This is a genomic window from Pseudoalteromonas rubra, assembly GCF_005887115.1.
GTDB lineage: Bacteria > Pseudomonadota > Gammaproteobacteria > Enterobacterales > Alteromonadaceae > Pseudoalteromonas > Pseudoalteromonas rubra_F.
Map to the genome: position 1 here is coordinate 57,672 of NZ_PNCJ01000055.1, position 57,671 is coordinate 115,342.

General features: G+C 48.2%; 47 protein-coding genes and 1 riboswitch (1 of these 48 only partly in view). Of the genes, 25 read left to right on the forward strand and 22 right to left on the reverse strand.

Annotated elements, in window-relative coordinates; all coding sequences use genetic code 11:
• Nucleotides 1–97 precede the first annotated feature (97 nt).
• Entirely contained in the window at nucleotides 98–1,675 is a 1,578-nt protein-coding gene (locus CWB98_RS22105; RefSeq protein WP_138546771.1) for a BCCT family transporter, read from the forward strand.
• A 101-nt stretch (nucleotides 1,676–1,776) separates the two neighbouring features.
• Here CWB98_RS22105 and CWB98_RS22110 read toward each other — a convergent pair whose 3' ends face one another.
• A complete protein-coding gene (locus CWB98_RS22110) occupies nucleotides 1,777–2,484 on the reverse strand; it encodes a 3'-5' exonuclease (protein WP_138546772.1) in 708 nt (235 codons plus the stop codon).
• A complete protein-coding gene (locus tag CWB98_RS22115) occupies nucleotides 2,484–4,379 on the reverse strand; it encodes a DUF294 nucleotidyltransferase-like domain-containing protein (RefSeq protein WP_138546838.1) in 1,896 nt (631 codons plus the stop codon). Before CWB98_RS22115 ends, CWB98_RS22110 begins: the two co-directional genes overlap by 1 nt.
• A gap of 333 nt (nucleotides 4,380–4,712) precedes the next feature.
• Between CWB98_RS22115 and htpX the strand changes: the two genes are divergently transcribed.
• Nucleotides 4,713–5,573, forward strand: coding sequence for a protease HtpX (gene htpX, locus CWB98_RS22120; protein ID WP_138546773.1), 861 nt, complete (start codon nucleotides 4,713–4,715; stop codon nucleotides 5,571–5,573).
• Between the two features lie 78 nt (nucleotides 5,574–5,651).
• Here the strand turns inward: htpX and CWB98_RS22125 are convergent, their stop codons facing one another.
• Entirely contained in the window at nucleotides 5,652–6,308 is a 657-nt protein-coding gene (locus tag CWB98_RS22125; protein WP_138546774.1) for a DUF2987 domain-containing protein, read from the reverse strand.
• The gene (locus CWB98_RS22130; protein ID WP_432765898.1) at nucleotides 6,298–7,119 is read right to left on the reverse strand and encodes a glucosaminidase domain-containing protein; all 822 of its coding nucleotides are present in this window, start codon (nucleotides 7,117–7,119) and stop codon (nucleotides 6,298–6,300) included. Before CWB98_RS22130 ends, CWB98_RS22125 begins: the two co-directional genes overlap by 11 nt.
• Before the next feature lie 304 nt (nucleotides 7,120–7,423).
• On the opposite strand from CWB98_RS22130, the gene CWB98_RS22135 reads away from it, so the two are divergent.
• Nucleotides 7,424–8,752 (forward strand): anti-phage deoxyguanosine triphosphatase, encoded by a 1,329-nt coding sequence (locus CWB98_RS22135; protein WP_138546775.1) that lies wholly within the window; start codon nucleotides 7,424–7,426, stop codon nucleotides 8,750–8,752.
• Between the two features lie 104 nt (nucleotides 8,753–8,856).
• Nucleotides 8,857–9,102, forward strand: coding sequence for a hypothetical protein (locus CWB98_RS22140; RefSeq protein ID WP_138546776.1), 246 nt, complete (start codon nucleotides 8,857–8,859; stop codon nucleotides 9,100–9,102).
• Between the two features lie 41 nt (nucleotides 9,103–9,143).
• Here the strand turns inward: CWB98_RS22140 and CWB98_RS22145 are convergent, their stop codons facing one another.
• Genes CWB98_RS22145 through CWB98_RS22155 form a run of 3 tightly spaced genes read right to left on the reverse strand, consistent with a single transcriptional unit; the run spans nucleotide 9,144 to nucleotide 12,503 of the window.
• Nucleotides 9,144–10,280, reverse strand: coding sequence for an ABC transporter permease (locus CWB98_RS22145; protein WP_138546777.1), 1,137 nt, complete (start codon nucleotides 10,278–10,280; stop codon nucleotides 9,144–9,146).
• Nucleotides 10,277–11,011 (reverse strand): ABC transporter ATP-binding protein, encoded by a 735-nt coding sequence (locus CWB98_RS22150; RefSeq protein ID WP_138546778.1) that lies wholly within the window; start codon nucleotides 11,009–11,011, stop codon nucleotides 10,277–10,279. Before CWB98_RS22150 ends, CWB98_RS22145 begins: the two co-directional genes overlap by 4 nt.
• A 1-nt stretch (nucleotide 11,012) precedes the next feature.
• Nucleotides 11,013–12,503, reverse strand: coding sequence for an alpha/beta hydrolase (locus tag CWB98_RS22155; RefSeq protein WP_138546779.1), 1,491 nt, complete (start codon nucleotides 12,501–12,503; stop codon nucleotides 11,013–11,015).
• A gap of 218 nt (nucleotides 12,504–12,721) precedes the next feature.
• Between CWB98_RS22155 and CWB98_RS22160 the strand changes: the two genes are divergently transcribed.
• Entirely contained in the window at nucleotides 12,722–12,970 is a 249-nt protein-coding gene (locus CWB98_RS22160) for a hypothetical protein (protein WP_138546780.1), read from the forward strand.
• 70 nt (nucleotides 12,971–13,040) lie between these two features.
• Here the strand turns inward: CWB98_RS22160 and topA are convergent, their stop codons facing one another.
• Nucleotides 13,041–15,686, reverse strand: coding sequence for a type I DNA topoisomerase (gene topA / locus CWB98_RS22165; protein WP_138546781.1), 2,646 nt, complete (start codon nucleotides 15,684–15,686; stop codon nucleotides 13,041–13,043).
• A 254-nt stretch (nucleotides 15,687–15,940) separates the two neighbouring features.
• A complete protein-coding gene (locus tag CWB98_RS22170; RefSeq protein WP_138546782.1) occupies nucleotides 15,941–20,221 on the reverse strand; it encodes a hypothetical protein in 4,281 nt (1,426 codons plus the stop codon).
• A 178-nt stretch (nucleotides 20,222–20,399) separates the two neighbouring features.
• Between CWB98_RS22170 and CWB98_RS22175 the strand changes: the two genes are divergently transcribed.
• On the forward strand, nucleotides 20,400–21,746 hold the full coding sequence (locus CWB98_RS22175; protein ID WP_138546783.1) for a dicarboxylate/amino acid:cation symporter: 1,347 nt from the start codon (nucleotides 20,400–20,402) through the stop codon (nucleotides 21,744–21,746).
• A gap of 67 nt (nucleotides 21,747–21,813) precedes the next feature.
• Here CWB98_RS22175 and CWB98_RS22180 read toward each other — a convergent pair whose 3' ends face one another.
• Entirely contained in the window at nucleotides 21,814–22,698 is an 885-nt protein-coding gene (locus CWB98_RS22180) for an NAD(P)-dependent oxidoreductase (RefSeq protein WP_138546784.1), read from the reverse strand.
• A gap of 132 nt (nucleotides 22,699–22,830) precedes the next feature.
• On the opposite strand from CWB98_RS22180, the gene CWB98_RS22185 reads away from it, so the two are divergent.
• Entirely contained in the window at nucleotides 22,831–23,346 is a 516-nt protein-coding gene (locus CWB98_RS22185) for a glutathione peroxidase (RefSeq protein WP_138546785.1), read from the forward strand.
• On the forward strand, nucleotides 23,312–24,289 hold the full coding sequence (locus CWB98_RS22190) for a 2-hydroxyacid dehydrogenase (protein ID WP_138546786.1): 978 nt from the start codon (nucleotides 23,312–23,314) through the stop codon (nucleotides 24,287–24,289). The genes CWB98_RS22185 and CWB98_RS22190 overlap by 35 nt, the downstream gene beginning before the upstream one ends.
• Nucleotides 24,290–24,347: 58 nt before the next feature.
• Here CWB98_RS22190 and CWB98_RS22195 read toward each other — a convergent pair whose 3' ends face one another.
• The 4 genes from CWB98_RS22195 to nhaD form a co-directional block, all read right to left on the reverse strand.
• Complete coding sequence (locus CWB98_RS22195) at nucleotides 24,348–25,673, reverse strand: sodium-dependent transporter (protein WP_138546787.1); 1,326 nt, start codon at nucleotides 25,671–25,673, stop codon at nucleotides 24,348–24,350.
• A gap of 183 nt (nucleotides 25,674–25,856) precedes the next feature.
• Entirely contained in the window at nucleotides 25,857–26,387 is a 531-nt protein-coding gene (locus CWB98_RS22200; protein WP_138546788.1) for a DUF924 family protein, read from the reverse strand.
• Between the two features lie 90 nt (nucleotides 26,388–26,477).
• Nucleotides 26,478–27,824: a lysine-sensitive aspartokinase 3 gene (gene lysC, locus CWB98_RS22205; RefSeq protein WP_138546789.1), complete on the reverse strand. Its 1,347-nt coding sequence runs from the start codon at nucleotides 27,822–27,824 to the stop codon at nucleotides 26,478–26,480.
• A gap of 84 nt (nucleotides 27,825–27,908) precedes the next feature.
• Nucleotides 27,909–28,082: riboswitch (Lysine riboswitch) on the reverse strand.
• 117 nt (nucleotides 28,083–28,199) lie between these two features.
• Nucleotides 28,200–29,447 (reverse strand): sodium:proton antiporter NhaD, encoded by a 1,248-nt coding sequence (gene nhaD / locus CWB98_RS22210; protein ID WP_138546790.1) that lies wholly within the window; start codon nucleotides 29,445–29,447, stop codon nucleotides 28,200–28,202.
• A 157-nt stretch (nucleotides 29,448–29,604) separates the two neighbouring features.
• On the opposite strand from nhaD, the gene CWB98_RS22215 reads away from it, so the two are divergent.
• The 4 genes from CWB98_RS22215 (at nucleotide 29,605) to CWB98_RS22230 (ending at nucleotide 34,881) form a co-directional block, all read left to right on the forward strand.
• A complete protein-coding gene (locus tag CWB98_RS22215) occupies nucleotides 29,605–30,861 on the forward strand; it encodes a hypothetical protein (RefSeq protein WP_138546791.1) in 1,257 nt (418 codons plus the stop codon).
• A gap of 8 nt (nucleotides 30,862–30,869) precedes the next feature.
• The gene (locus CWB98_RS22220) at nucleotides 30,870–31,421 is read left to right on the forward strand and encodes a condensin complex protein MksE (protein ID WP_054016843.1); all 552 of its coding nucleotides are present in this window, start codon (nucleotides 30,870–30,872) and stop codon (nucleotides 31,419–31,421) included.
• Complete coding sequence (locus CWB98_RS22225; protein WP_138546792.1) at nucleotides 31,418–34,195, forward strand: ATPase; 2,778 nt, start codon at nucleotides 31,418–31,420, stop codon at nucleotides 34,193–34,195. The genes CWB98_RS22220 and CWB98_RS22225 overlap by 4 nt, the downstream gene beginning before the upstream one ends.
• A gap of 104 nt (nucleotides 34,196–34,299) precedes the next feature.
• Nucleotides 34,300–34,881 (forward strand): DUF4136 domain-containing protein, encoded by a 582-nt coding sequence (locus tag CWB98_RS22230; protein ID WP_138546793.1) that lies wholly within the window; start codon nucleotides 34,300–34,302, stop codon nucleotides 34,879–34,881.
• 65 nt (nucleotides 34,882–34,946) lie between these two features.
• Here the strand turns inward: CWB98_RS22230 and CWB98_RS22235 are convergent, their stop codons facing one another.
• Together CWB98_RS22235 and CWB98_RS22240 are read right to left on the reverse strand one after the other, a co-directional pair.
• Complete coding sequence (locus tag CWB98_RS22235) at nucleotides 34,947–37,613, reverse strand: TonB-dependent receptor plug domain-containing protein (protein ID WP_138546794.1); 2,667 nt, start codon at nucleotides 37,611–37,613, stop codon at nucleotides 34,947–34,949.
• Between the two features lie 234 nt (nucleotides 37,614–37,847).
• On the reverse strand, nucleotides 37,848–38,288 hold the full coding sequence (locus tag CWB98_RS22240; protein ID WP_138546795.1) for an exonuclease III: 441 nt from the start codon (nucleotides 38,286–38,288) through the stop codon (nucleotides 37,848–37,850).
• Between the two features lie 319 nt (nucleotides 38,289–38,607).
• On the opposite strand from CWB98_RS22240, the gene xthA reads away from it, so the two are divergent.
• The 3 genes from xthA to rlmA are packed head-to-tail and all read left to right on the forward strand — an operon-like array spanning nucleotide 38,608 to nucleotide 40,849.
• Nucleotides 38,608–39,417 (forward strand): exodeoxyribonuclease III, encoded by an 810-nt coding sequence (gene xthA, locus CWB98_RS22245; protein ID WP_138546796.1) that lies wholly within the window; start codon nucleotides 38,608–38,610, stop codon nucleotides 39,415–39,417.
• A gap of 5 nt (nucleotides 39,418–39,422) precedes the next feature.
• The gene (locus tag CWB98_RS22250; protein WP_138546797.1) at nucleotides 39,423–40,049 is read left to right on the forward strand and encodes an energy-coupling factor ABC transporter permease; all 627 of its coding nucleotides are present in this window, start codon (nucleotides 39,423–39,425) and stop codon (nucleotides 40,047–40,049) included.
• Nucleotides 40,046–40,849: a 23S rRNA (guanine(745)-N(1))-methyltransferase gene (gene rlmA, locus CWB98_RS22255; RefSeq protein WP_138546798.1), complete on the forward strand. Its 804-nt coding sequence runs from the start codon at nucleotides 40,046–40,048 to the stop codon at nucleotides 40,847–40,849. Before CWB98_RS22250 ends, rlmA begins: the two co-directional genes overlap by 4 nt.
• Before the next feature lie 49 nt (nucleotides 40,850–40,898).
• On the opposite strand, the gene yfbV is transcribed toward rlmA, so the two are convergent.
• Nucleotides 40,899–41,342 carry a terminus macrodomain insulation protein YfbV gene (gene yfbV / locus CWB98_RS22260; protein ID WP_125719001.1) on the reverse strand — a complete coding sequence of 148 codons (444 nt, stop codon included), beginning with the start codon at nucleotides 41,340–41,342 and terminating at the stop codon, nucleotides 40,899–40,901.
• A 328-nt stretch (nucleotides 41,343–41,670) separates the two neighbouring features.
• Between yfbV and CWB98_RS22265 the strand changes: the two genes are divergently transcribed.
• From CWB98_RS22265 to CWB98_RS22295, 7 genes are all read left to right on the forward strand, one after another.
• Nucleotides 41,671–42,870, forward strand: a complete 1,200-nt coding sequence (locus tag CWB98_RS22265) for an acetate kinase (protein ID WP_138546799.1) — start codon at nucleotides 41,671–41,673, stop codon at nucleotides 42,868–42,870.
• Between the two features lie 3 nt (nucleotides 42,871–42,873).
• Entirely contained in the window at nucleotides 42,874–45,021 is a 2,148-nt protein-coding gene (gene pta, locus CWB98_RS22270) for a phosphate acetyltransferase (protein ID WP_138546800.1), read from the forward strand.
• Between the two features lie 146 nt (nucleotides 45,022–45,167).
• Nucleotides 45,168–45,548 carry an ACT domain-containing protein gene (locus CWB98_RS22275; RefSeq protein ID WP_138546801.1) on the forward strand — a complete coding sequence of 127 codons (381 nt, stop codon included), beginning with the start codon at nucleotides 45,168–45,170 and terminating at the stop codon, nucleotides 45,546–45,548.
• Nucleotides 45,548–46,054 (forward strand): PTS glucose transporter subunit IIA, encoded by a 507-nt coding sequence (locus tag CWB98_RS22280; protein WP_138546802.1) that lies wholly within the window; start codon nucleotides 45,548–45,550, stop codon nucleotides 46,052–46,054. Before CWB98_RS22275 ends, CWB98_RS22280 begins: the two co-directional genes overlap by 1 nt.
• The gene (locus CWB98_RS22285) at nucleotides 46,051–46,401 is read left to right on the forward strand and encodes an ArsC family reductase (protein WP_138546803.1); all 351 of its coding nucleotides are present in this window, start codon (nucleotides 46,051–46,053) and stop codon (nucleotides 46,399–46,401) included. Before CWB98_RS22280 ends, CWB98_RS22285 begins: the two co-directional genes overlap by 4 nt.
• Complete coding sequence (gene dapE / locus CWB98_RS22290) at nucleotides 46,398–47,537, forward strand: succinyl-diaminopimelate desuccinylase (protein WP_138546804.1); 1,140 nt, start codon at nucleotides 46,398–46,400, stop codon at nucleotides 47,535–47,537. Before CWB98_RS22285 ends, dapE begins: the two co-directional genes overlap by 4 nt.
• A complete protein-coding gene (locus tag CWB98_RS22295; RefSeq protein WP_138546805.1) occupies nucleotides 47,534–48,214 on the forward strand; it encodes a M15 family metallopeptidase in 681 nt (226 codons plus the stop codon). Before dapE ends, CWB98_RS22295 begins: the two co-directional genes overlap by 4 nt.
• An 18-nt stretch (nucleotides 48,215–48,232) precedes the next feature.
• Here the strand turns inward: CWB98_RS22295 and CWB98_RS22300 are convergent, their stop codons facing one another.
• Nucleotides 48,233–49,450, reverse strand: a complete 1,218-nt coding sequence (locus CWB98_RS22300) for a pyridoxal phosphate-dependent aminotransferase (protein ID WP_138546806.1) — start codon at nucleotides 49,448–49,450, stop codon at nucleotides 48,233–48,235.
• A 198-nt stretch (nucleotides 49,451–49,648) separates the two neighbouring features.
• The gene (locus CWB98_RS22305; RefSeq protein WP_138546807.1) at nucleotides 49,649–49,993 is read right to left on the reverse strand and encodes an Hpt domain-containing protein; all 345 of its coding nucleotides are present in this window, start codon (nucleotides 49,991–49,993) and stop codon (nucleotides 49,649–49,651) included.
• Nucleotides 49,994–50,120: 127 nt separating this feature from the next.
• Between CWB98_RS22305 and CWB98_RS22310 the strand changes: the two genes are divergently transcribed.
• Both CWB98_RS22310 and CWB98_RS22315 read left to right on the forward strand, forming a co-directional pair.
• Nucleotides 50,121–50,729 carry a tRNA-uridine aminocarboxypropyltransferase gene (locus CWB98_RS22310; RefSeq protein WP_138546808.1) on the forward strand — a complete coding sequence of 203 codons (609 nt, stop codon included), beginning with the start codon at nucleotides 50,121–50,123 and terminating at the stop codon, nucleotides 50,727–50,729.
• A 19-nt stretch (nucleotides 50,730–50,748) separates the two neighbouring features.
• Nucleotides 50,749–51,546: a CLCA_X family protein gene (locus CWB98_RS22315; protein WP_138546840.1), complete on the forward strand. Its 798-nt coding sequence runs from the start codon at nucleotides 50,749–50,751 to the stop codon at nucleotides 51,544–51,546.
• Here CWB98_RS22315 and CWB98_RS22320 read toward each other — a convergent pair.
• The 3 genes from CWB98_RS22320 to CWB98_RS22330 all read right to left on the reverse strand — a co-directional run bounded on the left by CWB98_RS22320 (nucleotide 51,497) and on the right by CWB98_RS22330 (nucleotide 55,967).
• The gene (locus CWB98_RS22320) at nucleotides 51,497–54,007 is read right to left on the reverse strand and encodes a putative bifunctional diguanylate cyclase/phosphodiesterase (protein WP_138546809.1); all 2,511 of its coding nucleotides are present in this window, start codon (nucleotides 54,005–54,007) and stop codon (nucleotides 51,497–51,499) included. The two genes, CWB98_RS22315 and CWB98_RS22320, sit on opposite strands and share 50 nt — an antisense overlap.
• A 286-nt stretch (nucleotides 54,008–54,293) precedes the next feature.
• A complete protein-coding gene (gene dcd, locus CWB98_RS22325; protein WP_138546810.1) occupies nucleotides 54,294–54,881 on the reverse strand; it encodes a dCTP deaminase in 588 nt (195 codons plus the stop codon).
• 3 nt (nucleotides 54,882–54,884) lie between these two features.
• Nucleotides 54,885–55,967 carry an Mrp/NBP35 family ATP-binding protein gene (locus CWB98_RS22330; RefSeq protein WP_138546811.1) on the reverse strand — a complete coding sequence of 361 codons (1,083 nt, stop codon included), beginning with the start codon at nucleotides 55,965–55,967 and terminating at the stop codon, nucleotides 54,885–54,887.
• 240 nt (nucleotides 55,968–56,207) lie between these two features.
• Between CWB98_RS22330 and metG the strand changes: the two genes are divergently transcribed.
• Nucleotides 56,208–57,671: the 5' portion of a methionine--tRNA ligase gene (gene metG / locus CWB98_RS22335; RefSeq protein WP_138546812.1), read on the forward strand. It continues 573 nt past the right edge of the window; only the first 1,464 of its 2,037 coding nucleotides appear in the window; the start codon lies at nucleotides 56,208–56,210; its stop codon lies beyond the right edge, outside the window.

Below are 57,671 nucleotides of genomic sequence, written 5' to 3' on the forward strand. Positions count from 1 at the left end.
TTACCGCTGTAACTAACATAAACCCATCGCATGCAGTTTGCATCAAAGCCGGGTGTAATACCAATTTGCCATTTCACTTCTCAACTATGAGGTAACAATGGCAGACAATCACGATAAGTATAGTATCGATAATACTGACTATACCGTGGGCCAGGACAACGTACAAAAATGGGGGTTTGATGTTCATAACCCGGTTTTTGGCGTGAGTGCGGGCCTGATCTTATTATTTCTTATTGCAATCTTAGTAAGCGATGCCGAGTCGGCAAAGGCAACACTGGACGGCCTGAAGTGGAAAATCATCGGCGCATTCGATGCCGTCTTTATGTGGTCGGGCAACTTCTTTGTGCTGTTTTGTTTGGCGCTGGTGCTCTCTCCCTACGGTAAAATCCGTCTTGGTGGCGACTCGGCCAAACCTCAGTACACCACCCTCTCCTGGCTGGCCATGCTGTTCGCTGCAGGTATGGGTATAGGGCTGATGTTTTGGGGCGTTGCCGAACCGGTAGCCTACTACACTGGCTGGTTCAAAACGCCGCTCAATGTCACCCCCAACACACCTGAAGCTGCTGAGCTGGCCATGGGTGCCACTATGTATCACTGGGGTTTGCACCCCTGGGCGATTTACGCCGTTGTCGCGCTCTCTCTGGCTTTCTTTGCTTATAATAAGGGGCTACCGCTGTCTATCCGCTCTATTTTCTATCCTCTGTTAGGCGACAGAGCCTGGGGCTGGCCGGGTCATATCATAGATATTCTGGCAGTACTGGCCACCTTGTTTGGTCTGGCGACCTCGCTTGGCCTGGGTGCTCAACAGGCCAGTGCCGGGATCCAGCATGTGTTCGGTATCGAGGCTGGCCTGGGGCTGCAGATCATGGTGATAGTAGGTGTTACTTTGCTGGCCATCATTTCTGTGGTGCGGGGCATTGAGGGCGGTGTTAAGGTGCTCAGTAATACCAATATGCTGATCGCCTTTGCCCTGCTGCTGTTTGTAATGCTAGCCGGATTTGCTGTCGCGCTCGGCAATGTTCCCACAACCATAATGGCCTATGTGGAGAACATCATCCCATTAAGTAACCCGCACGGTCGTGACGATGAAGCCTGGTTCCAGGGCTGGACTGTGTTTTACTGGGCCTGGTGGATCTCCTGGTCACCGTTTGTCGGTATGTTCATTGCCCGCGTCTCTGAAGGTCGTACCATTCGTGAGTTTATCATTGCTGTGCTGCTTATCCCGACTTTAGTCACTACCTTATGGATGTCGGTATACGGCGGTATCGCCATTGATCAGGTGAAATCTGGCATTGGCGCACTTGGCGAGAATGGCCTGACTCAGGTGCCGCTGGCCATGTTTGAAATGTTTGAGCAACTGCCATTGGGCGATCTGTTGTCATTTGTCGCTATTGTTTTGGTACTGGTGTTCTTTATCACCTCGTCGGACTCAGGTTCATTAGTGATAGACAGTATTACGGCCGGCGGTAAAATTGATGCCCCTATCCCACAACGGGTGTTCTGGGCCACAGTAGAAGGTGCTATCGCTGCGGCGCTGCTTTGGATCGGCGGCACAGAAGCAATACAAGCACTTCAGGCCGGCGCTATTTCAACCGGTCTGCCATTTACTGTGGTACTCCTGCTAATGTGCCTGAGTCTTATCCTGGGCTTGCGTACAGAAAAAACCAGCACGTAAACAGTTGAGTGACCAGCTGACCAGAGTAATAGCTAAAATGGCATGTTTAATAACATGCCATTTTTCTTTGTTGTGGTCACAGACTCAACTTAGGAGGACAGCTATACCCATAGCGATTTTATTTCTGTGTTTTGCGTGTAGTGGTGTTGCAGCTGAGCCTGTAATAGTTCAGCAGTCGCCAGTGCATCACTCAGCGCATGGTGGGCAATATAATATGGCAAACCATATCGTTTTCGACTGTCAGCCAGACGAATAGAAGAAATAGGCTGGCGCGTGAAGCGTTGCCAGAAAGTTTGCCGGGCAGTTTCAACCTGGTGTTCGATCATCATGGTATCAATCAATGGAAACTCTATCCCTTCTCCCAACCGTTGTATCAAAGTCTGATTAAAAAACAGCCGCTCGATATGGCGATAGTGCACGACAATCACTCGACCGGCAAGACAAGCAAGCAGCTCTTCGAGGATATCATCGAGATCAGGCGCGTCACTGACCTGAGAATGCGTGATTTGATGTACCACCACAGACTCGGTATGCAGTGGCGTAGCAGGTTTTATGATCCAGTGTTTTGCATCACGACAATAAATTCGCCGCGCATCGAATGGCACCAGGCCTACGCTGACAATATCATCCGTTTCATGATCCAACCCGGTGGTCTCAAAATCCAGTGCCACAAAGCGCGCCTGTGACACTGGTGTTTCAGGTGTCTGCACGCCTGCATTGTAAAACGCTCTCAGGCGTTCATCATTGCTCTGACGAGCCAAATGTGCAAAACGGTTTGGCCAGGATAAAATGTCACCTTGTACTGCCATTATTTTAGCATCGCTTTATTCTGGTAGCGGATCTTGAGGTAGCTCTGGGCTTTGTCCAATACCGCAAACGCTTCTTTCAAGTTTCGCTGCTCAAACTCTGACAGCCGCTTAGGTAAAATATTATTATCCGGCTGCTTTCCTTGTTCTATTTGCCTTGCCTGGTGGCGGATCCGGATCATCGCGATGTATTCAAGCGCTGCTTCAAGATCTTCGACTTTTCCCGGCGGCAACAACTGGGCGTCTTTTATGTCTTCAAGTCGCTCAAACGAATTTTGCTTACGCGAGCCGATGGCCAGGGCATGCACACGCACCAAATCGGACAGCGGTGCAGTACCACGGCGCTTAATATTCAGCGAGTGCTTGTGCTCTCCATCTTGCTCGAGCACAAAATCTTTAAAAAAGCCCAGCGGTGGTGTTCTGCGCAAAGAGTTGCTTGCCATGGCGGCTAAAAAACGCGGAGTGTTTTTTGCTTTTTTTGCCACCAATTCACTCAGGCGACTGGCCAGCTGGGTGTGACCATACACCCCATCCAGGTCAAAAAAGATTGAGCTATGGAGCAGGGCTTCGGGTTTGGGGTTATCCATCCAGTCTTCAAACTGAGCCTGCCAATCACTGGCACTTAAGCGCCACTGCGGGTTTGTTGCCATAATGCCACCATCGCACAGTTTGTAGCCACATTGTGCCAGAGCGTCGCAGACAAACTTGGCCAGCGCGGCAAAGTAGCTGTCATGTTTATCCGCCTCAAACGCATCATCCAGGATCAGCGCATTGTCCTGATCAGTCACGATAAGCTGCTCATCCCGAGCCATCGAACCCAATGCAATAAAACAATATGGTACGGGTGGCTCACCCAGTGTGTCCTCAGCCAGTTCCAGTAACCGCTGTTTAATGGTGCGACCAATCACAGACATCGCCGTGCCCACCATGTGTGAATTAGCATCTTCATTAACCAAACGCACAAACACACTGGACAACGACTGGGCATAGTGCGCGACATCGTCCACACTTTGCTGCTCCATGATCCCTTTGACAAACAATAAGCTGCTCTGCGACTCGTAACGTAAGATGTCCGACAAGGCAATGACACCGATAGGCCGACGTTTATGAACCACAGGAAGATGATGCAGGTTGTCTCTGAGCATCATCATCATTGCCTCAAAGACATACGCATTAGAATCGACTATGGTGAGCTCCCGAGTCATGATATTGGCGACAGGTTGATTTGTGTTTAAACCTTGCGCCACGACTTTAATGCGCAAGTCTTTATCACTTAGGATCCCCACAATTTGACCGTCATCATCTTCGGGATCATCGTTGACCGGTTTACTCGGATCGTAAATCAACAAGGCCGAAACTTGTTCTTCGGTCATCAGTCTCGCGGCATCACGAATGGTGCAGGTCAGCTCAACCGACACCAGTTCTCTGAGCAACAACGTTTTGACTTTGGCCGTGGTCAGGTCGTTGTTGTCTGCCTGATCTGACACCGCCTGGATCAGTCCACCGCTGTCATCGGCCTCAAAAAAATCAGCAAATGCCTCATGCTCGTCACAAAATGCTTCAAACAGGGTCACTGGAATGCAGTACACTAAGGTGTCTTCCAGGGCCATCACTGGAAAGCGCACCTTGCGGTTCATCAAAAGACCACGCTGACCAAACAGCCCGCCTTCTGAAATTCGGTTATACAGCTCACCATTTCTGCGGTAAACCTCCACGGATCCGGCCCGTACCACATACAAATTTGAGATCGACTCTCCGTAGTGCAATATTTCGCTACGAGCACGGTAATAGCCAACCTCAACCTCAGAAGCAAGCTGCTTTAGCGCGTGCTCGGGTAAATCATTAAATGGGGGATGTGCAGACAAAAACTGCATGATCTCAAAATGTTCTATTTGCATAATGACCGTTATATGACGCTGATAAACACTATTGTGGGTAATTGCGCAGATGAACGCAAGGTAGGCACCGACTCGCGTTACCCTGTGCATATTTTGTCACACTAATTTTTTACTCTGTGACTTGTAATTATGATGATTTACCATCATATAGAAAGCGTGCTTTGGAAGCTAAAAATACTGCAACTAAACCTATGGTAAAACGCCTTGCTGAAGGAAATGGATCCCACCTGGCGCGTGTAGGCAAACGTATGCAAGTAACATAGCCCACGTTGTACAAGCTGATCCCAGTTTGTGGGCTGCAAACAATAAGTTGAGTATAAGCTTGAGGTTAAAATGAAACGAATCGTGCTATTTTTGATCACCAACCTGGCTGTCATGCTGGTGCTGGGGGTTGTGCTGTCAATCGTCATGTCTGTGTTAGGTCTGTCTAATCGCAGTTATGGCGGCATGCTACTCATTGCCGGAGTGTTCGGCTTTGGTGGTGCGTTTATTTCGCTGTTTATGTCGAAATGGATCGCTAAAAAATCTACCGGGGCCTATGTCATTGAGCAACCCCGCAATGAAAGTGAGCACTGGCTGGTACAAACCGTTGCTAATCAGGCGAAACAAGTGGGTATTGAAATGCCCGAAGTTGCCATTTACGACAGCCCTGAAATCAATGCCTTTGCAACCGGCCCCAGCAAAAACAACAGCCTGGTTGCAGTCAGTACCGGACTACTACACAATATGACTCAGGATGAAGCGGAAGCTGTACTGGCACACGAGGTTTCTCACGTTGCCAACGGTGATATGGTCACGCTCACGCTCATTCAGGGTGTCGTGAATACCTTTGTGACCTTTATCGCTAAAGTATTGGCAAATCTGGTTGACGGCTTTCTTAACGGTGACGAAGAAAACAACGGTGTGAGCTGGACTTATATCATTTTCGATATGATTTTCCAGATCCTGTTTGGCATCCTGGCCTCGGTGATTGTTGCCTACTTCAGCCGTCAACGTGAATTTGCTGCCGACAAAGGCGCAGCCGAATTGGTAGGTGCTCATAAAATGCGCGCAGCCTTGGAACGCCTGCGCCACAACCACGAGTCACAGCTCGAAGGGTCTATGATGGCCTTTGGTATCGCATCGGGCAAGAATTTGTCGGAGATGTTCGCCTCTCACCCGCCACTGGCGCAACGTATTCAGGCGCTAAGTTAAATACAACGAGAAAAAAGGCTTCGCAATGCGAAGCCTTTTTTGTAGATTAAACTACCTATCAGATTACTGGTCAGCTAATTACTTTGCTATCCAGGGCGTCACCGAGACGACTTCACTCAGCGTATTAAAGCGTGCTGCATCATTCTCCCAGTCATCCATCACTTCAAAATGGCAGACCAGCTTATCACAGCTGACCCCGGGTGCCGACAGATTAGGTTCGCTGGCAAACGTCACTTTTACTCCCTTTTGCTGTGGCAGCAAAAAGCCCATCAGTTTGCTGACAAAGAAGCCGGACAGATCCGACAACAGCCCGTCAAACTCATGATGCAACTGATACAAGCGCTGCCTGGTCAAGTGCGCAGTAGTAAAGTACTCTGATTCAATCTGAAATTTGATCTGACAATCATGCTGAGCGTTGAGCGGCTTCGCAACAATCACAGCTTTGTCTTTGTCGAGCTTCTCGCTGAATGGCAGCAACAGCTGGGCGTCTTGGGTATAATTGAGTGGCTGCTCACTGGTTTCAGTGACAATTTTACCTGACTTAAGCTGACAAGGTGCCAGTGATGCAATGTCTACCAGATAAAAATTTACCCGGGCAAATTCAAACTCACCCTTTTCAACTACCTTAAGACGGTCATAAAAGCCATCGTACGAAACCACAAACTCTTCTTGAGCCTGTGCGCCAGTTGCAACCCCAGCCATACCCAGCAAAAGCGCTAACACCCTACTCTTCATCAAAATAAGCCTTATTGTGTCTGATCATATCGTTAAGTTCTTCAATATAATGCACGCCCCGCTCTGAATATGACAAGAGTCCTGCGGTCAACGCCGTAGCTTCAATGGGCTTTTTCTGCTCACGCAACTGCGCACGTGTGGCCCTTAGCTCTTTATACGCATCATGCGTATTGATGTTTCTAAAATACGATTTGACCGATGCCCGCACCGACTGGAAGGCCGCAACTTCATGCACGGCTTCATCGTTTCGACGTTTTGGGATCATCCCACAGCCTTTTCGGTAGCACCATTGACCAAAAAAGTTCAGGCCAATACGCGCAAAACGCGAGGTGCCCCAGGCTGACTCATTAGCCGCCTGCATTAACGCCAATTCTTTAGGGATAATATCTACCCGACGCAATGCTCGTTTTAGATTCTCAACGGAGATGGTGTCATCTTCTATCCTGTAGAGCTTAAACACCTGCTCGATCCTTTGTTGTTGAATATCACTGAGTGGCTCGTCAAACTGCAACATCATCAGGGCAATTTCGATACTGGCACGTTGCTGTAAGATCAGCTCGTTTTCAGCCTCAACATGGGGCTTTATAAAATCAAAAAACCGTTTTTTCTTAGTCGCAATGTCACGAATTTTACCAAACTCCGGCAGTTTAACCTTGTGCAAAGGTTGTTCCACTTCCTTAACCTGAGGTTCCGTCACGACGACTTCTGGCTCGGGTGAGGGTTCTGGGGAAACTGGGGGCTTGACGACAAATGGATACAGGATCGCGAATATTGAAATCGCGGCAATAATAACTTTAACTAGTAAACGCATGATTCTCCTCACACTAGTACCAACTACCAAATCAAAGTGCTGAAAACACTCTTAAATTGGCGTAACTACGCAGGTTTTCTGAAAATCCCTAACAGAATGACCCTGCTGTACTTTGCTCTTTCATTTTCAAATTAGCGGATAATGATAACAAAACTTACCACTAAACGCGAATTTCTGCATTTCATCGTGGCGATGAGTCTTTCCTCAACCCAAATTCGTTCGGCGCTTTAATTTGGGTTTTTCGTTTATCCCCAAGCACAGCAAAGATATACTGAGTATAGCTTAGCGCAATTGAAGGACATCTATGAGCCAGTCACCATGGCAGCAACGACAGCTGGACCAAAATAAATATCGCCCTAACGACAATCGCTCAGCCTGGCAGATTGACCGTTCCAGGATCATTCATGCCGCGGCTTTTCGACGTCTGCAGTCGAAAACACAGATCATGAGTATCGGCGTCAATGATTTTTATCGGACGCGCCTAACGCATTCCCTTGAAGTATCTCAAATAGGAACGGGATTACTGCGCCACCTTAAAGCGCAACATCCGGATTTTAACTGGTTTCCGTCTTCAAGCCTGATGGAAACCATTTGTCTGGCACATGATATCGGGCACCCCCCCTTCGGTCACGGCGGCGAAATCGCTCTCAATTATTTACTGCGTGATCATGGCGGCTTTGAAGGCAACGCACAAACGCTGCGTATAGTTACCAAACTGGAACCCTACTCCAAAGGGTACGGTATGAACCTGACTCGCCGAACTTTGCTCGGCTTTATTAAGTACCCGGCAATCATTGATGAGTTAAGGCTGGCCATTCCACATACCGACCCCAATCAGCGCTTTATTTACACCCAGCAATGGCTGCCTGCCAAAGGGATCTATCATTGTGACAAAGATGTCCTGGACTGGGTCCTCGCGCCGTTTAATCAGGATGACAGGGCCTTGTTGAAAAGTCATGTACCAATCAATGAATACAAAGCGAAAACCCGCTTCAAGTCACTCGACAGTGCCATCATGGAGTATGCCGATGACTTTGCCTATGCCGTTCACGATCTGGAGGACGCCATCGCCACTGAAACCCTGAGTGAGCGAGAGTGGCAACGGTATGCCCTGCCAGAATTACGAAAGATTTCCTCATCTTGGTTAGATAAACATCTGGACAGTATCAGTGAGCGCTTGTTCTCGCACGATGAGTCTCTGCGTAAAGACGTCATTGGCGAGCTGGTAAATCTGTTTATCGTCAACTGTGAACTCAGTATTCAGGACAGCAAATTCAACGACCCGTTACTGCGCCACACCGTCAAGTTGTCAGACGAGTTTGAGGCCATCTTGCGCGTGCTCAAGCACTTTGTTTTTTCAAGACTTATCCGTGACCCGAAAATGCAGCAGATCGAATTCAGTGGACAGAATATGCTGATTGACCTGTTTGGCGCTTTTCAGAGTGACCCCCTGCGCTTACTACCTCATACCACTCAGGAGCATTACGCACTGGCACAGGATGAGACGGCACAAATGCGCGTGCTGGCAGACTATCTGTCGGGCATGACTGATGAATACGCGCGCCGTTGTTATCAGCGTCTGTTCGGCAACAGTCCACTGCAAGCGCCAGTAAAAAACGGCCCGCATATGTGAGCCGTTACTGTGAACCTGGCTAAGTGGGCTTATGGTACCGGAAGTGGATTGAGACGGAGGCGCATCTTTGCTAACGTACCTTTTTTAATGAAGGTGCCTAAAAGATGAGAAATACTGTACCGGAAGCTTGGTATTTGGTGCTATTGGTGGTTACTGTGGTGGTGGTGCCCTTTATAGTTGGTTTGTTGTTCGTGAAGATATACAGGTTCTTCAAACCATTCGAACAAGCTGATCAAGATAGTATTGGCCTTGCCCACCTGACTGAAAATCGAGACGGCTTTTTCAAAATATTTTTTGTTGGGTTGCTGATCTGCCTACCTGTGTTTTATCTTATATATCAAGCTGGCTAACGTTAGCCAGCTTGATATGATAGCCAAACAGCTTGGCCGAACTACAAACCAAACACTACTTTTTCACTTTTCAGCATTCTGCTACTCAGGTAGGTAAACAGTGCGAACAGTGCCAATGTAAAAACCGATGCCACACTCAATGGCGCATATGGCAGTGCATTACCCTTGATAAGCTCAATCATAGCGTATTGCTGCGCAGCGATAGGCAACCACTGTATAGTCTCTGTCGCGATATCGTAGCTGGTCATCATGCTCAGACCAACCGGCACCATGAGTACCATAGTGACGTAGGATTGCGCCTCTTTAAAAGACTTGGCCATGAAGGAAACAAAAATCAACATACTGGCCGACATCAGGGCAATTGGTATTCCGATGATCAAACTCACCACAATAAAACGAATATCCAGAGTTATACTAAAGCCCAGCTGCTCCCAGGCCACCATGGCGTATGCGAATTTAGACACCACTAGTACCAGAGCTAACCCCAGAATTGAAAAAGTGGCAATCGCGGCGACTTTAGCCAACACAATCTGCATACTGCTTAACGGATGGCTCAGCAGCAGCGCCAGTGAATTGCGCTCCCGTTCACCCGCGCTGGTGTCTATACCCAGATTCATTGCAGCGTAAAACACTGCAATAATGATTGACAGGGTCACTATGCCTAGAAACAATCCCCCTTTAGCATCTGGGGTCGCCTGATCGTGGGTCTGCACGTCCAGCGCGCGCATCAAGCCAGGATCGATACCGCGCGCGACCAGGCGCAGACCCGCAACTTCGCTGTTATACCTAAGTAGTGCGGTTTCTAGCCTGCGCACAGATTTAATCAGCTTGCTGTCTGACTTATCAGCAACAATCACTACGGTTGCACTGCGACCATGGGCCATATCTCGCTGATAGTCTTCACTTATCTCCAGGCGGATGGGTTCAACATCGTCCGCGTCACTGTGACTAATTTCAACGCTGTCCAGATACTGAACCAGATTCGGTGCACGAGCCGCGCCCTCAATGGTAATTTTTAACGCTTCAGGTGACGCCATTTGTTGCAACAAGATTGAGAACAGCAGACACATTACGATGGGTGCACCAAACGCATAATACAACCCAGCCATCACTGAACGCTTGTCACGATATGCATCTAGCAGTTCTTTTTTGAATAAGATATTGACTTGTCTCATCATGCCGCAATCCCCTCATCACTGCCTATCAGCACGATAAATGCTTCTTCCAGACTCTCTTTACCTGTTTGCTCACAAAGCTGTTCAGGTGTGCCCTGTGCAACCACTTTACCTTTTGCCATCACGACTACATGGTCACACAGTGCTGCAACCTCTTGCATTACATGGCTTGAAAACAGCACACAATGGCCCTGTTCTTTGAGCATCAGCAAAAGCTCTCTGAGTACGCGGGTACTCATTACGTCCAGCCCGCGAGTCGGCTCATCCAGAATGATGTTGCGCGGCTGATGAACAATTGCCTGAGCCAGTGCCGTTTTCATGCGCTGACCCTGAGAAAATCCCTGGCAGCGTCTGTCAGCAATATCGGTCATTTTCAACTGCTCGATAACACGTTGAGTCGCCGCTTTTGCCGCGGTTTTCGTCATACCACTCAACTGCGCATAAAACTCAATATATTCTCTGGGTGTCAGGCGTTCATATAAACCACAAGGGTCAGGGAATAGACCCAGCTGTTGTTTTGCGCCCATGGGATCTTCGTGAACCTTTATTCCATCGATCTCAGCGTACCCGTCGTCAGCTTGCAGCAAACCAAACACGGTTCTCAGGCAGGTTGTTTTACCTGCCCCGTTTGGCCCCAATAATCCGGTGATATGGCCGTTTTCGGCACTAAAGCTCAGACCATCCATCGCGTTCACCGAAGCAATTTGTTTTTTAAGATTATGTACTTTGATCATGTTACGGCTCCTGGCTTGCCACTGCGGGGCCATTGGGGTTCATGAAATAGCGCCTGACGGTGGCCTTTTTTAAACAGCTTTCATCTAATTCTCTGGGATCACCTTGATTAATAAATTCAGCTACCAGTTTGTCGGCACAACTTTGCCCTGCCACACCATGCGTTGCCTCATCAGCAACCAGGTGTCGTGCGTTAGTCATATTAATCATCGCCAGCTCGGCCCAGCTTGGAGGCGTTGCAGGATCGAGCCCACCAGACAACAGTAAGGTAGGAATATCTGTACTGAGCGGCTGATAAAAGTCTTTTGTGACCGCATTGACCTGCCATATCGGGCAACTGGCATCGAGTGACGCCATCATCAGGCGTCCAAAGTAACTGTTGGCAAAACGTGACCTTGATTGCGCTGTAAGTGCAGGCCAATCTTCACCGCAGACGATTGCACTGTGCATACCCATCGCCAGCGAGCCAACTGCCGAATCACTGCCCATCAGGCCAACTAAAGGTAAATAGTTGCCTTTTACCGCCTCACTAATGGCTAGCGGCACTAGGGCACGCGTGGTATGACTATAAAGCGCCATACGAATGGCTGAACGTACTTTGCTTTGTGTCAACACCAGCGTGATGAGGTTGTGCATTCTGGGGTGTGGCACCTGCACCCTGGCTGGTTGCGCTATCAGCATGTCAAGCAGCGTCTGATACTGTTGTGCTAGTTGCGGATACTGACGGTTACATTCTTCGCTGTCAGAACAATCAGAGAAGATCGCCTGCAACGAGTCATCTATGGCCTCACCTATCGCAATCAGACTTTGCTGCATAGGTACCACGCCATCGAGTGTCGCACTCGCCACCGCTTCTGGGTAGCGACGCATATACTCTTGTGCGATACGCGTGCCATAAGACGCCCCAAAGAGGTGAAGTTTTTTGTATCCCAGCTCGAGGCGTACCGCTTCAAAATCCTTGACTGCCGCAGCTGTAGTAAAATGGCTGAGATCAGTATTAAGCTTGGTTTTACACTTCTGGGTTTCTTCACGACTGTATTCAAAAATAGGCAGCGCATCATCATTAAAGGCAAACTGCGCCTCAAGAGGATCCATATCACACTGAAGCAAACTAGATTTACCGGTACCACGTTGATCAACCAAAATAATGTCCCTCTCTTCGCGGGCATAACGCAGGACACGTGCAAAGACGGCCGCAACATCAATGGCTGATTGCCCCGGCCCGCCTGCGAATGCCAAAATGGCTTCTGTTGGATGGACCTGCTTAATAGCGGGGATCACGGCATAGTGTATGCTGATCTGTTCACTGTTATTTTCCGATAAGGGCTGCGCCACACTGCCGCACTGCAGCTGATCGGCAAGTCCCTTGGCATAGCAAGGAGTCAGGCCAGCTACATCAACCGTTGCGCCATGGCTGGCAGCTCCACTGAGCAGGCCAACAGCAATCAGGCTGTGTCTGAATAGTGTTCGGAATCGTCCGCGATTATTTTTCATTGTACCGTCCTTTTCAGTGCCCGTTGGGCCTGTATTCGTCAGATAGGGTCGAGTATATCATTGTTATGTGCGCAGTTCCCTAATCAAAAACAGTCGATTAACCTTAAAATCATATTCACTTATCTTTAAGAGTGATTTATTTCGTTGTTCTTTTTTTGCGTTTTAGTTTAAAAATTCACTGTGACGAAACGTTACACTAAACACAAAAGGAAACATCAATGAAACTATTTTCAGCCCTGGCGAGCTGCTTTTTAGCCGCTACTTTAACTTCAACCACAGTTGCTGCAGATGACTCGCAACTACAAAGTGCACCAGCTAGCCTAGTTGCAGAGCTGACACAAATGTGTGTTGAATGGGCTCAGGATGACGAAGTTGCAACCGATGCGCTACGTCAATACGTTTTGCAGTGTGTTAACGAGGAGCTCTCTTCCAGCGGCTACGTGGCCGTGACAGAAGTCGACATCTAATACTCTAAGAACAAAAAAAGGCCAGTTTTTGCTGGCCTTTTTGTTTTCAATCAAAGTGTAACCAAACTGGTTACTTTGATTTAGCGCTCTTACGCTTTTTCTCTTCCTCAACCCACTTACCGTTTTCGTAGGTTGCTTTCCAGCCTGTGGCTTTTCCTTCTACTTCCGTCATCACATATTGCGATTTAGTTTTACGAGAGTACCTTACTACGGCCAGGTTGCCATCACCATCTTGCTCTGGTGCATCCGCCAGATAATAGAACTTAGGCGAAATGCGATCTCTGAAGCGTTTAAGTTCAGCCACTTTAGGCGCACGCGTTTCCCTGGATTTAGGGAAGGTATGCGCTGCAAGGAAAATACCCGATGCACCATCACGAAGCACAAAGTAGGCTTCTGACTTCTCACACGGCAGTTCAGGCAAGTGTACTGGATCTTCTTTAGGTGGTGCAGGCTCACCACTTTTCAGCAGCTTACGCGTGTTTTTGCAGTCTTCACTGGTACAGTCAAAGTACTTGCCGAAACGGCCTGACTTCAGCTGCATGTCTGAGCCACACTTGTCGCACTCGATGACCGGCCCGTCATAGCCTTTAATCTTGAAGCTGCCTTCCTCAATCACGTAGCCACTACAACCCGGGTTATTACCACAGACGTGTAGCTTGCGCTTTTCGTCAATTAGATAAGAGTCCATCGCGGTTTCACACTTAGGACAACGCTTCATCTGTCTCAGGCTTTCAGTTTCTGCGTCTTCTACATCGGCATCAACTGCTTCATCACCGGGGATGAGGTTCATGGTCGTCGTACAGCGCTCTTTTGGCGGTAAATTGTAGCCAGTACAACCCAGGAATACCCCGGTAGAAGCTGTCCTGATCCCCATCTTACGACCACAGGTTGGACAGTCGATGTCGGTCTCAACCATGACATTCTGACGCATGCCGCCTTCGGCTTCGTCTTTACCAGCCAGTTCTAGCTGGTTAGAAAAATCGGCGTAGAATTTATCAAGTACCTGAGTCCAGACACGATCCCCCTCAGCGATTTCGTCCAGACGATTTTCCATTTTAGCGGTAAAATCAAAGTCCATCAGTTCGTCGAAGTTTTCGATCAACCGGTCGGTGACAATCTCACCCATCTTCTCAGCATAGAAACGGCGGTTTTCAACTCGCACGTAACCACGATCCTGAATGGTCGAGATGATTGACGCATAAGTAGATGGACGGCCAATGCCTCGTTTTTCCAGCTCTTTAACCAAACTTGCCTCACTAAAGCGTGCCGGCGGTTTAGTAAAGTGCTGCTTAGGATCCAGTGCCTGCAACTGCACAGTATCACCTACCGCAACGGCTGGCAGTGCCTGTTCCTCTTCGTTTTTCTTACGTACTGCAGGCTGAACACGTGTCCAACCGTCAAAACGCAACACGCGGCCGCGTGCTTTGAGCGTGTAATCGCCTGCACCTACAGTGATATTGGTCAGGTCGTATTCTGCTGGTGTCATCTGACAAGCGACAAACTGACGCCAGATAAGCTCATAGAGCTTCTTAGCATCGGCATCAACGCCTTCAACATGCCCGGAAAGGATTTTGACATCAGAAGGACGGATCGCCTCGTGCGCTTCCTGAGCATTGTCTTTGGCACTGTATTTAATTGGCGCACCAGGTAAGTACTTGTCACCAAAGTTATCCAAAATATAGCCGCGGGCCATTTCAACCGCATCATTAGATAAGTTGGTTGAGTCTGTACGCATATAGGTAATGTAACCCGCTTCGTACAAACGTTGTGCCAGCATCATGGTCTTTTTCACCCCGTAGCCCAGACGGGTGCTCGCCGCCTGCTGCATAGTTGAGGTAATAAAAGGTGCGCTGGGACGGCTCTTACTGGGTTTCTCTTCAACCTTAACAACCTGATACTGTGCTTTTTGCAGCTCAGCAACGGCTTTATTTGCTTGCGTTTCGTTGAGTGGTTTGAAGGCTTCACCCTGATACTTAGTCACGGCAAAGCGGACGTCTTGGTCTGCCAGCGCTGTGTCTGCATGAATATCCCAAAACTCTTCCGGGATAAACGCTTTAATTTCACGCTCACGTTCTACCAACAAACGAACAGCCACAGACTGAACACGACCAGCTGATAATCCACGCGCGACTTTTTGCCACAACAAAGGAGATACCATAAAGCCCACAACGCGGTCGAGGAAACGTCGTGCCTGTTGCGCATACACCATGTCAGTGTTTAACTGTCCGGGTGCCTCAAACGCCTGTGTAATAGCATTTTTAGTGATTTCATTAAATACAACACGTTTGTATTTACTTGCATCTGCACCAATCACTTCTTCCAGGTGCCACGCGATAGCCTCTCCCTCTCTATCCAAATCGGTTGCGAGATAGATGGTGTCTGCATTTTCTGCGAGCTTAGCCAGTTCTTGTACGACTTTTTCTTTGCCAGGTAGCACTTCATAGTGCGGCTCCCAGCCTTTTTCCGGGTCTATTCCCATGCGGGCAACCAGGTTCGCGTAATCTTTCTTCTTTCTATATTCAGCCTTTTCCTCTGGCGACATCTTTCTCACTTCAGCGGGAGATTTTGTTGCCAGGCCTTTAGTTTTACCTGCGCCTGAGGTTGGAAGATCACGGATATGACCAACACTGGATTTCACAATGTAGTCTTTACCCAGGTACTTATTGATAGTTTTTGCCTTTGCGGGAGACTCTACGATTACTAGCGATTTGCCCATAGCTGCCTATTTGACTTCTGTCTGGTTGTTGCCCTTCATTGGGCGCGATTAAATATAGGTATATCCACAAATACCTATTGTTACAAGCTTTTCATTCGATCTTTTCGCCAAGCAGTGATTTTATGAACAATTGTTGTTGCTAATTTACCCAGGCGTATAGATTGCTTGATGGAAAGGGCGAATATAGCGGATATGAAAGGAATTTCAAGGGTTAAAGAAAAAGGGCCAATAATTTGGCCCTTGTCTTGACGTTGTTAACCAGCGTCTACAACTGGTATGGAATGGGTAACTACCACAGAGCCCTGCCCATCGATGGGTGATGGAATAGTGAACGTAATAGTTAGATTACCGTTGGTTTTACTATTGGAAGCGGTCTCTCTCGACACCGTTACAATTGCCTTTTTAATACCATATAAGTCAGCACTATTAACTATAGTATCCACCTGTTGTACGGCCACGGCACCATTGTCGGCTGTAATATTGATAGTAGTGCCTGTAGGCAGAGAATTACCAAAAATATCGGAATAGTAAATTTCTACATCAACTTTGTCGGTCCCTGTCGCAGCAGTCTCCGCTGGATCGTATTCATTGAGGTCTATGCCTCCAATGTCACAGTAATTGGGATCTTCAGTTTCTTCTAAGTAAAGCAGGCCATTTACGGGCCGTTCAACCTTGATTGTTTCACCGGGGTTATCGGGATCTGCCACGTCAAATTCACTTACACAGGCAACGCCATCTCCCCCGATATGACTCCTTGCCACAACAAACCTTACGTAAGGTACATCTCCGGCAATCACCAACTCCAGATCTCGGCGAACATCGACTAAGTCTTTTGAACACAAGCCAGCCTGTTCAGCCACTTCACTACACAGTAAGCCATTATATTTGCCATCCGCAGCTGTATATGCAAAGTCATTATTGGCATCAAGGTAAGTTTCATTGTGACCACCGGTACTGGTGCCAAACTCACATTTGCCAGCTTCACCAGGATCATTACAATTCACAGCATCGAATACACCGTTTCTATTGTGATCGACAAAAGCCTCTGGTAAATCAAATGAGCTGAAAAATTCTCCCTCATCGAAAACACCATTTGTACGAATAACATCACCACTACTCGGCTTATCTATAAAGCTCTCCTGGCCCTTGGCTGTTGCCATGACCGTAACACGGCCACCTCTGACAACTGGTAATAAATTGTTGTCATTGTTGTAGTCAAACGTACTCGGGAATCCATTAATACAGGGTACGGGGCTACCTCTGTAAGTGTCACATACGTCACCGACAGTATTGCGCCAGGTAGCACTGTCGTTGTAAGGGAACTCTCCCTGCTTTCGCCATTGTACTGTGCAAACGCCGTCAATGATCGCACACTGATAAGACGGCGTGCCGCCGGTGCCATCTATACTACCAACTACACCCGCTTCAGCTGTCACACTGGCAACCAGATTGTCACCGGTTAACTGGTTAAACTGATCACCAAAGAAAACCGAGATATTCGTCGTTACACCAACTGAGTTCAACGCATTCAGAACCAGATTATCTGCTGCAATATCAAAGCTGTTTTGATCAGGTACACCCGAAGAAAGCACGATGCCTGACGACACAGCGTTAACAGGGTCTTCTATCTCCTCTCCAGGCTCCGCAGAACTGATAAGTTTAAATGTGAAGCCTTCATTTTCCTGAAGTGGCTTACACCTTGGGTGAGAACTATCAGCCGCGCACTGATCAATGACTGATTGCCAACAGGTTGGAAATTGATTGTTCTGTCGAAACTTTTCAATAGTATCATCAGCTATATAGCACGCCTCTACAACGATATCGCCAGGTACAACGCCTGATTGAACGGTTGTTTGTGCAAACCCTTCACTGTCAGTGCTTCCCCTATAGTTGGTCAGCTCTGCAGAACCAGTCAAGTCAGCCAATCTGAACTCAATGTACTTTTGTTTTAAAGGCCTGTCGTCGGTGTCCAGTAATTTGAACTTAACCGTTGAGGTAGTCGGCGTAGCACCCACACCAGGTGGCAAAGCTATAAAGGCATTCGATGCTTCTATAAACTGAATCGCTTGTACGGGCGCATCACTTACTGTAAACGTGTAGCTCTCAGGATCATTCACACCGCCGCCTGAGGTTACTGTAGCGACTATTGTATCGTTGCCACTGCACCCCTGGGCTCTGTAGGTAGAAGAAGCACTGCCATTTTTGGAACGCACCTGTTTATCAATGGTCGCTAACCCTTCATCTGCGCACGTTGATGTAAACTCAACGTCGACCGCCTGAGTATACTTAGATTCATCCCCTCGATCTTCGTCGGTAAAAACCGTGGCAGTAAGAATAAAGCTGTCACCCGCAGGTAAAACCGGTGTATCAAGTGAACTACTTAAACTCAGATACAAATCCTGGATCCCAACAGAGAAGTTTTTTACGCCGGTATCATCTTTATACTTTGCAGTAATTGAACCTGCACCACCGGAATCACCGGGTTGCAGTTTCAGCAATGCGACACCCTGCTGGTCCGTCAGTACCTGCCCTGAAGAAGGCAATACCTGGCCTTTATCTGTTTCCACCGTGACAATGGCATCCTCTACCGCTATAGAAGTTGCAGTACTTGTAAGCTTTATATACACATCGACAAGTTCGGTAGATGGTACATTGGTAATTGGGTCTGGACATGTAGCCAACGCTTCCGGAGTGATCCCGTCAGTTGCACGAAGCGCATCCCAGTCATCCGGGCAGCCGACCAGTAACAAAATATCAAACTGGTAGTCACCCGTTTCTTCAAAAATAGCCCCTTCTGAAGCAAACGTCACTCTGGGTGTTGAAAACGCACCATATTCAGCGTAGATTTCTCCAATCCCATCTTGTGTCGTTGGAGCAATGATAATCGACGCTCTACCGTCACTGTTTGTCACTGCGCGACCATTTTGTGGCAACATAGTCGCGACATTGTCGGTCGTAAACGTCACTAATTGCCCACTCAATGGCTGCCCATCTTCAACCAGTAATACGGTCACTTTGGCATTGTTATCTTTTGCAAGTCTGTTATTGCCATTAATTTGCGTTGAGATTGGAGTGCCATCATCGCTAAGGATGTCTACAATCGAGATATTCACACCGCCGTCACCTGCGCTGTTAAAATTGAAGTTTTGGGTGACGACTTCGCCGTTATTCGCTTCATATCTCGCAGTTACTCGCCCTGCGCCCGACACGGAATTGTCTGACAACGTGATAGTTGCAATACCTGCACTGTTCGTCAGTACAGAGCCAGATGAAGGATTGAGTACCCCAAACTCATTAACAGTCAGCAGCACATTGGCATTTCCGATTGCGTCACCATTTAGAGACAAAGTTGCCTGTATCGTCAATGGGTTTTGCGCCGAAAGCGCATTTGACGTTTGGCCTTGTGCATTAAAGCCAATGAGGGTGAGCTGTAAGCCACTCGCTCCAAAGTTTGGATCGGAATCTGAATAATACCTGGCCGTATTGGTCACTGCTGCTGCGCCTTCACCAAATGTCGCTGTAACTTCGCCCCAGCCTTTTATAGTGTTAGGTATCAAAGTGATTCTAGCGGTGCCCGTAGTATCCGTGTTGCTTATACCATCAGACGGAGAAGTTACTGCTTTGCTTCCACTTGAAACCGTTACCAGTTCATTGCTCAAAGGCTGCCCGTCTTCCAGTAAAGTAACAACCACTTCCCCTTGTTTATTTGCGCTTAGCGGGTTGGCTTCATTGATAGTATTTTCATCTGCATCTTGAACCGCCACCATTAGTTGAATACCAGCACCTGCAGCAACACCAGCAGAGTAATAACGTCCAGAAGCTGATGCGGTATCATCATTGTCAGGGTCTTCGTAATCTACAGTGAAAGGTTCCCACCCTCGTGAGTCATTAACTGAAATTTCGAGCTCAGCAAGGCCGGCTGCATCTGTTACTGCTGTGCCACTATCCGTAATATTGGCTAGCAACAACTCACTCACTGTAACCAATTTGTTGTCAAGAGGCTGACCATCTTTACGCAAAGAAACTTTGATTAACCCCGTTTTGCTGACACTGAGCGGGTTTTCCTTGTTTATCTCTGCACCCGCACCATCTACCACTTCGACTGTCATCTGCAGGCCACCATCACCTATGGCAGCATAAGGAACAGAGCCATTGACAGTGCTTTCGCCGACTTCAGCGGTAGCTGTAATAGTACCCGCTCCTCCAGCACCATTTGCTGTGATAGTGACTTTTGCCTCACCATTGCTGTCTGTCAGCTGTGATCTGTCAGTTGCAAAGTTAGAGAACTCATCGTTGCTAAAAGTAATCAGGTTATTGGCAACAGGGGCCCCATCGTTTGTGAGTTTTGCTGTGACTGTGATTGGATTAGTCGTACTCAGGCTGCCGCCACTTTCCGAGCTCGTACTTAACACCAACGCATAATCTGTGTCGGTACTGCCACCTCCCGAGGTGTCTTTTTCAATCGAACCACCGCCACCACAGGCGATCATCAGCAAACTGAGCAAAGTAATACTAAACCAGCGCATCAGAGACATTTTCGATTCTCCCTAGCAATCTAATAATTTTGAGTTATTTTCACCATGTTAACCCAATTGTGGATGTAAAATCACAAATTTTTAGCGGCTGTCATCGATTTTTTCTGTTCATATTCAACTATCCTGTTAGGCTATAGCGATTTTGTAAAATGTAAGTGTTAGGACGATGTCAAAGGCTATGTCACAAAACAAAAAAATGAGCCTAACTACCCGTATCATGCTGGGCATGGTTTTGGGTGTTATTCTGGGTCTGTTGATACAAACCATTCTGGGCGATAAGCCCGAAGTTGCGATTCCTCTGGGCCTGTTCGATTTGCCAATCAAAGGCTTTTTCGTAGACGGACTGTTCCACATCGGTGGGCAAATTTTTATCGCCAGTTTGAAAATGCTGGTTGTTCCTTTGGTCTTTATTTCTCTGGTGGTCGGTACCTGTAGCCTGAGCGATCCTAAGAAGCTGGGTCGTCTGGGTGGTAAGTCCATTTTACTTTACCTCTCTACCACAGCCATCGCAATTACTGTGGCTATTTCTCTTGCCCTGCTGGTTAGCCCGGGTGGAGGCGTCGCAATTCCGACTACGGCGACCTTCGATGCACAGCAAGCACCAACGCTGGCACAGGTCATTATTGGCATGTTCCCGACTAACCCTATCAATGCAATGGCCAGCGGTAAGATGCTCCAGGTGATTGTCTTTGCTCTGCTGTTTGGTATTGCCATGGCGTTGAGTGGCGATGCGGGTAAACGTTGTGCCAAGGTGTTTGAAGATTTGAATACTGTGGTACTTAAGCTGGTTACCTTGCTGATGAACCTGGCCCCTTACGGTGTATTCTGTCTGATGGCCAAGTTATTCACCACCATTGAAATGGACTTGATTGTAGAACTTGGTAAGTACTTCCTGGTGGTGGTTGCTGCCTTGCTGATCCACGCCTTTGTTAACTACAGTATTTTGCTTAAAGTGCTGACCGGTCTGAGCCCACTCACTTTCCTGGCCAAGATGAAAGATGCGTGTATGTTTGCATTCAGTACCTCAAGTTCAAGTGCCACTATGCCAGTAACATTAGAAACCGCGACGAAAAAGCTTGGCGCACATAACTCTGTAGCCTCTTTCACAGTCCCGCTCGGTGCGACCATCAACATGGATGGCACTGCCATTATGCAGGGTGTGGCAACCGTGTTTATTGCCCAAGTCTTTGCTGTTGATCTAACTCTGAGCGACTATTTGATGGTTATTCTGACTGCCACGCTTGCCTCTGTTGGTACAGCAGGTGTACCAGGCGTAGGTCTGATTATGCTGGCCATGGTACTGAATCAGGTTGGCCTGCCGGTAGAAGGGATTGCCATCATTATGGGCGTAGACCGGCTGCTGGATATGACTCGTACTGCGGTGAATGTGACTGGCGACTGTATGGTCACCTGTGTGGTCGCAAAATCCGAAGGAGAGCTGGATATTGATGTGTTTAACGACGCCGATGCCGCCAAAGATCTGGAAGAAAACATGGATTTGGAAAAGCTGTCTAAAAAAGCTTAACTGAACACATAAACAAAAAAGGCAGGTCGCCTGAGCGCCCTGCCTTTTTTATGTCCATTTATCTAAGCTATTTTTTGTCGTGAATTGCATCCAGACGAGTCAACAGACTGGAAGTATCAAACCGACCTCCACCCAGCGCCTGAACATCCGCATAATACTGATCAACCATAGCGGTCAGTGACAGTGATGCACCATTACTGCGAGCTTCATCCAACGCAATGCCTAAATCCTTACGCATCCAGTCGACGGCAAAGCCAAAATCATACTCACCCGCGAGCATGGTTTTATAGCGGTTTTCCATCTGCCATGACCCTGCAGCTCCTTTGGCAATGGTCTCTACCACTTTTTCACCATCCAGTCCTGCCTGTTTGGCAAAGTGCAGGCCTTCAGCCAACCCCTGTACTACACCAGCAATACAAATCTGATTGACCATCTTGCACAACTGACCTGAGCCCACTTCTCCCAACAACTGGCTAAAACGGCTGAAAGCCGCCATTACGGGTTGCACACGTTCAAATACGTCGGGCTCGCCGCCTACCATCACGGTTAATACCCCATTTTCCGCGCCAGCCTGACCACCCGATACAGGCGCATCCAGGAAAGCCACACTTTGAGCTGCAGCACGCTCAGCAACTTCACGCGCTACTTTTGCAGACGTGGTCGTATGGTCAACTAATACCGTATTTGCTTCCATCCCAGCCAAAACGCCGTCTTCACCGTACACCACAGATCTGAGATCGTCGTCATTGCCTACGCACATAAAAACCAATTCTGCACCAGCGGCGGCTTCCTTGGGTGTCGGGGCGTATGCTCCCTCGTATTGTTCGGCCCAGCGCTGTGCTTTAGCGGTCGTGCGGTTGTATACAGTGACCTGATGACCTGCTTGTTGTAAGTGGCCGGCCATGGGGTATCCCATCACCCCCAATCCGATGAATGCGACTTTGACTGACATAAATTTGTCCTATTTGGCTGTTAAGCTAGAAAGATGGAGTTGTTATACCTGAGCCATCTAAGCATGGCAAATGAAAAATACCAGCTATGAATCAATTGATTAAAAAGAAAAAACATCAAGGAGCCTGACAGGATGGAGAACATATATCGTTTCAGCGTGAAACTACTGAATGGCGAGACGCTTACACTCAGATCCTTGCAAGGCAGACCCGTATTGATTGTCAATATCGCCAGTAAGTGTAGCTTTGCCCCTCAACTCAGTGCGCTGGAAAAGCTCTATAAAAAGTACCATCCGATGGGACTCGAAATTATTGCTTTTCCCTGCCATCAATTTGGCCGCAATGAACCGCTTGAAAACGAAATGCTCAGAGAGTTTTACCAGTCGCATTTTAATCTCAGTTTTCATATTTCAGAGAAAGTCCTGGTCAATGGCCCAGATGCCCATCCACTCTTTAATTACCTCAAGGTAAACACCCGAGGAATAGCGCAAAACCGCGCGATTAAATGGAATTTTACTAAGTTTTTAGTAAACTCAGAGGGCGTGTTGTTGTCCCGCTATGCACCCAGGACAAAACCCGAAACCTTAAAATCGATAATAGAGAGTCAAGTGTCCAATGAGAGTCGCCCTATTCAGTTCGCAAAAGTATGAGCTGCCATTTTTTGAGCATGCACTGAACCAGTTTCCTGATATTGAGTTTGAGTTTTTTGAGCAAGCACTGAACGATAAAACCGTTGCACTGGCGCAAGGGTTTGATGCCATTTGTGTGTTTGTGAACGATCAGGTTGATGCCAATGTGCTGGCCGAACTCGCTGAGCTGGGCGTTCAGAGTGTCGCACTGCGTTGTGCAGGCTTTAACAATGTCGATATCGAAGCGGCCCACGCCCTGGGCATTAAAGTCGTACGTGTGCCAGCCTACAGCCCTGAAGCCGTGGCCGAGCATTGTATTGCCCTGATGCTGACACTGAGCCGTAAAACTCATAAAGCCTACAACCGGGTACGAGAAGATAACTTTGATCTCAACGGTTTACTGGGTTTTAACCTGCACAACAAAACCGTCGGTATCATTGGCTGTGGTAAAATCGGCCAGGCCCTGGTTGCTATTCTCAACGGCTTTGGTGCGCATGTGCTGGTGTACGACCCGAATATCGGGGAAGGCTCTTACACTCAGGTTTCACTGGATATGCTGCTTGAGCAAAGCGACATTATCACCTTGCACTGTCCACTGACAGAGGCCACGCATCACATGATTGACGACGCGGCATTTGACAAAATGAAACAGGGCGTGATGCTGATCAACACCAGCCGCGGTGCGCTGGTAGACAGCAAGGCCTGTATTCGCGCCTTGAAATCCAGAAAGCTCGGCTACCTTGGCCTGGACGTGTATGAACAGGAGTCGGAACTGTTCTTTAAAAACCGCAGCGATGAAGTCATACAGGACGATGTCTTTATGCGCCTGGCAAGCTTTCAGAATGTGCTTATCACAGGGCACCAGGGCTTTTTCACCAAAGAAGCCTTAAGCGAAATCGCCCACACCACAGTGACTAACCTCAACGCCATTCGTACGGGGCAGGCGCTGGAAAATCAGGTTTGATTTACATCTACAAAAAAGCCTGGCATCGCCAGGCTTTTTTGTATTCAAACAACTGCTGTTACTTAAAGAAAGCCACATTAGCAAAAACAGCTGTCATCAGCACCGGGCAGACAAAGCGTACATACTGGGCAAACCAGTACATCTTGCCACTGCATTCCAGTGCCAGCTGGTTACCACGACGCCATACCCAGCCTACCGTGATAAAGTAGAACAAGCCCATCAGTGGCAACTGATAATGGGTTAAAATCTGGATCACCAGGCCAAACAGCCAGTCAAAATTAAGAATAATAGCGCCTGAGCTTATCAACAGTACAAAGGTCACCAGCCAGGTTGCCTGACCACGCTTAAAGCCATGATTTTCAACCAGGAACGACACCGGGATTTCGGTTGAAGAAATCGTGGATGTCAATGAGGCTATCGACATCAGCACAAAGAACGTCAGTCCGACGAACAAACCTATCTCGCCCATGGTTGCAAACAGCTCTGGCAGAATGGCAAAGATAAGCCTGCCCTCACCAACCAGTTTGCCATTTTGGAACACTTCCACACCATTATTCTGGGCAATAAATAAAGCCGGAATGATCAAAAGCCCTGCCAGAAAAGCCACGCCAGTATCCAGCATCGCAACGCTAAAAGTCAGTTTTGGCAGGTTTTCATTTGGTCTCAGGTAAGAGCCATAAATCATCATACAGCCAACCCCCAGAGACAATGAGAAAAACGCCTGTCCCATGGCGGCAATGATCAACTCAGGATCGCCTATTTTGCTAAAATCGGGCACAAGGTACGCTTTAAACCCGGCAGCAGCACCTTCTAACGTACCCATATACGCAATCAGCGCCACCAACAGCATAAGTAGCACTGGCATAAGTCGACGTGACCAGGTTTCAATTCCCGACTTCACCCCCTGTAAAATAATGCCGGCCGTCAGCAACAGCATCAGTGGGGTAAAGATAAAATTCCGTAAGGTCGAATCACCGGACAGAAAAGCGCTGGCTTCATCCCAGCCAACTAAACGTGCAAGCGGCTCGAGCGAATGTGCCAACATCCAGCCGGCTACAATAGAATAGAAACTGAGCATCACAATGGCACCGGCAAGGCCGATGTAACCCGCAGATGCACCAATTTTAGGCTGCTTTTCCTGCCAGGCTTGTTTCAATGCTTTAACCGGGTTGGCTTGTGCCTGATGGCCCAAATACAACTCGGTGTACAAAGCCGGTAATGCCAGTAAGAAAATAACGATAAAATAGACCAGCAAAAACGCCCCACCACCGTGGTTCGCTGCCTGAGTGGGAAACCCCCAAATATTACCAAGTCCGACTGCCGCACCGGCTGCCGCTAACACAAAGCCCAGACGGCTTTGAAAACCTTCACGCACTTGAGCCATAATCGAATGCCAAGTTAATTATTGTTGTAGACTGGCGATTATACGCACTTGTAAACAAATTGCGAGTGTCAGTTAGAGCAAATCGGAACAGCCAGAAATGGCGCGCATTTGCGCGCTCAAATCAGGACGGTATTGTGCTTACTGACATGATGTAGCAAACCCATAAACACCTCAGAACCTGGCTTAAAAACTCGAACCGGGCGTCTTTAAAAAAGCCAGCTCCTCTTCACTCGACGCCCGCCCTAAAATGGCGTTGCGATGGGGGTAACGGCCAAACTGTTCAATGATTTTTTTGTGCGCCAGCTCAAACTCGTAATTCGGCAAGGACTTAAACAAGGCATCTGCCTGCTGATGTACTTTAAGGCTCTCACTGTGCATGAAAGGTAAGTACATAAAGGTGCGCTGGGTTTTCTCCAGCTGTTGATCAAAGCCCTTTTCAATGGCATGTTGTGCCAGGCACAATGCCAATGGGTCGCTGGCAAAGGCAGCGGGTGTATCACGGAACATATTGCGGGAAAACTGATCCAGTACAATGATCTCGCACAGCGCCCCGACCGCAGTTTTGCGCCATTCGGTCAGCTCCCCGGCCATGGCCTGCTGGTGCAATTGTGCAAATCTGGCTGTAATTTTGTTATCAAACTGAGTCGATTTTTGCCACCAGTCCTGCTCCTGACATTCAACAAACCAGAACTGATAAATTTCCTGATATTCCATGGACACACCTGTGAGTAAGTAATTTTGCTTTCAGAGCGAGTATTACCCGCTCCTGATAATGTGTCCAGTCAGACTTGGCATCCGCCTGGTTTATGCCACTTCCAGTAAACGGCTATGGATAGCCTGAACCACGGCGTCCGATTCGGCTTGCTCAACCAAAAAGCACAGGTTGTGGCGACTCGCCCCGTGGCAGATCAAGCGAATATTAAAATCTGCCAATACCTGCATCAGGCTGGCTTCGCCATGACGCAACTGAATTTCAGAGCCAATCATAGCCACCAGGGTCAGGTTGTTCTCAACACTAACCTGGCAAAACTCACCCAGCTCATCCAGACACGCCTGCGCCAGTTCCGGACGCGTGGCATTGGGGGCATTGTCGAGTGTCAGTGCCACGCTGATCTCCGAGGTCGTAACCAAGTCAACCGAGATATTGTGTGCGCTTAAAATAGTGAAGATGCGTGCCAGGAAACCACTGGCTAACAACATTTCAGGGCTTTTCAGGGTCAACAAGATTTGATTCTTACGCTGAGTTACTGCGCGAATACCTGGTTCAGAGCGGTTGTTCTTTTCAATCCAGGTGCCACCGGCATGGGGATCTCTGCTCGAGCCAACAAACACCGAAATGCCACTGCGACTGGCCGGCAAGATGGTGGCCGGGTGCAATACTTTGGCGCCGAAGGTGGCCATTTCGGCAGCCTCATCAAAACTCAGCCGGGCAATCGGCCGTGCTTTGTGGCAAAGACGCGGGTCGGTGCTGAAGATACCCACAACATCCGTCCAAATGTGTACGCTTTGCGCCGCAATAGCCTCTGCCAGTAGCGCCGCACTGTAATCCGAGCCACCCCGTCCTAATGTGGTGGTTTGACCCTGATTATCGCTACCGATAAAGCCCTGAGTCACGACTACCTGCTGTGAAAGCTGCGGTGTCAGATGGGTCATGGCTGCGTCGCGCGTTGCAGCCACATCGGGTACGGCTTTACCAAACTGACGGTCGGTTTTCAGCACCTGGCGTACATCAAATCGGCCACTGGAAACGCCTAAATCTCTGAGTACCTGAGTGAACAGATAAGAAGAAAAACGCTCGCCAAAGCTCAGCATTTCGTCACATTGCTGTGCATCCAGCGCAGGTAATTGAGCCAGCGTATAAAAAGCCTCTTTTGTTTCATTAAAACCCGCTTCCAGGTCTGTATCGAGTGTCAGGCATGCCAGAATGTCCTGCTGGATCTCCATCACAGACTGAAACAGCGCCTCGCGCTCAGCCGCATCGACTTTTTGCTGTGTCAGGGTCACCAGGTGATTGGTCACACCGGCGCTGGCACTGACCACGACCACACGAACATCGGGGTTGTCATGGATAATGGCGGCGCATCGCTGCATGGCTTCGAAGTTTGCAACACTGGTGCCGCCAAATTTAGCAACGACATACTGGGAATTCATTTTATCTCCTTGGGATCACACGCAGCGATCAACATCAATAAGGAGAACTTGGCAATAGGATGGACTAACCATAAAGAAATGACCTCTGCCAGAAGCTCTCCACCTGAAAACGGTGACAGTCCCGAGGATTCAACCTCCAGGACCGAAAAATCATGCCGACGTAGCATGGTTTTCCTCGGCGAGTACCTCCCTCACTGATGATCACGGGTTATCGTCACCTCACATCAGCTACCTAAGCATCGCACCTCTTCTGCTTATTTTGCCGCGAACTAACTGAATCCCGGCAAAATAAAAGCCCGCATTTTAAGCGGGCTTGAAAAAGGTATCTTTTAGACGTCTAGGTGTCAAGTATTAAATTGACCCTGTCATTAAAGATTAAATAAATTGCCCCATAAAGAAAGCACCGGCATAACCTGCCGTATAGGCAATTAACAAATACAGGCTCATTCTTAAGTAACTCGTAAAGGTTAGAGCCTTCACTTTACTCATTGCAATGATCCCTGCCGCCGAGCCGATGATCAGCATAGAGCCGCCCACACCCGTCGCATAGGTAAAGGTCAGCCACTGCTGCGGGCTCATAACGATGTCTGCTTTGAGCAAAGCAGCCGTCAGTGGCACGTTATCAACCGCGGCACTCATCAGACCCACCAGATAGCTGGCATACTGAGGATCAACGAACTCATACAGCTGAGTGAACATATTAAGGACACCCACCTCTTTTAGCGCCCCAACCAGCAAAAGCACACCCACAAAGAACAACAAAGTGTCGTACTCAATTTCGCGAATATAATCGATGATCTTTTTGTTGACGTCCTTTTTGCGCATCAAAAACTGCGCCATCAAAAACATCACAGACAAGCCACACAAGAAAGTCAGCATAGGAGGAACCTGATATTGTACGCTCAGATACAGTGTGGTGAGCACGGTCGTCATAAAGATCACAGCAATTGTGATGTCCGTTTTCTCAATTCTACGCAGCGCTTGCTTTTCGAATACCAGCTGATCTTTCATACCGATTGACAAAAGCGTCGCCAGCAAAAGTACGCTGACAATGGAAGGCACTACCAGCAATAACAGATCCGGAATGGTTACCTTACCAGCGAGGAAAATCATCAATGTGGTCACGTCCCCGGTGATCAAAGACACACCGCCCGAGTTAACACTAAAGATGATCAATGTGGCATACTTGATAAGTTTCTTCGGATCGAGTTTTAGCGACATCACCACAGCCAGCGAGATAAGCGTAGCAGTAATATTGTCAGAAATAGAAGAAAACAAGAAAGCAAAGCCACCCACCAGAAACATCATTTTGCGTTCACTGATCTGGGTTGGCATAACCCGATGGACAATGTTTTGAATAAAACCTTTGGAGTTCAGATAGGCAACAAAAGTCATCGCAGCCATCAGGAATAACCACAAGGTGGCGATTTCCAGTATGTTGTGATCGAGCTGGTGTTGTATAGTTTCTGAGCTTTCGCCGTGGATAGGAGAGATAAATAGGATAATCCAACATAAAGTGCCAAAAAAAAGGGTCGTTTTGGCCTTGTTTACATGGATAATATCCTCTATAACGATAAGCACAAATGCGACCGCTATCAGGGTTAGGATAATGGACGTGACCATACGCGTAAACAACCTGTAATTAAAAGTAAAAATTGTGAAGGGTAACGTAATCGGCGCGGAGTCTATCACTTAGCCGCATTCTGTGCCACGAGTAGTTACACATTATGACAATTTTCTTACCTGATACCGTCACAAAATTGATACACACTGGAAAGCTATGATCCCAGCCAAAAAAGTATTAAATACGCTGAACGAACACTGGGGCGTCCTGGAGCTGCTTTTTAAACGCTTTAAGATGGCCGATTTCAGCCTCAAAGATGTACAAAACATCATCAAAATGAAAAATCCCAACTGGTCAAGCGAACGCATCTATAAAGAAACCAACCGATTGCTTAATCAGGAAATTATTATTCCGCTGGCCAAATCGTCACAGCTCGAAATTAACCGTGCCGTGGCCGACTTTGCCAGCTTTTTGTTACAAGAAGAACATCTTGGCCTGGCCGAAGAGATCACGGTATTAGTCAAAGATCTGCAACGTCTGGGCGAACGCTTAGCGCAGGCCGGCGATGAAGGCGACCACAGCGAATTGCGCCGTTTCAGTCGCATTATGGATGAGCGGGTACGTAAAATCGTCAAACTCTACCATCATAACGAAAGCGCCATCATGAACTTGGTCGAGCAGGCAAAGTCCGATCAGGGTAACCTGTCTTTGCAAAAACGCTACCGGGCCGTGATTGAGGCATTTGACGAATACATCGAACCTATGCTGGAAATGGTGGATATTCACGGGCCCTTTCAGGCCTGTTTCACCACCATTGAGCATCAGATCAGTGAACAAATTGCGCAAATTGAGCAACTGGGCCGGGGTGCACAAGACAAACGTATGCTTGAGCAACTGCGTACCCGGATCCTCGATATGCACTTAATCGGCCGCGAAAGTTTAGGTAAAAGCGCCGATATGCTGATGCCACTGCGTGAAGAACTCAGACGCAACACACTTATTACCCGCCAGGCGGCCAAAGTATTGGGTCTGATCCGTAAAAATGGCGTTGATCGCATGCTCGCGCCGGTGCAGCCGCACTTTGTTTCAGACATTCAGCGTTTCAGTCTCGGCCAGCAGCGCCATATGGTGGCTTATATGGCCAGCCTTAGCGAGTTTGAACACGAAGAATATCAGCTACCCGATCAGCAGGATGTGCCCGCTTATCAGAGCCCCAACATTCCGGATTATTCGGATGTGCGTAAATCGTTTAAAGGGTCTGGTAAAAAGCGCACCGCCCTGCTTGGCTTCCTGAACGAACAATACCCGGCACTGGAAGCCGATGAGATGCTGTTCCTGTACCAAAAGCTGATCAGCGATCCTGAACTGGACATCGCCCAGGATGAGCAACAGCAAACGATGCAAATCGCCAACACCCGCATTCGACTTTATCCGTTCAGTGCAGCGGACAAGCAATCAGATAACCACAATTAGTAATCACCATGACACAGATTAATCTAGACGAACTCAGCCAGTTACAGGCGATCAATAAGAAATTGGTCAGTGGCTACCATATCAGCGAACAGGACACCACACAGTGGCAGGAGCTGGACCAGCACATTGAGTCTTATCAGGCGCTGTTCAGCGCGCTTGGTCACGACCTGCAACACGACAGCCGGGGCTTTTATTATCTTGCCAGCGACGAAAGCACCCCCAACATGGGTAAGATCTCCCGGGCCATCGCGCTGACCGTATTTATCCTGATCGAGCATTTTGCCAACCAGGGTAAAGATCCTTTGCGCGCCCTGTTTGACGAAGTATTAGACCTGGAGCTGATGCAGACTCTGGTGCAGCTCAACAAACACCTGTTTGATCAGCTGGAGATTTTCTCAGGCTCAGATCTACGTAAAGACGTGTGTCTGCGCATGGTGCGCCTGGGTCTGGCGCGTGAAGTAGAACAAGGCTTTTCGCTGCTGGCACCGGTTTATCGTTATATCGACGCGCTGATGGAAGTGAACGAAGACAATTACGACACACTTGAGGATGAAGTATGAACAAGCTGTATGGTCTCAGTAAACTGGCCCTGCTCAACACCGCCGGTTATGCCAAGTGTGTGATCCCACTCGATAAAAGTGCATCTATCTGTGCGCCAAACAACACAGGTAAAAGCTCGGTTATCAATGCGCTTCAATTCCCGCTGATCAACGATTTACGCCTGACCGAATGGGATGGTCACGATCTGGAAGAAACCCGCAAGTTCTACTTTTCGAGCGATCAGTCTTATATCCTGCTTGAAGCCAACTTGCCCCATGGTGATGTGGTGATAGGCGTCGCGGGCTTAGGTAAAATTGCCGGCTATGCCCACCAGTTCTTTTGCTATAACGGCAAGCTGGATCTGGATGACTTTACCCAGGGCAAAAGCATCATAAAATACACTAAACTGTTCAATCACTTGCAGGAAAAAGGCTTTAGCCCAGTTGAGTTAAAAGCGGCCGAGCTGAATGCATTATTGACAGGTGGTGCAACGCCATACGATGGCGATATTAACCTCAAGATGATCCCGCTGAATAATGTTCAGGATGCCGCAGTATATAAAGAGATCTTCCGCCGTATCCTGAATCTGCACAAACTGGGTGCCCATGACGTAAAACGCTTTATGCTCAAGGTGTTTGAACGACATATGTCTAACTCTAAAGTCGACTTTTATGAAGTATGGCGTCGTGCATTTGATAAAGTAAACCGGTCTCGCCGTGAGCTGAATGCACTGGAGTCAATGCAAGAGCCCATAGCTGCGCTGGAGCAAATGATCGAAGGCGAAGCGACGCTCAAAGGCAAGCTTGCCGCCTATGCGCCCAAGCTCGACAAAGCCATTGTGGAATTTGATGAGTATCAACAGAGCCAGATTGGTGAGCTCACTGACCAGCTTGAAAATATCGAACAGGAAAAGCGCGAGTTTGAAGAAAAGCAGCAGCTGTATGTACAACAGTCACGTGATATTGAGCGCAAACAAACACAAATTGAACAATGGTTTACCGACTATCACGCGCTCAAATCCGAATTTGAGCTGACCAATCATGCCACGCTGAAAACCAACCTGACGCTACTGAAAAAAGAGTACGAACAACTGTCGTTCTCCATCAGCAGTGCTCAGGGTCAAAGTTTGCATACCCTGGATTACCGCATTGGCGAAACACAAAAGCAAATCAAGAGCCTGAAGCTACAGCTGAAAAACTTGGAGTTCAACCTCTTTACCCGAATGCGCGAAGATTTATCCCTCAAAGAAGTCGAAGAGATCTCGCGTATTCTTAATCCGGATATCTTGTCTTTTGCCACCACAGGTAAAGGTGAAGTTGAGATCAATGATGATGATGCCTTCGGTGATTTCCTGGCCCAGTTGTCTACGGCTGTTAAAGGCGGCGAACTTAAGCTACCTGGTGCGACTATTAAGCTGAAAAAGCTGACACCGGTACAAATGCAAAGTGGCGAAAACAAAGCACAATTGCAGGCAAAGTTAGACGCATTACAGCAGTCACTGCAGGAGCTGAAACAACAGCGCGAAGTGTCTGCCAATGTGGCTGAAAAGCAGCAAGAGCGGGACGCACTCTATGACGAATTGATGGCCACCGAAGCGGCAATGAAGCGCTTTGAGCAATTCCAGACCATGGCGCAGTCGGTGGAAGCACAGCAGGCATTGCAGGATCAGCTTCAAGCCGAACGTGAGCAGGTCGACGACTACCTGCAAGATGTACAGCGTAATGCTGGCTCCATTTCCGATCGCCGCTCTATTATCAAGAGCAAACAAGATTTGATCCTGCGCCAGGCAGATCGCCTGAAGCAAGTGAAGTCGGAGCGCATCGACCACACGCTGGACTTATACAGTGGTAAGCAAACCCCCTACCCGGTCGAGATCAACCTGGACTTTGACAACCTGGCGGAAGTGATCCATCAGTTCAACAAAGACTGTCAGGAGCTGCGTAACCTGGATGTGAATGTGCGCAATACTTATTTGCACATTTACAATGCTGGTATTACCAAGTTCGACAATGAAACGGACGACGCGACAAAATACGCCAAGCTGATCAGCGCCTATCACAACATAGACAACGAGCGTGATGCGGTGGAGCGCCAGGCACGGGTTGCACTGACTGAAGTTGCGGCGACCATTAAAGGCCTGCGTGAAGACTTAGATCGCCTGCGCCGGGAGATGAACAGCTTTAATAAGGGTATTAGTCAGCACCGCATCTCGAACCTCAAAGCGTTTAAGATCAATGTGATCCCAAGAAAAATGCTGGTCGAGAGTATCGATACCATTATCGCAACCTCCGACTTGTACGAGCAAGGCGAGAGCTTTGACTTACTAAGCGAGCAGCCAGCCGACAGTAATGCCGTTAACGAGGCCAAAGATCATATTATCAAACTGGCCAGCGATAAAGCCGGCCTGACGCTGACCGACCTGTTTGATATCCGCTTTGAGGTGGTCAACCGCACAGGCGATACCGAGCACTTTGATAAAATTGACTCTGCCGGTTCAAACGGAACGCGGATCACCATTAAGTTGTTGTGTGGTATGTTGTTTATCCGTTATCTGCTCTCCGATCAGGAGCAAGCGATGTATCGTATTCCGATTTACATTGATGAAGCAGCCGACATCGACCCGCAAAACCAGAAGGCAATCATCGAAACCGCCCTCAGCTTTGGCTTTGTGCCGATTTTTGCTTCAGTGAAACCGCAGATCAGCTGTGACTACCTGGTGCCAATCCGCAGCGTCAATCAGGGCAGCCAGAACTGGGTTGACGAGAAAGACTGGATCGAAGTCGAACACAATTGAGTACAGAAGGGCACAATTCAGTGCCCTTTTTTGTGATGATCTTCGTACTTTAACTGTCGTATACTAAGTTACGCTTTAGATTGAATGCTTTTAAGGAGTAAACCATGCTGAACCGACTGAAAAAACACCTTGTCAGCACCCGGACCTTTGCCGTTGTGGCAAGTTTACTGATGCTCAGCGCCTGTGGCACCACACCAGATTGGGACTACGACAAGTCGGTAGAATTTACCAACTATAAAACCTATGCCTGGTCAGCTGATGCGAGCTTAAAAGCTCGCCCGCAAAATTACCAGATCAACGGGCTGATGGAAAAACGCATCCGCAATGCCATCACTGAACAAATGGCCAAACAAGGTTTCAAGCTCGTGGATGCACCTGTGGCAGATATACTAATCAATTACCACGTGGCAGTGGATAAAAAGCTGGAAGTAGACACCTTTAAAGTCAGCTACGGCGCACGCTGGAATTATTGGGGCTGGGGTGTTGACCACCATACCACTGCACGAGAATATAAAGTCGGCACACTTGTGGTCGATATCATCGACCGTACTTCCAATCAGTTAATCTGGCGCGGTGCCAAAGAAAGCCGTTTGCGCGCGAAACAAACACCAGAGCAACGTACCGAGTCTGTTAATAAAACCATTGCCGAGATCCTGGCCAACTTCCCGCCTAAAGTTCAGCATTGATCAGCCACAAAAAAGCCAGTGCCTCTTTCAATTGCACTGGCTTTTTGCATTTTGGCTAAAGCGAATTAAAACTGATAGCCAAACTTCAGATACACCTGGCGACCCAAAGCGCTGTGGGTCTTGTTATCAATACCCATAGATTCAGAGGGAGCCAGGGGCGCCTCTTCATTAAACAGGTTTGATGCACCTAAAGTCACGGTTAGTTTTTCGTAGCCGACATAGCTTACGCTGGTATCAACCGTCGTCCAGGAATCGATTTCATATTTATCCCCATTGCTGTCTGCCAGGTCCAGGTTCTTATCAACATAGTTAAAACTCAGGTTAGCGACAAAGTCATCCATCGACCAGTCAACCCCGGCTGTCCAGCGGTATTTCGGGTGCTGGTACTCACCGTTAAGATCTTCAACAACCGTCGTAGTATTTCCGTCATCATCACTTTCAAAAGACTGCTCTTCGAAGTTCAGTGTATAAGTGAGGTTGTAGTTGAAGCGGAACTCACCCATATCAGAGGTATTAAGCAGGTATTCGATGTCTAAGTCCAGACCATCGGTTTCACGTCCGCCAATATTCACGAAGGTATCATTGATTGTCAGGATACGGCCTAAGGTGCTGCCCTGGCTGGGCGCACGCACAACCAAATTAGGATCGGTACCGCAACAGTCGACCAGCTTTTGCGCACCAATTTTCTTGATCAGGTCTTCCTGATCATAGTTCCAGTAATCCACGCCTACGCTGAAGGTGTCGGTCGCCTGCCAGATCACGCCCAGGTTGAAGTTCTCCGACTCTTCCGGTTGCAATTGCTTATTACCGGCAACGATGGCGGTATATTCGGTAGGCGAACAATCCACATCTGCACCTGTTTGCTGACAACGCTCTTTATCAATTACGCTGGGTGATTCGTCGGTGCGACCCAGGTGCAACTGAACGAGCGAAGGTGCGCGGAATGCCGTCCCCCAGGAACCTCGCACCACAACAGAATCTATCGGTGTCCAGCGAAAGGCGACTTTAGGATCTGTGGTATTACCAAAATCACTGTAGTCCTCGTGACGCAGTGCTAACTGAAGCTCAAGATTTTCCAGTAATGGCGCACTAAATTCCGCAAAGACCGCGGTATTGTCCCGGTCACCATTGGCTTGTGTCGCTTCGGTACCAAAAATTTCACCACGGATGTACTGACTATCCGGATTGTCTTCAATTTTCTCATAGCGGTGCTCAAAACCAAATGCCGCAGAGACATAACCATCTCCAAATTCAAATAGCTCACCGGAAATGGTGCCATCCAGTGACTGCATGGTCGAAGAACCATATCGAGTGGTTGTTGTCTCAAAGAAATCCAATCCAGCCTGAGTGTTTGTACTAGGCTCAAACGGGTTCCACAGACCCGTATCTATAGCTTGCTGAGCGCGCAATTTATTCGGGAAGCCGTCAAAGCCTTTTTCGACGGCACTGGAGCGGATTGCTGAATAAGCAAATTCCCATTCCCAGTCCTGCCACTGACCACGCATTCCCAACACAGCGCGATAGTATTCTGAATCAACATCTTTTTTACGGTTGCCGATGTCTACCGTGCGACGTCGCATAGAGATGTCTACACCATGAAGGAAGTGATCAGGCTGAGCAGCCAGGGGATGGTTTGGGTTGTCACCCGCCATGGTTAATTCAGTAAAACTCGGGCTTCCGGCGCCCTGAATAAAGGTCGAGGCATGCTGCGCCGAAAACTCAGCGAAGCCTTCAACACCGTCCATGATCTCCTGGACACCGTTGTAGTTAAAAGTCACTCGCTCGGTTGAAGGTACCAGGCTCATATGCGGTGCATAGTCATAACGACATACATCCCCAATTATCATGTCCGCTGGACAGACATCATTGCCCCATACGTCAGCAAACAGGGTTTGACGAACCTGAGTGCCGTCATCCTCTACCCGTACAACGGGTAAGCGCGCCCACTGTTCGTCAGTTAACATGTTACGAACCACTTCTACGCTACCGGGAAAGCCAGATGAGCTCAGTGAATTATTGCCGCCACGAAAACGTTGATCAGCCGTTGCTGTATAATCTCGGTCCGAGTAAAACACGTCGCCACGTTTGAAGTAATCAAGCGTAAAGTTGTGATGTCCTTTGCTGGTCGAATTGCCCCATAGCAAGGTGAAGTTCTGCTCTTCACCACCACCATCCGCTGTATCAGAGACTTTAGCCGCAACTTCAAAGCCATCGATGTCGTTACGTAGGATGATGTTAATAACACCTGCCACCGCATCTGATCCATAGGTAGCCGATGCACCATCTTTTAGTACATCAATACGCTTTACCGCAGAAACCGGGATGGTATTTAAGTCAACGAAAGACGTTTCTATGTCTTTTGCAAATGGGCTTACCGCCACTCGTCGGCCATTAATCAATACCAGAGTCGATGATGCACCCAGGCCACGTAACGCTACGCTGGAACCACCGTTGGCTGTGTCATCGCTGGAGTTGCCCTGAGTACTAAAAGTCCCCGTGCCAGCAACCGGTAGCTTTTGTAAAGCACCTATCAGATCAGTTGATCCTGTGGCAGCGAGATCGGATGCTGAAATAGTTTGAACCGGTGAAGGCCCTTCCATATCTGAGCGTTTAATGTGTGACCCCGTCACCTCAATGCGTTCAACTTCACCTTCTTCCGCCATGGCAGCCTGTAAGCTGCCTGCAAGTACTGTTGAGACCGCAAGTGCAGTCAGTGTAATCCCCTTTTTCATTCTTCCTCTTCTCCATAGTGTTAATTATATTTGTAATAGCCAAACATTTTATAACATATGAAAAACACTTTAAGAACATATATGCAATATAAAAGAGAAACAAATTAATACAGGAGTTACATTCAAGCATGTAAATTACATGGAAACCCGCCCGGTGATACTCTGAAAAATACGTTTACGGCAAGATCAAAAAAGCCCGCTTTGCGGGCTTTTTATTGCATTTATTGCGAACAGTTAGATAGCAGTATTATTGATATTTTTAATAAACTGTCTAACAGGGACATCATTGCATTTCAGGTTACGTGCCTGGAAACTCGATTTATTCAGACTTGAAAGCCCCTCTTTAGCTGCTTTAAGACAAAGCTTAGTTGCATCCGTGCCATTTTTAGCAACAAGCTCTACTTTTGCTTGGGTCGCTGTAGACTCAGTTTGCGCCAGCTTAGCGAATGAACGAATATCTTCACCGTTACACTCAAGCGTCTTAGAAAAACGTGATACGAACACACCGTGCTTGGCTCCGTATGCACGTGCAGCACTCAGACCTTGCTCCGCTGCAATAGCACATACTTTAGATTCTGGTGATGCGTCAGCGCTCACAACCAGTGCCTTAGAGGCCGCTGTAGCAGAAAAAGATGCAACCGAGATCAGTGTAACAAGAGAGAGAGACTTAAACATAATTTACCCCAAATGAACGAATTGATGCGCATTATATATACAAGTTTTAGCGTGTAAATGGTAAAAACAAACTTTTTTGAACATTTAATAGCCTATTCACAACTCACTAATCAGGCGCTTTAAAGCAGTTACAATTTTCGCGTTCATTAACAATTTTTGGCGTCGCAATTCCCAATTTTTAAAACAGCCAAAGAGCCAAACTATCGCCCCGTATTCAGTCCAAACATACCAGCTAAATTCACACCTCCCCCCTGCATTCACGCCGACAAAAATGATAGACTTAGCACCACTGACTATATGCAAATAAAGAACAACAACGATGAAAGTTATCTCATTCAATATAAACGGCCTGCGCGCTCGCCTGCACCAGCTACAAGCCCTGATCGATAAGCACCAGCCCGATGTTATCGGCTTGCAGGAAATTAAAGTGCATGACGAAGCCTTCCCGGTCGCTGATGTTGAAGCGATGGGCTACCACGTCTATTTTCATGGTCAAAAGGCCCACTATGGTGTAGCGCTGCTCTCTAAGAAGCCTGCAAAGCAGATCCAAAAGGGCTTTGCGACAGACACTGAAGAATCACAAAAACGCATGATCATTGGCACCTTTGAAAGCGACGGCGGTGAAGATATCACTATCATGAATGGTTACTTCCCCCAGGGTGACAATATCAACCACGAGACCAAGTTTCCGTACAAACGTCAGTTCTATGCCGATCTGATGACTCATCTGAACAGCACTGCCGATAACGGAGAACACCTGATAGTCATGGGCGATATCAATATCTCTCCGATTGACTTGGATATTGGCATTGGCGAGCCCAACCGCAAACGCTGGCTGAAAACCGGTAAGTGCTCGTTCCAGCCCATCGAACGTGAATGGCTGCAAACATTGCTGGACTGGGGCCTCAAAGATACCTTTCGCGAGCTGACGCCGGACGCCTGCGAAAAATACTCATGGTTTGATTATCGCTCTAAAGGCTTTGACGACAATCGCGGTCTGCGTATCGATGTTGTCCTGGCTACTGAGTCTTTGATGGCAAAATGTATTGAAAGTGACATTGATTACGAGCTGCGCGGTATTGAGAAGCCATCAGATCATGCGCCAATCTGGGCGACTTTTGTTCTGTAACTAATATGTTCACCGCGCTTATCGCCATGGGCCTGTTCGCCCTGAGCATCAACAAACAACAGTACCAGGCTCTACTACAGACGCCAGCAAGACAAACCGGCGTGCTGGCCAGTGCGCTGGTGCTGGCGCTGTTGTGGCAGATCCAGGCTGGGATTTTGCCCCAGCTATCTATTCATATCCTCGGGATCACAGCGGTAACGCTCACGCTTGGCTGGCATATGGGCCTGTTGTGTAGCACCCTGGCCACGCTGCTCAGTTATTTCTTTGGCCCTATGCCCATCGACAACCTCTGGACATTTTGGCTCTTTACAGCCCTACTCCCGGTCTATCTGAGTTATGGCTTGTTTTTACTTTGCTACCACTTTCTCAACCGTCACTTTTTTGTCTATATCTTCGTCTGTGCATTTTTGTGTGGAGGTCTGGTAGCAGCCAGTAAAATAGCGATAAGTGCACTGTATTACCTCAGTATCGGGCTGTATGACTGGCCTGTACTGGTCGACAACTACATTTTTTATGCGGTCATCATGTGGTTCCCAGAAGCAATGCTAAATGGGATGGCTATTACTTTGCTGATCACTTACCGACCTCACTGGGTCAAAACCTTTTATGATAGGGATTACTTAGATAAATGACGCTGCATTATCGCTGCCCCATTTGCTCGGCACCTCTGACTGAACAAAACAAGACGCTTCGTTGTGAGCACAATCATCAGTTTGATGTGGCCAAAGAAGGCTATGTTAACCTGTTACCAGTCCAATTTAAAAACTCCCGCCAGCCTGGTGATAACCTGGATATGGTGCAGGCCCGGCGGGCCTTTTTTGCTACCGAGCACTATCAGTTTTTACAGGCCCATCTCGCACACACCATTTCAGCTATGCCATGCGAGTCTGTCATAGACATGGGCTGTGGAGAGGGCTTTTATACTCAGGCCATTGCCAGCGCACTACCTGAATCCAGCCAGGTGTTTGGTGTGGACATTTCTAAACCGGCTATCAGATACGCCGCAAAACGCTACCCTCAGGTCCGCTTCAGTGTCGCTTCGATTAAAGATGCGCCATTTTTAGCTGGACAGGCCGATGTGCTGTTGAGTGTGTTCGCCCCCGTGTTTGCTGAGGAAATGGCTCGCCTGCTAAAGCCCGAAGGACAATTATTGGTTGTCAGCCCGGGACCTAAGCACCTGTATGAGTTAAAACAACATATCTATGATGACGTTCGCCTGCACGACGCGCCAGATTGTCCGTCAGGATTTGTTGAAGTGGAACAGCTTCACCTGGAGCAAACACAGCAAGTGGCCACAGAGGTTATTAAGCACCTGATTAAGATGACCCCATTCGCGTGGAAGTTCAAAGAGAGCCACTATCAAACGCTGGAACAAGCGCCAAACCACCAGGTCACCTTTTCTTTCTTGGTAACCCGCTATCAAAAGTCCTGAGCAGGCTGTCGTCAACACTCATACCAGATAAAAGAAAACCTCTGAGCTGTCAGAGGTTTTCTTTTGCAAATGCCTTGTCCATTTTTTCAAACATATCTTTGAGCAGTTTTGCCAGCTCACGGTATTTGGGATCCCGTGACGCATCAGCCTGATAACCATTGGCTACCATTTTGTGATACAGCTCTTTGTACCAACTATTCAACGCCGGATTCAGGCGTGTATCTGCTCGTTTACCAAGCCACAGTAACCCCTGTACAGGCAAAGACAAAAAAAACAGAGCAATGGTGATGGCCTGAGGTAGGTACGCCATTCCCAAGTACGTCGTTTGGACAAAAACCGAAATTATCGCCAACGCTGGCATCACCTGAAGGGCAAATTCAGTGGCTTTAATCACTCTGAATTCGGGAAATAACAGCGTCAATTCCTTGCGCATTGGCCACTCTTTGGCGTACTGACGTCCAAGTTGCACTTGTGAAATAAGACTTTTCTGCATCATAACTCCCGGGTGCAAGGGCAAATTGTTTACTCATTCATTATTGACCAAAATCGGCAACGGACAACTTACATTTAGTCCAATGAAGAACACCAGGCAACACCATTAACGCGTTGCTTACCTGCTGTTGGCCAGCGGCCGTCCTGTCATCAATAAAACACTCAACAAAATACGATAAACCAATCGAGACGGCCTAACGTTTCTTAAAAAAATCGGGTAAAATTAACTTCATACTCGTCAATTATACCTTAGTCTAATATTAAGCTAAATGCGCCTTTTCATTTAGCTTAATACGCAATAACAGTTATTGTCAAAACGGATAGTCATTATGTCATCTACCCATGTTCTGGTACTCAATTGTGGCAGCTCCAGCCTCAAATTCGCAATCATAGACCCAAACACCGCTCAGGAACACCTATCAGGACTTGCTGAACGCCTTGGCGAAAGCAACCCTCAGATCAAATACAAGCACCAAGGTCAAAAGCACACCGTCGCGCTTAATGCCGGTGAAGCCCACCAGATTGCCATCGACAAACTGGTGGAGCTGGTTAAATCCCTTGGCCTGGACAAAGAGCTGGTTGCAGTCGGTCACCGCGTCGTGCATGGGGGTGAACACTTCACACAATCGGCCCTGATAGATGACACAGTGCACCAGGCTATTGTCAAGACCGCTGATCTGGCACCGTTGCACAATCCGGCCAACCTGCTGGGCATAGACGCCGCCACAAAGGCCTTTAGTCACTTGCCTCAGGTCGCGGTATTCGATACAGCCTTCCATCAGAGCATGGCGCCTACAGCTTATCTCTATGCACTGCCCTACGAGCTGTACAAATCCCATGGGATCCGCCGTTATGGCTTCCATGGCACCAGTCACTATTTTGTATCGACTCAGGCCATCAAAGCATTAGGCCTAGAGCAAAAAAGTTCTCGCATTATTACCGCGCACTTGGGTAACGGCTGCTCTGTTTGTGCAATAAAAGATGGTAAATCCGTCGATACCAGTATGGGATTGACACCATTAGAAGGCCTGATCATGGGCACTCGCAGCGGTGATATAGACCCAGGACTTTTCTCCTACCTGGTTAACCAGCTTGATTACAGCGTTGAACAGGTCGATACCTTACTTAACAAACAAAGTGGCCTGCTGGGGATCAGTGAATTGTCTAATGACTGCCGTACCATCGAGGAAGCTGCTGCAGACGGACATCCGCAGGCGACCCTGGCGTTGGACATGTTTTGTTATCGCCTGGCCAAACAAATTGCCAGTTTTGCGGTGCCACTGGGTGGCGTGGATGCGCTTGTATTTACCGGTGGGATTGGCGAAAACTCAGATGTTATCCGGGCGAAAGTGGTTGAACAACTTGGCTTTTTGGGTATGGAAATTGATAAGCAGGCAAACTTGGATGCGCGTTTTGGCAAACAAGGAGAAATTACACGCTCAGGTGCTACTACCAAGGCACTGGTGATCCCGACCAACGAAGAATGGGTCATCGCCCATGATGCAGCCCAACTGGCAAAGGAGCTTTAAGCAATGAGTCGTCGTATTATGCTGATCCCTATTTCAACCGGTGTTGGCCTAACATCCGTGTCCGTTGGCCTGGTGCGTGCGCTGGAGCAAAAAGCCGTTGCGGTTAATTTTTTCAAACCCATTGCACAGCCACGCAAAGAAGACACAGGTCCGGAAAAGTCTACCTTGATCGTGCAACAAGGCTCGTCAATTGCCCCGCCACAGCCATTTGAGCTGAGCTATGCCGAGCAAATGATAGGCGACGGCAAAGGCGACGATTTACTCGAAGAAATTGTCGAACGCTTTGAAAGCGCCATCAACCCTGGTGAAGTAGCCATTATCGAAGGTATGGTGCCAACACGTCGCCAACCTTATGCAGGTCGTGTCAACCGGGAAATCGCCCAGACACTGGGGGCTGACATTGTGTTCGTGTTGACTCCGGGCAATGACAGCAATGACCAGCTCGAAGACCGCCTGGAAATTGCCGCAGGTAACTATGGAGGTGTTGACCATGCTCGCGTATTAGGCTGTATCTTCAATAAAGTAAACGCACCACTTGATGAAGATGGCCGTGCACGTGCCGATCTGGTAGATCAGCACGAACCGGAACAACTTGAAAACGAGCTTAACAGGCTGGCCTCTTTGCCTGTCTTCCGTAAACATCCTTTCATGTTACTAGGCGCTATCCCGTGGGATTTTGATCTGGTCGCCCCCCGCGTGATTGACTTGAGTAACTATCTGGGCGCGGAAGTGATCAACGCCGGAGACATGGCGCACCGCCGTTTAAGACGCGTCACTTTTTGTGCCAGAACGGTCTCTAATATTCTTAACCACTTTACACCAGGCGCCCTGTTGGTTACGCCAGGTGATCGCTCAGATATTCTGGTTGCAGGTTGTTTAAGCGCTATGAACGGTACAAAGCTGGGTGCCATCTTACTCACTGGCGGATTCAAACCTGAGGCCAAGATCATGGAACTGTGCGAGCAAGCCATGGCAACGGGCCTGCCAATCCTGGCTACCACAGCAGATACCTGGCGTACCTCATTGTTATTGCACAACTTCAACATGGAAGTCCCTGCTGATGATGAGCAGCGTATCGACAAAGTGAAGCAGCACAATGCAGATCACATTGATGCCGACTGGCTAGACTCACTGGCTCAGGGCGTGGCCAGAACCCGAAAATTATCGCCTCCGGCATTTCGCTTCTTGTTGACTGATTCAGCACGTAAAGCGAATAAAACCATCGTACTGCCAGAGGGCAACGAGCCTCGGACTATTAAAGCCGCTGCTATCTGTGGTGAACGGGGCATTGCGAAAACAGTTCTGCTCGGTGAAAGAGAAGAAATCGAACGTATCGCCGCGCAACAAGGGGTGGAACTCAATGATAATGTGACCATTCTCGACCCCAATGAAGAGGTTGAAAAGTACATTGCCCCTATGGTTGAGCTACGCAAAAACAAGGGCCTGACCGAAGTTGTAGCAGCAGAGCAATTACAAGACAATGTGGTGCTCGGTACCATGATGTTGGCAGAAGACAAAGTGGACGGTTTGGTATCGGGTGCGGTCAACACCACCGCCAATACCATTCGCCCACCACTTCAGCTGATCAAAACGGCGCCGGATTCCTCTTTGGTCAGTTCAGTATTCTTTATGCTGCTACCCGATCAGGTGCTGGTTTATGGTGACTGTGCCATTAACCCAGATCCTACCGCTGAGCAGTTGGCTGACATTGCCATTCAGTCTGCTGAGTCTGCTGCCGCCTTTGGCATTGAGCCTAAAGTGGCAATGATCAGCTACAGTACCGGTACATCCGGTCAGGGAGCAGATGTAGACAAAGTGCGTGAAGCAACGCGCATTGCACAGGAAAAGCGCCCGGACCTAGACATTGACGGACCGCTGCAGTACGACGCAGCCATAATGGAAAATGTCGCGCGTAAGAAAGCGCCAAACAGTAAAGTGGCAGGTAAAGCGACGGTATTTGTATTTCCGGACCTCAATACCGGCAACACCACTTACAAAGCGGTTCAGCGAAGTGCCGATCTGATCAGTATCGGTCCCATGCTACAAGGTATGCGCAAGCCCGTTAACGACCTTAGCCGCGGTGCGCTGGTTGATGATATTGTTTACACGATTGCTCTGACCGCTATTCAGGCGGGACAAAACGACCAGTAACATATCAACCTGATTTGTCACCTAATTCGGGATGCGCATATGCTTCCCGAATTACACCTTGGCAAGGTGTGCAGTCAACGGAAAAAGGTTTCTTTTGGCCATGCTTGGCTATACTATGAAGGAGTCACAGGTGTCAGGACTCGGATATGTCGAAGCAAACATTGCAGGTATTGCCACACAATTTTACCATCCATAGTCTGGATAGTGAGCAGGCTGTGCCCGCAGAAGTGATGTCCGCTGAGATATTCTTTATTGCAAAAACCTCCGAAGAACTGTCTATTGTTTGTCCAAGTACGCTCCAGTTTGACAGTTTTGCTACTGAACCAAATTGGCGTGCACTGGAAGTGATTGGACCGCTGGGCTTTTCTTTAACCGGTATCATGGCTAATATTTCGGGCGTTTTGGCCAGTGCTAACGTCTCTATTTTTTCAATTTCTACCTACGACACAGATTATATTCTGGTCAAAGAAGCACAACTCCCTGATGCCATTAAAGCACTCAAAAAAGACGGATACCTGTTTGTCTGATGCATTTATCACAGCAGATTAATTACGCGCCGATTGCGCAAATTGCCAACCCTATCATGCACATTGCCAGTCCCTTTACCGGCAAAGTACACCCGCTTAGCCATCATCCTGAGCCTTTATTTGCAAGCGGTATGCTAGGTCCTGGCGTATGTGTCAAGCTCAATGCGGCGATGATGTTAGCTCCCTGCCCAGCCAAGGTTGAAAAAATCAGCCAACAGGGGTGTGAGTTTGTACTCAGGACAAAAACTGGTTTGCTGATACTGCTGCACCTGTTGCTCCCAACAGAATATCGAAAAACAGAGCACCTTATTCAACACAGCTATGGTAAAAAGAAGGTCGCGATGGGCGATATATTGTGTTACTTCGATGTACCGAGCGACATCGACATTCTGGGCACCTTAGTACTGCTCAATGCAGACAAGCTTGGACCATGTTATTATCCTTTAAATCAAGTCACTGCGGGAAAAGACCCGCTTATCACATTAGCCAGGGCATGTAATTTATGACCACGATTATGTACGGTATCAGCAACTGCGATACCATTAAAAAAGCCAAAAAATTCCTTGAACAAAACGACATCAGTTATACCTTTCACGATTATCGCAAAGATGGACTGGACGCGCAGATGCTGGCTGAGTTTATTGACGCATTGGGCTGGGAAAATGTACTCAATAAACGGGGCACCACTTACCGGGCTCTGAGTGATGAGGACAAGCAAAACCTTGACGCAGACAGTGCGCAAAAGCACATGTTAGCTGCACCTGCAATGATTAAGCGCCCGATTTTACTGCACGCTGGCCAGTATCACCTGGGCTTTAAGGCACCGCAATATCAGGACATATTCTCGCTATGAGTGAGACACACAGTGAGGTAGTTGCGCTGGCAAGAGCGCTCATCCAGCGCCCTTCGGTGACACCTGAAGACGCCGGATGTCAGGCCATGATCAACGCGCGTCTGAGTGCGCTGGGGTTTGACGTTGAAGAGCACTTCTTTGTTGACACCCTCAACACCTGGGCACGCAAAGGCAGTGAGGGCCCACATTTTTGCTTTGCCGGTCACACCGATGTTGTGCCCGTCGGCAACGAGCGAGACTGGCGTTATCCACCATTTTCAGGTGAGATACACGACGGCATGTTGCATGGCCGCGGTGCAGCCGACATGAAAGGTTCACTGGCTGCAATGGTGGTGGCCACTGAGCGTTTTGTCGCGCGATTTCCGCAACACAAAGGATCGATCAGTTTTTTGATCACCTCAGATGAGGAAGGTCCATTTATTAATGGCACCACTAAAGTAGTTGATTTACTTGAAGCCAGGAATGAAAAAATAGACATGTGTCTGGTTGGCGAGCCTTCATCACGGGACATTCTGGGAGATGTGGTTAAAAACGGACGCCGAGGCTCGCTGACTGGGCACCTGACCATCAAGGGCGTGCAAGGTCATGTGGCCTACCCTCACCTTGCCAAAAACCCAATCCACCTGGCTACACCGGCACTGACTGAGCTCAGCACAATACAATGGGACCAGGGCAACGCGTTTTTCCCGGCCACCAGCTTTCAGATCTCAAATATCCATGGCGGGACCGGTGCTGGTAATGTGATCCCAGGCAGCCTGGATGTCCAGTTTAACTTTCGCTTTAGTACCGAAGTAACCGCTGAACAACTCAAAGTTCGAGTCTGCGAGATACTCGACAAATATGAACTCGACTACGACTTGCACTGGACACTCAACGGCCTGCCATTTTTAACCGAGCCCGGGCCTTTGTTGAATGTCACCCTGGATGCTATCAAAGCGGTAACCGGCATTGATGCCAGCCCGGAGACAACCGGAGGTACCTCTGATGGGCGGTTTATTGCCCAAACTGGCTGTAAGGTGATCGAACTGGGGCCGGTGAATGCCACTATCCACCAGGTAAATGAATGCGTAAGCACAGAGTCACTCGACCAGCTTGCTGAAATCTACGAACTGATTTTGGAAAAACTGCTTACATGAGTCAACTCAGCACACTTGCATCCCAGGCCAGTGGCCTCTGTGACAGCCATTTAGCCCCGTTTGCGGGCTATGCTGTTCACGGCGCCATCCACCGTGATCTCAGTGCGCTGAGTGAGGCAGCCAGGCGGGCCGGATTTAGCTTCAGCATTGCCTCGGCCCATCGTGACTTTCATCGTCAGTGCCTGATTTGGAATAACAAGTTTCAGGGTGTGCGCCCGGTGTTAAACGCCCGGAATGAAGCTATCGACTTATCTGTGTTGACACCAGAGGGCTGTGTGCACGCGATTATGCTCTACTCAGCCCTGCCCGGTGCCAGCCGCCATCACTTTGGTACCGACTTGGATGTTTATGCCCGTAACTGCTTGCCAGATGGACAGCATCTGCAGCTGGAGCCCTGGGAGTATGAAAAAAGCGGACCTTTCGCCGAATTTAATGACTGGCTGAGCGAACACCTGGCTGAATTTGGTTTCTTTAGGCCCTATCAGCGTTATCAGGGTGGTGTTGCTGCCGAGCCGTGGCATATCAGTCACCGACTGAGCGCTAAGGGTATGATGGAGGCACTAAGTGTAGAGACATTAGCAACAGTGCTACGCAGTCACGACGTTGCAGCGAAACACACTATTTTGGCAATGTTGCCGACGCTATACACGCAATATATCGACAACATTTGTGAGTAAGTCAGCAATAGGGGCTCCCTATTGCTGTCTGTAATGTTCGAAAAAGCGCTGCATCCTGGCCATAGCGGGTTCCAGTTCATCCATATGGGGTAAAAATACCAGTCGGAAATGGTCTGGCTGAGGCCAGTTAAACGCCCTGCCATGCACCAGCAGTATTTTCTCTTCACGCAACAAGTCCAGCATCATACGCTCATCGTTTTTTACATTGAAATGTTGCGTGTCTATTTTGGCAAATGCGTACAATGCCCCCATAGGTTTTACACAAGATACACCCTGAATATCGTTCAGTCCCTGCCATGCAATCTGACGTTGCTCATATAAGCGCCCACCTGACTCAACTAGAGCGTCGATAGACTGCACGCCACCCAATGCCTGCTGGATAGCAAACTGTGCCGGAACGTTAGCGCATAAGCGCATAGATGCCAGCATGTTCAGGCCATCTATAAGATCTTTCATTGCCGACACTTTACCGCTGAGTACCATCCAACCCATGCGCAAACCAGCTGCGCGATACGTCTTGGCAAGTCCATTAAAGGTGATCACAGGTAAATCATCACACAAAGATGCAATTGACCAGTGTACGGCTCCGTCGTAGAGGATCTTTTCATAGATTTCATCGCTGAGCAGTAGCAGGTTGTGCTCTCTGGCAATATCAATCAGCCCCTCCAGCAACGCTTTGCTATACACGGCCCCCGTTGGATTATTAGGATTGATTAAGACAAGAGCCCGTGTTTTTGGCGTAATTTTGGCGCGTATATCGGCCAAGTCAGGAAACCAATCGGCTGCTTCATCACATAAGTAGTGAACAGGCTTGCCGCCTGACAACTTAACAGATGCCGTCCATAACGGGTAATCAGGAGCCGGTATCAGTACCTCGTCACCATCGTTCAACAGTGCCTGAGTCACCATCTGGATGAGTTCACTCACTCCATTGCCTATAAATATGTTGTCTACGCTTATGTTCGGTAAGCTTTTCTGCTGGTAGTGTTGATAAACAGCAACTCGGGCAGAATATAGCCCTTTCGAGTCACAGTACCCCTGCGCATCTGACAGGTTACGAATGATGTCACGATGCATATCTTCAGGCATATCGAAACCAAAGGCAGCCGGATTGCCGATATTCAATTTAAGGACTTTGGTGCCCTCGTCTTCCATTTTCTTCGCCTGAGACAATACAGGCCCGCGAATGTCGTAACATACCCCATTGAGTTTGCTGCTTTTAGTAATTTTTATCATTATTTCTCCCCATTCAGGCTACTAGAATAGCGCCCCGTAGACAGGAAGAAAAGTACATTCAGCGGAGAGTTTTAAAAGAAGAGTAAGAACACCTACAGCCCTATCTTGAAGACCGTTAATAAGGAAAAAATATCAACCACAAAGCAGCTCAATTTCGCCATTGAGCTGTCAGTTTTGGTATGTAGACATCTGCTATGCTTATGCGTTGGCCATCAACCATTGTTGCAGCTTGGTAGTAGAGCCAATCACCTGCTGTGACAAGCTACCAAGTGCCTCTTTGGCTGAGTCCACATCGCCTTGCAAAAGCAGCATTTCTACCTCGCGGGCACTATCAGACAAGCTCATTGCCCCAAACTGCGCAGCGTTGGATTTTAAGCTATGTGCATTGCGCGTAGCAGCTTCAATATCAACAGGTAACGCCTCTCTGACTTCGCGCTCTAAACGCTCAAATTCACTGATGCAAAACACTAAAGTATCTGAAAATTGCTCACCTAACAGGGACTGCATCGTATCCAGGCAAGCTTCATCTATTATTACATTCATATTAGTCCTTTCACTATCTGGCTAACAAACCCACCAACAGCCTCTCTTAAGGTTAATGCTAGCTAAGAGGGCCCTAAACTGCAAACTATGATATGATCTACCGCAGAAAAAACAGTAAAATAATGCGATGAAACGAACACTTTGCAATCACTGCCACTTCCCTGAGCAGACCTGCGTCTGCAAATTCCTTGGCCAGCCTGTCAAAAATCACTGTAAGATACTGGTGTTACAACACCCCAGTGAAGTCAAAGTCACTAAGAATACGGTTCGCCTATTATCATTGCAGCTTAGTAACCTTGAGGTCGTCATTGGTGAATCTGAAACCGATTTCGCACATGTGCGTCAGCAGCTTCACTCAAGCCAATGCGCATTGCTTTACCCTTCCGAAAGTGCCAAAGCACTGTCAGCGCCTGCGGGCAAAGAAACTCTACCAGCCATAGAAACCTTAGTGGTTTTAGATGGCACATGGAAAAAAGTCCACAAAATGCTGATGCTCAACCCCTGGTTGATGAGCCTTCCCCATGTCTCATTCGCAGAGTTGCCAAAAAATCAATATCATATTCGCAAAGCCGAACAAGCATTTAGTCTGTCAACACTTGAGGCGACAGCCCATTTTTTGCACCTGTATGAAGCAATTTCACCAGAACCTTTATATCGTGCTTTGGCTGGGATGATAGAACAACAAACCCGGCTCATGCCAGATCATGTTAAACAACGGTATTTGCGTGACGAATAACCGGCCGAATAATCGCTCGATGAATACTGCACGTAATCGCTTAAAACGTCGATTTTACCGCCGTGGACCAGATTATCGCTTCGGCGATCAAGCGAGTTTTGAAGAAATTAAGGCAACCTTTGGCTTTAAAACCATCACTTTAGGCGCTTGGGTCGACAAACAAGAACAACATATTGCCGCTAACCTACTTTACGATGCGTTGGCCGATCTGACCCAGATTTTGTCAGTTCCCCCTGTTACAATCGGCCTGCGAGGCACATTGAATCTCGCATTTGGAAGCGGTGGACAAGCTGGCGTTCAGGCACATTATGACAGCAATCAGCGGACGCTGGCGTTGGCTAAAAACGCAGGCGGCGGCGCACTGGCACATGAATGGTGGCATGCATTTGATCACTATATTGCCAAGCATATGTTCGACAATGTGCGCGCGCATGACTTTGCATCAGCACTGTGGCTTACCCAGACACCGAACCTGACACACCCCCTTAATCAGCAGCTAGATACCTTATTTCGACTCCTGCTGCTGGATAAAAGCGGCCTAGAATCCAGCAACTACTTTAAGCATGCCTTGTTGTTAGACAAAGCACGCGGAACCCAGTATTACGCGCGACCACAAGAGTTAACAGCCCGAGCTTTCGAATGGGTCATCGCCAATAACCCCCATATAAGCAATGCCTTCTTGGTAGACGACGTGCTTGACTCTGCTTTGGAACGTCAGGGTGGGTTTCCAGGTGAGAGTATTGCGGCTGAAACATGCCACGCAACTTCTAGTTACTTTCAGATGCTAGGTGCTGCGTTATATCGTCAAATGCAATGAATTCAGTTAACCAGCTGCGATATTCTTCAAACGGGAGTGGGCGGGAAATGTAAAAGCCCTGGCCAATGTCACAGCCAAAAGCTTGCAACATCTGGTAGCATTGCACACTTTCTACCCCTTCAGCAACAACTTGAGAGCCCAGGTTGTGTGCCATATCACAGGTAGCCTTACAAATCGTCTGGTTGGTCGCCGAGCTGGCAATATTCATCACAAAACTCTTGTCAATTTTGATTTCATCAACCCCCAGCTGACTTAAGTATGCAAGTGATGAGTAGCCCGTGCCAAAATCGTCTATGGCCATTTTAACACCCAGTCTTTTGAATCCATCTATTATTTCGTTAAGGTCAACCTCATTTGCCAAAGTCACAGACTCAGTGATTTCCAGCATCAGCTGAGAGGGGGCAAGATTCAGCTGGCTGATCAAAGTGATCAATTGTACTGCAAGCTCCTTTCTGCCGATGTCTTTTCCGGAGACATTCAGTGACAGCACATGCCGCGGATAAACACGACACAGCTGCGCTTGTGCAACCAGTGCCTGCTCAACAACCCAGTCCGTAATTTCGGGGATCATACCCGACGATTCAGCGATTGGAATAAACTCATCTGGCGGGATGACACCTAACTCAGGGTGATGCCAACGTAGCAAGACCTCAGCGCCAAACACTTCTCCCTGTTGTAGTTTAACCTGAGGCTGAAAATAGAGTGAAAACTGGTTTTGTGCGATAGCATATTTTAAAGAAGAGGCGACCTTTATTCGCCGCTCCAGATACAAAGAATCGTTATGATCAAATAATTGCCATTTTTGCGTCCCGAGAGGACGTGTCGATATTGCTTGTAATGCACGTTGCATCAATGCCTCTGTCGTCTGCGCATGGACCGGACTACTGGCAACGCCAATTTCCAACTGGTCAACCAACAATTCTCCTTTAAAACTAATCCCTTCTTCAAAAATTGACGCTAATAGACAGGCATACTGCTCCACCTGACTTAGTTCCAGCTTGCCACGCAACACTATGGCAAACAGGGTATCATCCAACCGATAGATCTCTGTGCGACTATTTGGCTCTGCCGCAACGGTCACTCTGCCATAGGTGTCCAGTTGTGTTTGAACTTTTTTTAGCAAAGTCTTCAACTGCATGGCAGCATAATCCCACCCCATATTTAACCGGATCACACTCAACACCTTGGGCCGAAACATCACCAATGTGTGGTGCTGGTGTGTGCTTTGCAGACCGTCGAGTGCTTTTTGTAGCATGTGACGATTGGGCAGTCCGGTTTCTTTGTCATGGTTTGCATACTGAAGTAACAGCAGCTTCTTTTGTCGCTCGTGCCAATAAACATAATACGCCAGCAATAATATGTGTCCGGTCAGTAAAGCATGGTTTAGCAAGAAAATTTGAGAAAGTTCTATCACGCCTAGTTGCCCCAGCATCAATATCACAACCAGCACCAGTGCCGGCAGAAAAGCGCAAGCCAGCAGACGAGCTTCCCGTTGATACTGAGCGGGTTGCATACAGAGTAAATAAGTCACATAAGCTGTAACGACCAACCCAGCCATCACCTGGAACAATAGCTGATACCCAGTATGTAATGGCGCACTGATACAAACGACCAACAGCAAACTCCATAGCAGTCGCCAAAGGTAGTACCTGTGCTGTTCATTTAATCGCTTCTCTACCGCAAAATAGTGAAAAAAGCACAGCACGCAGGCAAGAGAGAGTAAAAATAACTGGCTGCTATAGGTTGCCATAGCACCACTGAGCGCACTGGGAAAGAACAGCACATTCACGCCACTCTCTGCGCCACTGATGATTGCAACCAGCAATACATATGCAGCCAGAGCCAATAGCCCGGGTCGAAATTGAGACACAGCCATGAGCGTCAGAAAAAAGGCAACAAAGTAGATGCTGCCCGTTTCAACACCAAACAGAAATACCTTGTGACTAAGCAGCTGAACAAATTCGGCTTCCTGTACCGCGACCATTGACAACCATTGTGGATAATCACCCTGAGCCTGCACATAAAGTTGTGCGGGCTGTATGCCTCTGGGTACTTTGATATGCGGTAACACCGCCTGGGCAGACGATGCAAGCTCTTTTGTTGGGGCAATTAGTGTGTATTGAATAAGCTTGCCTGAGCGCTCAAGATAAAACTTGAGTACTCCCTGAACAGGCTGGGTATAGATAACCTGTTCATGATTTGGGTTTGCAGGTATATCGACCCGCACCCAGGTCGCTATACCTCTCTGAAGCCGAATAGCCTGCCTAGCCGAGGTCATACTCTCTGCCATTTGGCGGATTTCTGCCAGACCCAGTTGATTGGTCGCATCACTGTATACTTTAAATGACATCTGCACCGGAGGGCCTTCTGAAAGCTCACTGGATTGCGCTACGCTCTCCAATACCAGAACAGTCATGACAGTTAGCAAGACGGCTATCACGCGTATCACGCTTAACCACATCCCAACCTCCTTGAGCAAGTGGTATAGTTCGTTCAATTAACAGGCCTGTTAAGGCTTAGCCCAGTTTAGCTCGCTTCTGGTAATTGCAATCATCACGGCAGACGCATTCTGCTTTTTCACATTACCTTGTAGCATTAATGTTAAGTATGGAGGCTGAAGTTTGAATTGCCAGTGCCAATATAAAAATTCCACAATTATACGGCAACTGGAGACTGGATGAGGTACTGTGCGGCTCGCGTTCTGGTCAGCCACACACTACCCAGTATGAAAAGTATTTATTTAATTATCAACGGTTGTCGTCACTAATCCGACTGGCGATCGCGCTATTTTGACCTTTATATTTGGCATCTTTACGCATGTTGTAAGGCGCCTCTGCGGGGCTACTCAGGGTTTCAAAACTCAATGCGCCAATCTTCATCTTAGGTCGCAACGCCAAGGGCAGCTTACCAGAGTTATAGAACTCCAGAACAATGTTGCCAGACCAGCCCGGATCGATACGATGTGCGGTTACGTGCACCATCAGGCCTAACCTGGCTAAAGACGAGCGACCATCAAGCCAGCCGACAAGATCCGCTGGTAATGTCACAGACTCATAAGTCATAGCCAAAGCCAGTTCGCCTGGGTGCAGGAAAAAGGCCTGACCATCTTCGAGCACGATTTCATCACTCATAATGGATTCCATTGCTGCGTTGATCTGCTCTTTAGGCCCACTCAGGTCAACATAGGGTGCAGCATGATCCTGAAACACCCGAAATTTATTGCCCAGACGCAAATCAACGGTCACCCCTGAGATCATCTCATCAGCCGGCGTTGGCTCGATTTGAATGTGTTGGTTTTTGATAGCTTGTTTTATATCTCTGTCAGAGAGTCTCATTAGTTAGTCATCCGTTATTAGAATTTCGACCCCTTGAGTCGATTGTGATTGTAAATACAACATGCTGCTCACCAGCTGCGCACAATAAATATAATGGTCTTTTATCGGCAGTGATTGGGCTGTGATATTCGCGCCCTGTTCCGAATTTTCTCGGATCCCGGTATCCAATGGGATTTCAGCAAGCAGCGGAACACCATGACGCGCAGCCAGTTTAGCGCCCCCTTCACTACCGAAAATGGCGTTTTTACCATCGCAATGCTGACACGAAAAATAGCTCATGTTCTCTATCAGGCCAATAATGGGCAGGTTGACTTTATTGAACATTGCAATGCCCTTTTGCGCATCAGCCAGTGCCAGATCCTGAGGGGTTGTCACCACAATTGCGCCACTGGCGGGGACTTTTTGGGTCATCGTCAGCTGGATATCACCCGTGCCTGGCGGCATATCGACGATCAGGTAATCCAGCTCACCCCATGCAGTTTCATTTAACAATTGAGTAAGTGCCTGCGATGCCATAGGACCGCGCCAGACCGTCGCATCGTCCTCAGCCACCAAAAAGCCGATAGACATGGCTTTGACGCCGTCTTTTTCAAACGGCTTTAGTGTATTTTCGTCCAGAGCCTCTGGTTGCTGCCCACTCAGTCCTAGTAAAGAAGGTATGGAGGGACCATAAATATCGGCATCCAAGATACCCACTTGAGCCCCTTGAGAGGCAAGTCCGGTGGCCAGATTTACGGCTGTGGTCGATTTGCCCACCCCACCTTTCCCTGACGCCACTAGAACAATGTGTTTAATTTGTTTGAACTGAGCCGCACCAGCGACTTCACATTGGCATGTTACGCGGACGTCCGCATTCAAAGAGTCACTCAGGTGGGTAGAGAGCACAGCTCCCTGCCCTGACGCGGCAAAAGGCAAAGTGAGTGTAACTTGCCAGGACATTTTTGCCGCTTTGTCGGGTGAAATATCCGCAATCCACTGCGTATCAATGCCCATAGGAAAAATTGCGCTACGATAGTGTTGCAGATGAGTTTTAATCTGTTCTTTTATGGGGTCCTTCCTGGTAAATAGTTTTTCAATACCAAACATACAAATAAAACGCCTTGAGGTGATGAAATGGGCGCAGGAATTATGTAACATTCACTTCATTAAAACCAGTCAAATTCGCGTCTGCTGGGATTTTCCCAGCCGTTCTGGTTAGTCTTTTATCACAACAGACTGGCTAACCGGGCCGAAGTTTTTGCTCACTGTATCGATAAGCACCGTGCATGATGCCAGGCGCCAGATCTACAGAGCCAAACTGAGCCGCTCTATTTTCACGGAATAACTATGACAAAGAGAAAAATTCTCATAACAAGTGCACTGCCTTATGCTAACGGTCCGACCCACCTGGGTCACCTGTTGGAGTACATTCAAACCGACATCTGGGCTCGTTTCCAGAAGCAGCAAGGCCATGAGGCTTATTATGTTTGTGCTGATGACGCTCACGGTACACCTATTATGCTGAACGCCCAAAAACAGGGCATCACGCCAGAAGAAATGGTTCAGCAAGTCAGTATTGAGAGACAGCGTGACTTTGCCGACTTTAATATCGAATTCGACAACTATCACAGCACCCACAGTGACGAAAACCGTGAGCTGAGCGAGTTAATTTATACTCGCCTGAACGATAAAGGGCATATTAAGAAGCGCACTATCTCTCAGCTGTTTGACCCAGAAAAAAGTATTTTCCTGCCCGATCGGTTTGTTACTGGTACTTGTCCAAACTGTAAGGCCGAAGAGCAAAACGGAGACAGCTGTGATGCCTGTGGTGCAACTTACAGCCCAACCGAGCTGATTGAACCAAAATCCGCAATGTCGGGCGCAACACCTGTTCTGAAAGATTCTGAGCACTTTTTCTTCGATCTGCCCGCTTTTGAAGATATGTTAAAAACCTGGCTTCACTCTGGCAGTTTACAGGCTGAGATGGCTAATAAACTGGATGAGTGGTTTGCAGATGGTCTGCAACAGTGGGATATCAGCCGTGATGCGCCTTACTTTGGATTTGAAATCCCGGGCGCACCAGGAAAATACTTCTACGTATGGCTGGATGCACCTATTGGTTACATGGCAAGCTTTAAAAACCTTTGTGACAAGCAGGGCCTTAACTTTGATGAGTTCTGGGCTGAAGGGTCAGATGCCGAGCTATATCATTTCATTGGTAAAGACATCATCTACTTCCACAGTTTGTTCTGGCCCGCAATGCTGGACGGCGCTAACTTCAGAAAACCAAATAATGTATTCGCGCACGGCTTTGTTACCGTAAATGGTGCGAAAATGTCTAAATCTAAAGGTACTTTCGTCAAAGCACGTACCTACCTGGAACATTTGGACCCTGAATATCTGCGCTATTATTATGCAGCTAAACTGAACAGCGGTGTCACAGATCTGGATCTCAACCTTGAAGATTTCGCGCAGCGCGTAAACTCAGATCTGGTCGGTAAGGTTGTCAATATCGCCAGCCGCTGTGCTGGCTTCATTACTAAAAAATTCGGCGGTAAGCTAAGCAATACCGTGATGGATGAAGCACTGTTAAGTAGTTTTGTTGCTGCCAAAGACAGCATTGCCGGTCACTATGAAAACCGCGAATACAGCCGTGCTGTGCGCGAGATCATGACACTTGCCGACAAGGCTAACCAGTTCATCGACGCAGAAGCCCCCTGGGTACTTGCTAAGAATGAAGACACGCTGGAACGTGCACACCAGGTATGCTCAATGGGTCTGAACCTGTTCCGTGTGTTGTTGACCTACCTC

Bases quoted from the DNA above. Each gene is read 5' to 3' on its own strand.
- CWB98_RS22105 (WP_138546771.1), top strand. From the start codon at position 98: ATGGCAGACAATCACGATAAGTATAGTATCGATAATACTGACTATACC.
- CWB98_RS22110 (WP_138546772.1), bottom strand. From the start codon at position 2,484: ATGGCAGTACAAGGTGACATTTTATCCTGGCCAAACCGTTTTGCACAT.
- CWB98_RS22115 (WP_138546838.1), bottom strand. From the start codon at position 4,379: ATGCAAATAGAACATTTTGAGATCATGCAGTTTTTGTCTGCACATCCC.
- htpX (WP_138546773.1), top strand. From the start codon at position 4,713: ATGAAACGAATCGTGCTATTTTTGATCACCAACCTGGCTGTCATGCTG.
- CWB98_RS22125 (WP_138546774.1), bottom strand. From the start codon at position 6,308: ATGAAGAGTAGGGTGTTAGCGCTTTTGCTGGGTATGGCTGGGGTTGCA.
- CWB98_RS22130 (WP_432765898.1), bottom strand. From the start codon at position 7,119: ATGCGTTTACTAGTTAAAGTTATTATTGCCGCGATTTCAATATTCGCG.
- CWB98_RS22135 (WP_138546775.1), top strand. From the start codon at position 7,424: ATGAGCCAGTCACCATGGCAGCAACGACAGCTGGACCAAAATAAATAT.
- CWB98_RS22140 (WP_138546776.1), top strand. From the start codon at position 8,857: ATGAGAAATACTGTACCGGAAGCTTGGTATTTGGTGCTATTGGTGGTT.
- CWB98_RS22145 (WP_138546777.1), bottom strand. From the start codon at position 10,280: ATGATGAGACAAGTCAATATCTTATTCAAAAAAGAACTGCTAGATGCA.
- CWB98_RS22150 (WP_138546778.1), bottom strand. From the start codon at position 11,011: ATGATCAAAGTACATAATCTTAAAAAACAAATTGCTTCGGTGAACGCG.
- CWB98_RS22155 (WP_138546779.1), bottom strand. From the start codon at position 12,503: ATGAAAAATAATCGCGGACGATTCCGAACACTATTCAGACACAGCCTG.
- CWB98_RS22160 (WP_138546780.1), top strand. From the start codon at position 12,722: ATGAAACTATTTTCAGCCCTGGCGAGCTGCTTTTTAGCCGCTACTTTA.
- topA (WP_138546781.1), bottom strand. From the start codon at position 15,686: ATGGGCAAATCGCTAGTAATCGTAGAGTCTCCCGCAAAGGCAAAAACT.
- CWB98_RS22170 (WP_138546782.1), bottom strand. From the start codon at position 20,221: ATGTCTCTGATGCGCTGGTTTAGTATTACTTTGCTCAGTTTGCTGATG.
- CWB98_RS22175 (WP_138546783.1), top strand. From the start codon at position 20,400: ATGTCACAAAACAAAAAAATGAGCCTAACTACCCGTATCATGCTGGGC.
- CWB98_RS22180 (WP_138546784.1), bottom strand. From the start codon at position 22,698: ATGTCAGTCAAAGTCGCATTCATCGGATTGGGGGTGATGGGATACCCC.
- CWB98_RS22185 (WP_138546785.1), top strand. From the start codon at position 22,831: ATGGAGAACATATATCGTTTCAGCGTGAAACTACTGAATGGCGAGACG.
- CWB98_RS22190 (WP_138546786.1), top strand. From the start codon at position 23,312: ATGAGAGTCGCCCTATTCAGTTCGCAAAAGTATGAGCTGCCATTTTTT.
- CWB98_RS22195 (WP_138546787.1), bottom strand. From the start codon at position 25,673: ATGGCTCAAGTGCGTGAAGGTTTTCAAAGCCGTCTGGGCTTTGTGTTA.
- CWB98_RS22200 (WP_138546788.1), bottom strand. From the start codon at position 26,387: ATGGAATATCAGGAAATTTATCAGTTCTGGTTTGTTGAATGTCAGGAG.
- lysC (WP_138546789.1), bottom strand. From the start codon at position 27,824: ATGAATTCCCAGTATGTCGTTGCTAAATTTGGCGGCACCAGTGTTGCA.
- nhaD (WP_138546790.1), bottom strand. From the start codon at position 29,447: ATGGTCACGTCCATTATCCTAACCCTGATAGCGGTCGCATTTGTGCTT.
- CWB98_RS22215 (WP_138546791.1), top strand. From the start codon at position 29,605: ATGATCCCAGCCAAAAAAGTATTAAATACGCTGAACGAACACTGGGGC.
- CWB98_RS22220 (WP_054016843.1), top strand. From the start codon at position 30,870: ATGACACAGATTAATCTAGACGAACTCAGCCAGTTACAGGCGATCAAT.
- CWB98_RS22225 (WP_138546792.1), top strand. From the start codon at position 31,418: ATGAACAAGCTGTATGGTCTCAGTAAACTGGCCCTGCTCAACACCGCC.
- CWB98_RS22230 (WP_138546793.1), top strand. From the start codon at position 34,300: ATGCTGAACCGACTGAAAAAACACCTTGTCAGCACCCGGACCTTTGCC.
- CWB98_RS22235 (WP_138546794.1), bottom strand. From the start codon at position 37,613: ATGAAAAAGGGGATTACACTGACTGCACTTGCGGTCTCAACAGTACTT.
- CWB98_RS22240 (WP_138546795.1), bottom strand. From the start codon at position 38,288: ATGTTTAAGTCTCTCTCTCTTGTTACACTGATCTCGGTTGCATCTTTT.
- xthA (WP_138546796.1), top strand. From the start codon at position 38,608: ATGAAAGTTATCTCATTCAATATAAACGGCCTGCGCGCTCGCCTGCAC.
- CWB98_RS22250 (WP_138546797.1), top strand. From the start codon at position 39,423: ATGTTCACCGCGCTTATCGCCATGGGCCTGTTCGCCCTGAGCATCAAC.
- rlmA (WP_138546798.1), top strand. From the start codon at position 40,046: ATGACGCTGCATTATCGCTGCCCCATTTGCTCGGCACCTCTGACTGAA.
- yfbV (WP_125719001.1), bottom strand. From the start codon at position 41,342: ATGCAGAAAAGTCTTATTTCACAAGTGCAACTTGGACGTCAGTACGCC.
- CWB98_RS22265 (WP_138546799.1), top strand. From the start codon at position 41,671: ATGTCATCTACCCATGTTCTGGTACTCAATTGTGGCAGCTCCAGCCTC.
- pta (WP_138546800.1), top strand. From the start codon at position 42,874: ATGAGTCGTCGTATTATGCTGATCCCTATTTCAACCGGTGTTGGCCTA.
- CWB98_RS22275 (WP_138546801.1), top strand. From the start codon at position 45,168: ATGTCGAAGCAAACATTGCAGGTATTGCCACACAATTTTACCATCCAT.
- CWB98_RS22280 (WP_138546802.1), top strand. From the start codon at position 45,548: ATGCATTTATCACAGCAGATTAATTACGCGCCGATTGCGCAAATTGCC.
- CWB98_RS22285 (WP_138546803.1), top strand. From the start codon at position 46,051: ATGACCACGATTATGTACGGTATCAGCAACTGCGATACCATTAAAAAA.
- dapE (WP_138546804.1), top strand. From the start codon at position 46,398: ATGAGTGAGACACACAGTGAGGTAGTTGCGCTGGCAAGAGCGCTCATC.
- CWB98_RS22295 (WP_138546805.1), top strand. From the start codon at position 47,534: ATGAGTCAACTCAGCACACTTGCATCCCAGGCCAGTGGCCTCTGTGAC.
- CWB98_RS22300 (WP_138546806.1), bottom strand. From the start codon at position 49,450: ATGATAAAAATTACTAAAAGCAGCAAACTCAATGGGGTATGTTACGAC.
- CWB98_RS22305 (WP_138546807.1), bottom strand. From the start codon at position 49,993: ATGAATGTAATAATAGATGAAGCTTGCCTGGATACGATGCAGTCCCTG.
- CWB98_RS22310 (WP_138546808.1), top strand. From the start codon at position 50,121: ATGAAACGAACACTTTGCAATCACTGCCACTTCCCTGAGCAGACCTGC.
- CWB98_RS22315 (WP_138546840.1), top strand. From the start codon at position 50,749: ATGAATACTGCACGTAATCGCTTAAAACGTCGATTTTACCGCCGTGGA.
- CWB98_RS22320 (WP_138546809.1), bottom strand. From the start codon at position 54,007: ATGTGGTTAAGCGTGATACGCGTGATAGCCGTCTTGCTAACTGTCATG.
- dcd (WP_138546810.1), bottom strand. From the start codon at position 54,881: ATGAGACTCTCTGACAGAGATATAAAACAAGCTATCAAAAACCAACAC.
- CWB98_RS22330 (WP_138546811.1), bottom strand. From the start codon at position 55,967: ATGTTTGGTATTGAAAAACTATTTACCAGGAAGGACCCCATAAAAGAA.